Source organism: Butyrivibrio sp. AE2015, from assembly GCF_000420825.1.
Lineage (GTDB): Bacteria > Bacillota > Clostridia > Lachnospirales > Lachnospiraceae > Butyrivibrio.
Genome location: NZ_ATVR01000006.1, coordinates 1 through 57,671 on the forward strand (window position 1 = coordinate 1; position 57,671 = coordinate 57,671).

Genomic DNA, 57,671 nt, shown 5'->3' on the forward strand with positions numbered 1-57,671 from the left:
GATATATACAGCTTCGCTGAGATAAGGAATGCTTATGATATCAAGGCTGACATCATGTTTGCCTATCAGGGAGAGTACGAGCATGGAGCGATGATTGGCGGAGAACCTGCCAAACTTGAAATGCTGGGACTTTCAAGGGCAAGGGCTGGTATAGGCATAGATGTAAGCCTTGATGGATCGAAGGTTGTTTACGAGCTTGAGTACGATCCGGCTCTTTTCTCTAAGTTTACAATAGAGGGCCTTGTTCACATGATGGATAATATCACCCATGAGTTCATGAATAAAGAACGTCTGGGCGATGTATGCCTTACCGCCAAGGCTGATGAAGAGAAGATAAAAAATCTTCATGATAGCGATTTTACTGTAAAGGAAAGACCTGCTTATCGGCTTCTTCAGGATGCCGCACATAAGAATCCTGACAGGAAGGCTCTTGTTGCCAAAGACAGGACGCTTTCCTACAAAGAACTAAATGAGGAAGCAAATGCTCTTGGATTTATATTAAGGAGCAAGGGCGCGAAAGCCGAGAGCATTGTTGCTGTAATGCCTGACAGGGACAGCTATGCCTACGTCATGAGGCAGGGCGTACTTAAAAGCGGCGGAGCATTTCTTCCGATAGATCCTGAGTATCCTGAGGATAGAATACGCTTTATTCTCGAAGATTCAGGGGCAAAACTTTTAGTGACAAAGAGAGAAATCCTGGAAAAACGCAAAGAGATGTTTGATGTCCTGGCTGAAAGCGGAGTCGAACTTATCTGCGTTGAAGATGCAGTAAAAGAGGGCGAAAAAGAAGACCTTAACGAAACTGTTCCTTATGAGGCACTTGCCTATGTCATTTATACCTCCGGTTCAACAGGAAAACCAAAAGGGGTTATGCTCACCAATAAAAACCTCGTGAATTTCGTTGATGATAATGAGAAAAACCACGAGATTTTGGGCTATACAAGGCGAGGACACGTAAGCCTTGCAATAGCAGCACTTACTTTTGACTTCTCTATAATGGAGGAGTTTGTTCCACTTGCCAATGGCATGACGGTGGTACTTGCAACTCATGAAGATATAATGAATCCTGTTCTGCTTGGAAAGCTTATGACCGATAACCATGTTGATGTTATGAGCTGCACACCGAGCTATCTGATGAATATGCTGGACATGGGTGAGTTTACGGATGCCTTTACAGATGCGGTAAAAGGTCTAAAGAGTGTGGATATGGGAGCTGAGGCCTTTCCACCTGCTCTTTTTGGCAAGCTGAAAGATATAAATCCTGATATATGCATAATGAATGGATATGGGCCTACTGAGGCAACCATAAGTTGCACCATGCAGGTTGTTGAGGATACAGAGAACATTACAATTGGAATACCTAATGTAAATGTTCACGTTGCCACCATCGACAGGGAGGGGCGACTTCAGGGACTTGGCGCCCTGGGTGAAATGGTGATAATTGGCGATGGTGTAGGACGAGGATACATCGGAAGGGATGATCTTACCCAAAAGTGTTTTATTAGGTTATTTGATATGCCTGCATATCGAAGCGGCGATCTTGTGCGAATCAAGGAAAATGGTGACATCGAGTATCATGGACGAATTGACAACCAGGTCAAGCTAAGAGGGCTTAGGGTTGAACTTGGCGAGATAGAGAGCGTAATAGGTACATATCCCGGTATCAGATCTGCTATCGTTATTGTTTTAAAGAAAGAGACTGAGTATCTGGCTGCATATTTCACTGCTGACAATGAAATTGACATTGATGCTCTCAAGGCACATCTTTCATCTCAGCTTACTGCTTATATGGTTCCACAGGCTTTTGTACAGCTGGAGGAGATGCCTCTTACTGCAAATGGCAAGATTGATAAGAAAGCTCTGCCTGATCCTGGAAAGGAAGAGGAAAAGGTTGTGCTTCCTGAGACTGAGTGCCAGAAGGCTATTCTAGAGATTATAAAGAAGATAATAGGTGAAGTTCCTATTGGAATCACTACAGATCTTTTTGCTGCAGGTCTTTCATCTCTTGGATGTATAAGACTATGCACAATGCTGGCAGGGGAGTTTGGCAAGAATGTTACCATCGCCGAACTGTTTGAAACCAAAACAGTAATTGACATAGAAAAGCTTCTGGAGACCAAGGAAGAGGGTGAAGAGTTTGAACTCAGAAAAGAGTATCCTCTTTCTATGACTCAGATGGGAATATTTGTTGAGAGCATCCATTACAAAGATTCTACTATCTATAATATACCGATCCTTTATGAGCTTTCTCCGGAAATAGATATGAACAGGCTCCGTCTGGCGATAGAAAAGACATTGAAAGCTCACCCATATCTGTCTATGACTCTTAAGGTGAATGAAGAAGGAGAAGTTTTTGCTGTAAGAAGTGATGAAATAAAGGTGGAAATTTCTGAGGGTACTGTTTTGCCTTCTGATGAGGAGCTGGTCAGACCATTTGATCTGACTTTGGGAGAGCCTCTTTGCAGAATCGGGTTGTTTGCTTCCAATGAGGGTAAATACCTTTTCATTGATACCCATCACATCATAAGTGACGGTGAATCTTTAAGTATTTTTATGGAAGACATCAACAGGGCATATTTGGGCGAAAATGTGGAAGCAGAGCAGTTTACAGGATTTGAGGCAGCTGTTGTTGAGAAGACGAGAAGAAATTCTGACAAATTTGAAAAAGCAAAAGAGTGGCATGATAGAATTTTTGGCAACTGCAAAAAAGTTACTCTTCCTCCAACAGAAAAGGCAACAGCAACTGATGATGGGGACTTAGTTTTGGCAGGAAGGATTTCGGCAAATGATATCAGAGCGTTCTGTGAGAAGAATCGTTTTGGTCTAAATGCGTTCTTTACCATGGCTATGGGACTTTCGCTGAAAGTATGTACTGGTTCTGAGAATGCAGTATTTGCCTCAATTTATAATGGCCGAAATGACAGCAGGCTAAACCGTAGTATAGGAATGTTTGTAAAGACCATTCCGGTATCAATAAGTCCTTCACCTCAGATGGATGTATCTCATGCAGTAGGTGAATGCCAGAGTATGCTGTTAAATGCCATGTCCTGTGATATATTCAGTTTTGCTGAGGTATGCAGCACCTATGGACTTAGTTCTGATGTGCTTTTCGCATATCAGGGAGACCAGACAGATGATGCTGTCCTTATTGGAGGAAAAGAGGCCAAAGAGAAGGAACTCGGACTAGGAGCTTTCCAAGCAAAATCGCCATTTGGACTTGATATATATCTTAAGGATGATAAGGTGGTCTATGAATTTGAGTATGATACAGAGATGTATGGCAAGACCACGATGGAGCGCTTTTATAAGCTGATGGAAGAGGTAATCCAAGGACTATTAACCTGCAGAACAGTTGAAGATGTGCTTTCTCTTAGCGAGGTAAAAGAATTCCGGGCAGAACAAGAATTAGTTGAGAAAAAAGATATTCCGGATACCGTTACAGATTCTCAGGGGCCAAAAGAAGCTGCAGTAGCATTTGAAGGATCGAAGCAACTGGAGGCGCTGACAGAACAGATTCTGGAGATATTCAGAAAGACATTGAAAAAAGATGATTTCCATTTGGATGATAATTTCTTTGAATATGGTGGAACGTCTCTTTTGGCGGCCAAGGTAATGATGGCCATAATGGTCAAAGATTATCCTGTAGTTTATCAGGATATATTTAATAAACCAACACCAAGACAGCTTTCTGAGCATCTTTTCTCAAAGATTAAGGATCAGTGGAATGAAGAAACTGTTCAAAATCAAACAGATCAGACGAATGAGGAAAGTGTAACGGTGAATGAGTATGCAAAAGCCCTTTCCCACAACATACCGCAGTATTTGGATAATATAAAAACCGAGGGACTTGGGACAGTTCTTTTGACTGGTGCTACGGGCTTTTTGGGAATTCATGTGCTAAGAAAGCTCATTGATTCCGGAACTATGAAAGTCTACTGTCTGCTTCGTGGTGGTAAAATTGGAGCAATGAGACGACTTAGAGAAAGTTTCTTCTACTACTTCGATGACCTGGATGAGGATTACTTTGGAAACAGGATAGTTGCAATTGAAGGAGATATCACGGATGCACAGAGCATCCAGAAACTTGAAGAATACGACATTAATACACTTATAAACTGTGCCGCTTCAGTCAAACACTTTGCAGATTTGGAGTTTCTTAAGAATGTCAATGTATACGGAGTAGCTAACCTTGTTGATTTGTGCCTTAAAAAGGATATTCGTCTGGTGCATATATCTACGGTTTCAGTATGTGGCGAAAGGAATGTCGGTTCTAATGGAGAGACGACGCTTAGAGAGGATGCCCTTGATATCGGACAGCAGGTAGAATCAAATGGCTACGTATATTCGAAGTATCTGGCTGAAAAGCTCATTCTTGATGCTATAGAGGAGAAGGGACTTAATGCTAAGATAATCCGAATGGGTAATCTCATGAGCAGATATGAAGATGGTGAGTTCCAGATCAACTTTAACACTAATAATTTTATGAATACATTAAAGTCTTACGTGGTTCTTGGGTGCTTCCCTGTGCAGGACATGGACGAAGAGGATGAATTCTCACCTATTGATGAAGTGGCCAGAGCTACAGTACTGCTGGCAGGAACTAATAGTGAGTTTACTGTTTTTCATGCCTATAACTCCCATACTATAGAAATGGGGGACCTGGTACAGGCGCTTAATGACAATGACCTGAAAGTGGATGTGGTAGACGAAAAAGAGTTTAATGAAAGGCTGAATAGAGCTCTTATGGATGAGCGTATCAACCGTTTTGTTTCACCGCTTGTAAACTATAAAACCGATAATGATGAGAATATTATCGAAAATGATGTAGATAATAAGTTTACGGTGAAGGCACTTTACAGACTGGGATTTCATTGGCATATTACCGATAATGAATATATCGAAAATGCAATTGCAATGCTAAAAACATTAGGCTTTTTTGACATCTGAAAGGAGAATAGTGACAGAGATAACGTTTTTTGCAACTTAGACATCTCTTATTGTAACTGATGATGGAGATTACAATATGATGGATAAAGTACTAGCTGCGTGCGGAAATGATTGTGCATCCTGTCCCAGATATATAGCGCATCCTTATGAAAAAACAGAGGAAGAGCTTCATCATACAGCAGAGTTATGGCTTAAGATAGGATACCGTGACCATGTTGTTACTAATGAAGAGATATCATGCACAGGATGCAAACCTGAGAATTGGTGCAGGTATCATGTAGTAAAATGCTGTGAAGAAAGAGGCATAAAAACCTGTGCAGATTGCTATGAATATCCCTGTGCCAATATGAAGGAATGCTTTGAAGTTACAAAGTCCTTTGAACCTATGTGCAAAAAGGTCTGCACTGATGAAGAATATATGCAGCTAAAGAGAGCCTTTTTTGAAAAAGAACAGAATCTGAAATTGACTAAAAAGTGTTGAAATTGTAACATGTTGCTGATATACTGAATCTGTTGTAAAAAATATTAAGGAAAGCGAGGTATTCGTGATGAGTGTAAAGAGAATAGAGATTGTAACAGAATATAGTATGAAGACCTCGGTTTGTGATAGATAAATAATTGATCCTTTGGCCGTGGCTTATTAGTCACGGCTTCTTTTTTTCTAAATGCCATTGTCATGGCGATGATCTCAACCTTAGTCTCCATACTGATCACAAAGAAAAAAATATGGAGAAAAAAATGAATAATACAGAAAACAATTTATGTAAAGGCAGAGTTTCTGCGATATACAAGAACAGTTATGTAATAAGGTTTGAAGGAAAAGATATTTCTGCCAGACTAAAAGGAACATTTCAAGAGAAGGCACCTGAGTTTTTCCCTGTTGTGGGTGATTACGTCTCTTTTGTAAATAATCCAATTGGAGATTCTTTGATCGCATCGGTTGATGATAGAACAAGCTTTTTGCAGAGGCCCGATCAGGCTAAAACAGGAGTCATGCAGTATATGGTGGCAAACGTGGATTACACGTTGATAGTCACCTCTCTAAATGAGGACTACAGTTACAACAGAATCGCCAGATATGTGAGCGTTGTTCTCCAGGGAAACTCTATTCCAGTGGTGGTTTTGACAAAATCAGATCTGTGCAGCAACTACGGCAGATATGTTCGTGAAGTGGAGAGCATCTCTGATAAAGTCAGAGTTCATGCTATTTCGGCTTTGTATGGAATAGGCGTTGATGAATTATATGAATACATGAGGCCGGGCGTGACATTGTGTCTTATGGGATCCTCCGGAGCAGGAAAGTCAACGCTTTTAAATGCCTTCGCCGGTGAAGAAATAATGAAAACCTCGGAAGTGCGAGAATCAGACTCCACAGGAAGACATACCACAACATACAGGCAGCTGATTGAGCTTGAAAACGGCGTATCAATAATAGATACACCGGGCATGAGAGAGCTTGGAATGGCTAACACAGAGCTTGGAATAGACAATACATTTTCAGATATCCTTGCCCTAGAGCAATGCTGCAAGTTCAGTGATTGCAAGCATGATACCGAACCGGGATGCGCTGTGAAGGCAGCAATAGAAAGCGGCGAGCTTTCAGCAGAGCGATACATCCTCTATAAGTCATTGAGCGCGGAAAATACCAATAATTACGCTAAGAAAAAAGAAATCTCAAAGTGGGCTAAGGCTGCTAAAAAGCTGAAAAGAGATAATTATAGATTTTAAAATAAGAATTAGCCATTTTGCATTTCACCGTTCAAAAATTGCAAGTCACCGCCAATTTGCTTTTTTCTTGCCTCAAATAAGTTAATATCTGTTTCAGATACAGGAAAACAGGTAACAAGAAAGAGGTCAGATATGAAAAAAGCAATTGAAGTTAGTAATTTGGTCAAACAATACGGCGATGTGGCAGCAGTAAACAACATCTCTTTTGAAGTTGAGCAGGGCTCTCTTTTTGCATTCCTTGGAGAAAACGGAGCCGGCAAGTCCACAACCATAAATATGTTAAGTACGATCCTTCCTAAGACCTCAGGCCAGGCCAGGTTAATGGGGTATGAACTTGGAAAAGAAGATGATGCCATCAGAAAGTCTATTGGGATAGTTTTTCAGAATTCAGTACTGGATGGTAACCTGACAGTTAAGCAGAATCTCCTTACAAGAGGCGCATATTACGGGTATGGAAAAAAAGAGATAATGGAGAGGCTTTCGCTCTTTTGGGACGAATTTAATCTGGAAGAAATCTGGAATAAGCGTTACGAGAATCTTTCCGGCGGACAGAGAAGGCGAATAGATATAGCAAGGGCTCTGATCCACAAGCCAGACGTTCTTTTTCTGGATGAGCCCACCACGGGACTTGACCCCATGTCCCGCAGGATGGTGTGGGACTACATCAATCACTTAAGGAAAAACGAGAACCTGACTATATTCCTGACAACGCATTACATGGAAGAAACCGCAGAAGCTGACAACGTGGTGATCATGGACAAGGGAAACATAATTGCTGAAGGCTCGCCTGCTGAATTAAAGAGCAGGTATACCGGTAAAAAACTTATCTGGTATACAGCACAGAACGAGGAAAACACAAAGATAATAGAAACTTCCAGTGCTCCAAGCTTTAGCTATGAGGCTGATCACTACAATATTCTGATGGATGAAGGAATCATGGAATTTATCTGGAAAAACAAAGATTCTGTCAGGGATTTTGAAGTAATCAAAGGAACAATGGACGACGTTTTTTTAACACTTACAGGAAAGGAAATGGTGGAGTGCAATGGCTAAAATAAGAGGTCTTTTAGGTCTTACAAAAAGAAACATACTGGTATATATGAATAATAAGGGATCAATTTTTTTCTCAATGCTTACACCGCTTATCATTCTTATTCTTTATCTATTGTTTTTAAAGAGCACCTTTTTGTCATCGCTTGAGCACGCTGCAACGGGCCTTGAGAAGCTGATATTAGCAAAGGACATGGACCAGTTTGTAAATGGTATATTACTTACAGGTATCATCAGCACTGCACTGATCACCATTCCCTACAATGCCCTTGAAACCATAGTCAGGGACAGGGAAGACAGAGTGTATTTTGATATGATATCAACCCCTGTAAAAAGAGCTGAGATCATTCTTTCATATTTCCTGGCAGCGGTAGTTTCAGCCTTTTTTCAGACCTTAGTGGTTCTGTTTTGCGGAATTGGAGTGCTTCTTTTGAACGGAACCATGTATTTTGAAATTTCAGATATTATAGGTCTTGTTGGAGTGATTTTCCTGGGCACTCTTTCATCTACAGCAATCTTTACTCTTATAATGATGTTTTTTAAGAAAATGGGCACCTGCAGTGCATTTATGGGAATCATTTCTGCAGTGTCAGGTTTTATAGTTGGCGCGTACCTTCCGCTATCTGAATTCAGTAAGACAATACAGAATGTATGTAACCTCATCCCGGCCACAGGAATCACCGTACTTATCAGAAATTTCCTGACCGGTGGAGTTTTAAATCATATGGATGAGAGCATAGGCGGAGTAGACGGCGGCGCATTTCTTTATGCCATGAGAGAGTATTTTTCTTTTAACACACAGGTTGGTTCTTCAACTTGGTCATTGAATCAGACCTGCATATATATAATAATAGTTACAGTGGCATTTATTGCAGCTACAAGGATCATCTATCCAAGAGTGTATAATAAAAGGTAAAGGGGAAAAGCCTTGAAGGTAACGTTTAATAAGATTCCGCAGGGTGAAAGTGAATACGCAGTTGTAAATGCATATGGGCGCACAACTGCCATAGACACTGCAATTGGGCTACTTGAAAATGGGGAGCAGATTATCATGGGCTATAAGGACGACGAGAGCATTCCATGCCCGATTTCCAAAATTTATTACATAGAGACAGTAGATGATAAGTGCTTTGCATATACTAAAGATAATTGCTTTGAGTTACGAAGCCGTCTCTACGAGATAGAAAAATCACTGGATTTTCGGTTCTTCAGATGCTCTAAGTCCATGCTTTGTAACATCAGAAAAATCAGAAGTGTGAAGGCAGAGACAAATGCCAGGATGCGAGCAGTTCTTTTAAATGGAGAGGCTATTCTTATTACCAGAAGCTACGTAAAAGAGATGAAGAAGAGGTTGGGATTATGAAAAAACTAAAGATAGTAATGGAACAAACAATGCTGGTCAGCTTCCTGGTATTGTGCGCTGTCAGCCTTATCGGATTATTGGTAATGAGGAAAAATGAGTGGTCTTTTGACTGGTATACTCCGGGATCAATCCTTGTTGCCAGCTTTTTATGCAGTCTGGTAACAGTGTTGCTTCTTTATAATGATAAATACGATAAAAAGTTGTCTGCACTAATGCATAACCTGGTGACGCTTCTGCATTTTTTTCTGATGTATATTATAATTATTGCATTCGGACATCTTTGTAATTGGTATACAACCATGCATGGCTTTGCGCTTATCTCTGTGATCTTCGTGGTTGTCTATGCTGCAGCATGGGTAGGAACAGGCATAATGTTCAGGCATGATGAGAAGCTTATCTCAGATGCCCTTGAAAGTGTGAGGGATAAGGAATAATGATTTTATTAGTTAACGCTTGTATAAAAAAGAATTCAAGAACCAAAAGAATTGCTGACAAGCTTATAGAAAAGCTTAGTAAAAAAACATCTGAAGAAATATTAGAAGTAAAGCTTGAAACTATTTCTTTTCCTAAAACAGATGAGAAATTCCTTGCATATAGAGACGATTGTATTGCAAGGGGTGACTTCTCAGATGTTTATTTCAACCTTGCAAAGACCTTTGCAAAGGCAGATACAATTGTAATTGCAGCGCCGTACTATGACTTATCATTCCCAGCTTCACTTAAGCAGTATGTAGAGCACATCAATGTTTTAGGCATAACCTTTGAATATACAGATGAAGGCTATCCGAAATCTCTTTGTAATGCCCATAAGCTTTATTATGTTACTACAGCTGGTGGTTGCTTCGTTCCGGAAGAGTTTGGATACGGATACATCAAGACGCTTGCCCAAAACTTCTATGGTATTCAGGACTGTGAAAAGATTCAGGCTGTTGGACTTGATGTGGTTGGCGCAGATGTCGAGAGTATTGTCAACGAGTGTATTTATAATATATAGCTTGCGTTTTTTAATGGCCCCTAGGGACAGGGTCAATGTCATATTTAGATAAGAAAATGCAGTAAATGCGAAATAGGCACGCTACGTTCTTCAGATTAGTTTTACGTGTTCTACTACTAATAAAGAGCAGCATCTCACGTAGACAGATGGAAATACAAAAATGAAATAGGAAGGAGTATTCAACATGGCGAAAGTTCTTTTACTTAATGGCAGTCCAAAGGCAAATGGCTGCACAGCTACTGCTCTTAACGAGATGATCTCGATATTCAATGAGGAAGGAATAGAGACGGAGATCATCCACGTGGGCAATAAAGATATCCGTGGCTGCGTTTCCTGCGGGTATTGCGAGAAAAATGGAAAGTGTGTTGTTAACGATCTTGTAAATGAAGTTTCAGGGAAGTTCGAAGAGGCAGATGGATTGGTTGTTGGAAGCCCTGTTTACTACGGCTCCCCAAATGGTACGATTCTGTCTTTTATGGACAGACTTTTTTACAGTACTTCTTTTTCCAAGCAGATGAAGGTCGGTGCGGCTGTCGTAAGCTGCAGAAGAGGCGGCAATACTGCAAGTTTTGATGTTCTGAACAAATACTTTACTATAAGCGGAATGCCGGTGGCTTCAAGCACATACTGGAATCAGGTTCATGGATTTGATGCCGAAGATGTCAAGAAAGATCTCGAGGGACTTCAGACAATGAGAAATCTTGCAAGGAATATGTCTTTCATGATAAAGGCTTTTTCCGATGCAAAAGAAAAATATGGCCTTCCGGCAGTGGAAAGAGATGCATTCACAAGTTTTCCTGATGGAAAATGACCCTAGAACCCCGTCCCCAAGGGCCACTGATATAGATGGTGGAGAGAATGGATAATCGCATTGAATGGACAAAAAAACATGATGAAGTGGTTCGGGCAGTTGAAAATCTAGGCTTCCGAGCGAATTAGGGGATCAGATTTCGAGACAGCTTGGAAGCCCTAAAGCAATGGAGCGGATGCTTGCATATCTTTACAACGTGAAGCCACAAAGCGCAGAGCTTATTGTTGATGAAATGCTGGCTATTTGCAGTGATGTAGACAGATGGAAAGATAAAAAGGCAGCTGAAGAAGCTAATGCCAGATACAATGAAATTCTAAACTATGGATTTGGAGGAGACGAGGAATGAACTCGATTTTGATAAAGGATACAACGAGAGAAGAAAGAGAACGTATTGTTGCGGAATCAATCGGGAATATCAACGGAAGCTGCGATGGTTGCAGTTCAGGGCTGATTGAAATGTACCAGCCCTATATTGATGGAATTAAAGAAATTCGTGAAATCAATATGGAATTCAGGGCAAATTATGAATCCGGAGTTGAGGGACCACAAAAAGCTGATTGCGGTTATAAGATGTAAGGCAGGATGATAGAGCTGGATAAAAAATCAGATATTTTTTGCCACAAATTTTTTTCGTTCGTATAAATAATCAGAAATCAAAAATAACTGATGCATTTGAGGTGGCGAAGGCTTCACCAAAGAATAGCTAAAAGTTATGAGCGGAATTATAAAAGTTACAGCAAAGATGCTTACAGTTCATCAATGCCAGGGACTTTTAACCAACGATTTCTTATGAGGGATAGAGCAGTTTACGTAGCATAAGCTTTACGAAAGACGAGCTCACAAGATAGAGATATTCCAGTAATGATGGCTTTTGCTTCATCTAAACCTAGGAGAATCTCATAAAAATCAAAATAAGGGTGTCACAGTAGATGATGGAAGATTTCACCAGATACTGTGGCACCCTTATTTTAGCGGTGCGAAAACCGTAAGTAGGTAATGGTCCTAGGGGACGGGGTTAGTGGTTCATTATAGGAAATAATTTGGCCAGTTCTCAAATCAAAGATTTTTGCTTTCAGAGTGGAATTGTATGCTTTTCTTATGGCAAAACGCAATACAGGGCTTTTTTATTTGACTGGAGAAAGATAAAATGGTATTAAAAAAGTGAATTTTACAATCATCTACGTAATCATTGGAGAAGAATAGGTCATGAGTGAGGAAAAGAAAAAAGAAATTGTGAGGATAACTAAGTTTGTTTTCTTTTCAATTTCTGCAGGAATAATTGAAATTGTGAGTTTTTCACTGCTTACAGAGCTGTCGACGCTTCCATATTGGCCATGTTATCTGACAGCACTGGTTTTATCAGTTCTTTGGAACTTTACGCTGAATCGGAAATTTACCTTTCAAAGTGCCAGCAATGTCCCAATAGCGATGTTAAAAGTGGCACTATACTATGCATTTTTTACTCCTATAACTACGATAGGTGGAAATTATCTGGTAGAATACCTGCATTGGAATGATTATCTTGTTACAGGACTTAATATGATTCTTAATCTGAGCACTGAATATATCTATGATAGATTTGTCGTATTCAAAGACAGTATTGACACCGGATCATCAAGAGCTGCATGAACGCATTCTTTAACTAAAAGCTTTTAGTAGCCTTATGACTTTCGACGCAGTAGATCAAAAACGGTCTGCTGCTTTTGTTGTCCATTTTCATAAATGATGCCAATAAATGATCTTTCGGGCTCCCTTTTTTGTACATTGGCAACCTTGATGTAAAAATTTTTCACTCAGCTTGCCATTTATGGTCGATTATATTTCAGTTTTTATTGTCGATGACAAATCGTATTTTTTGAGGGAATAATGGATTTTTTTAATACAGATTTTTTAAATAATAATTTTATTAAGCTTGAGCTTGAAAAGTTTACAGAGGCTGATGCCGTTAAAAAATGGGTGCCTGCCTACCATTTCTTCATTTGTGACGCACACGATAATCGAATGGGTAAATGTTGTTTGAGAATTGGCGACAATGAGAACTCTTATTTCGGTGGTCATATTGGTTATGAAATAGATGAACCATACAGGGGGCATCATTACGCAGCCCAAGCTTGTGAGTTATTATTCTCATTGGCTAAAAAGCATGAAATTGCGTAATTGATTTCCAAAAGCTGTCCTGGTGAAAGACAACTTTTGATACGAAACCATGCTATATTAAATTAAATCGTAACTTGCGGAATAGTGTACTGATTATTGTTGGGAGCTAAGGGAGGATATGTATGAACGCTAGAGAATACCTTGATATTTTACACGTTGCGGAGAGATTAAAAGATACACCTCGTCATTGTACGACTACGAAGCGCAGAACAGAGAGCGTTGCTGAGCATAGTTGGCGTATATCGTTGATGGCATTTCTCTTAAGGCATGAGTTTCCGGAGCTGGATATAGATAAAGTTGTAGACATGTGCCTTATCCATGATCTTGGGGAATGCTTTACCGGAGACATTCCAACATTTATTAAAACAGATGATGACAGAGCGGTAGAGGATTCACTTCTCGACAAATGGGTGCAATCACTACCAAAGGAATTATCCAGAGATATCGCCGAGTTATACAAGGAGATGGATGCTCAGGAGACTAAGGAAGCAAAACTGTATAAGTCTCTGGATAAGCTAGAAGCTCTTATCCAACATAATGAATCTCCGCTTGATACCTGGTCTGAAAATGAGTATGAGCTTAATAAAACATATGCATTTGATACTGTTGCATTCTCGGATTGGCTAACTGAACTGAGAAAAGAGATATTGGATGATACCTTGAAAAAGATAGAAACAGAGAATCAGTAACTTGCGGAATATATCAGCGGAGTGATCAATGTTCGTTACTATGATCGTAGCCATAGAAAGATATATAGGAATATTGCAGGAGAATATTATTGACTATAGAAGGCGCTGCATTTAAATGGAGCGAATTAGTTCAACTCAAGAATAAGCGAGGAGGATTATGAGTAATCCGTGGGAAGAAATCAGTTTGAATGATTATGAGAATCATATGAGCCTTGATTCTGTTAAACAACTCCAGATTATGAATTCAATAATGAAGGAGCAGTTTGAGGCTTATCCGGTTTCAACGGCTATGGTTCTTGGAGTCGCCGGTGGTAATGGCTTGGAACATGTAAGCCGGGATAAGTACCGGACTGTTTATGCAGTGGATATAAATGAAGATTATCTTCGAATAGTTTCGGAACGATATGCATATCTGTCTGGTGTACTGAAATGCTTGAAGATAGATCTGATCTGCGATGCGAATCAGCTTCCCGGGGCGCAGTTGCTGATAGCAAACATTCTTATAGAGTATATTGGTTATGATGTATTTCAGAGAGTGGTTTGCAAAGCAAATCCAGAATATGTTTCTTGCTTGATTCAGATCAATGTGGATGATAAGCAGTGGGTATCAGATTCTCCGTATTTGCATGCGTTTGACGGGCTGGATGAGGTACATCATCAGATGGATGAGAAATCTCTTTTAACAAAAATGCAGGAGATAGGATATAAGGACATACTCCAATCAAGGATTCCGCTTCCTAATGGAAAGGCTTTTATCAGAATGGATTTTCAAAATGGGAAATTGGGATAGAACGATAAACCGGAGTATTATGTGCTTGTAGACAATATGCTTCTACTGCGAGGTGTTTCAGTTGTCTGACTTTCGAAATTAATTTTCCGCTAGTTATTAGAATCAGTGTAGAAGAGACCATTTCTCGTGTGAGGAGTGGTCCTTCTTATTATTATGGTATAGTAAGATTATCTTCTAGTTATATTCTGTTCCGCCTATATTGCAGAAGATAACTTTACATGATAATATATCTATAACACGACGTTAAATTCTAGTTTTATGTCATGCAGATAGCTATTAATAAAAACATGCTGTATTGGCTTAATTTACGCATTGGAGAACAATATGGGTAAAGACTCCGCATACTACAAACAATTAACAAGGACAAAATCAGAATACATCAAAGAAATCAAAAATTTGTTACCGGTTCATACACATTCGTTCATTGATAACTGTGTTTTGAGCTATCAGATTGGCACAGCTCTTGGGTATGCCAGAGATCTTATTGATTTTTACGAATATCTCCATGTATGCAATCCAATAATTGCAAAAATTAAACTGAATGCAATTCCTCATGAAATAATTGAAAAATTAAACAGCCGCGATATTGATGCTTACCAGACGCACCTGATCACTGCAAGACAATTGAATGAGCGCTCAACAGCGAGAAAAATGGCTGCTATTCGAAATTATTTTGCCTATGAAACAAGACAGGGATTTCTTGATGAAGATATTACTTTGAAAGCTGCCAAAAATAAGAGAATAACAAAGAAAACAATTACCAGGCTCGATCAACATGACGTAAAATCCCTAATGAATGCTGTAGAAAATTCCCAGGTGGCTACCGAACATGCCAAAATCTACGCTGAAGCCACCGCTAAACGCGATCTGGCTATTATTACGCTTCTTTTGCATACAGGAATGCGTGTGTCAGAATGCGCCGGACTTGATATTGACGACGTGGACTTTAAAGATAACACTTTGAAGATTGTGAGAAAAGGCGGAAATGAATCAAAACTCATGATCAATGAGCCTATTCGCAATACTTTGCGTGATTACATAATAAATGAGCGCCCCACTCTCGTTGAAACTGACAGTGAAAGCGCTCTTTTTATCTCGCTAAAGCATAACCGTATGTCTGTCCGCAGCATACAAAGGATGGTCGAAAAGTACGGAAAGAGTTCAGGTCTTAACACTACTCTCTCTCCTCACAAGCTCCGCAGAACCTTTGGTACCGCTCTTTATAACAAAACAGGTGATATTTATATTGTTGCAGATGTTCTCGGTCATTCAGACATCAACACTACCGCCGCCCATTACGCTGCTATCGATGAAGAACATAAAAGACAGGCTGCTGATGTAGATTTATATGGAGAGAATTCTTAAGCCGCATCTTTTGCCTCGTATTCTTCTATCAGGCTGTCATAGGCTCCAATCGCCTTGTCAAAACGATCCATTACATCCTCTGCCTTGTACAATCCATTTGAATCGGCGTTTAATCCCTTAAGCTTCAGATTGTAGATTCCAGGGGGATTCTCGTCATTTAAAAGAGACATCTCCTGAAGCTGCCCGGTTTTTTGATAAACTATATCAAGGCTTATAAATTCCTGACCAGCCTTGTCTTTCCACTTACTGACTACAAGTTTCCCTCCAATTGGTGTCTTTTCCAGTGTTTCTGGAAGGTTGTAGTCCTGGATTTCAAGAGCTGAGAGCACGCTTGCCAGGTTTGAGTCATGTCCGCACAGAAATGTGAACTGCCTGCCCTCTGTAGTCAGCTCTTTTTCAATTTCTTCAAGAAGTGGATGAGCCACATTAACTGAAACAGATGGAGCTGAAAAGAGAACATCACCGTAAACATCCTTAACCTCAGAGATTGCCTCCCATTCTGCTTCGGTAATATTATGACCAAAGGCTGCCTTAACAGGATCTGACTCTTCAAAGTACTGAAGCACAAGCGCATCAGATATCTGACATGCAGTCTTGAGTGAACCTTTCACCGAAGGCTCTTTTCCCTCTTCAAAAGAGAACTCTGAGTCTCCCACGTCAAACCCTGTAAAAATGCCATTCTTGTAATCATCTGATTTCTGGACATCAATCACTTCTGAAATCAGATCATAGTTATCACCAAGATTAGCTATAGCTGTGCCATAGATCTTATTTATCTCTTCCTCGATATCCGCAGAGTAGTCGTCAGACATATAGGTGAACACCGGATTAAATACAGGGTCCATGGTGTCATATTCTGCATTGTACTCAACCTCTGCATTAGCAACAGGAAGAAGTCCCGCGGAAAAGAACTGTGCTGTAGCTATAGTTCTTTGCTTTGAATTGGCGTATATGCGAACTGCCCCGTCTTTTGGATGATAGTTTAATTCAAAGAGGCCTTCAGACTCGAGCCATTTTCTAAAATACTGTCCCATCTCAGTCTCAAGGATTCCTCCCCTTACAGAGAGCTGACTGGCTGGGGCCGACCACTCAAACCACTTGTTTGGAGTTATTGTATCCAGGGCAGACCCTTCTCCGGAGAGCGGCGCACGAATATTGTGTCTGCTAAGAACCACCACTTGTTCTAGAGCATAGCCATCCCTTGAAAGAGTTGTTAATACATTCTCCGCTGTTTCTTCACTGCCGCTGTTTCCACATCCGCTTATACCTGCGCATGATAAAACAAACGCAGGCACCAAGATTATCGAAAGCATTCCGATTCTTCTTTTTTTATTCATAAACATCCTTCTTTTTAACCAATCGCACAAATACTTCTTTAATTTTACCTTATTACGTCATGCAATAATCTTAAATAAGTATAAAAACTCAAGTTCAGAAATTTGTTTGCATAAAAAAGCAGCAGACCATTCTTTCTGATCTACTGCTTCGTGTGCATATTACGATATTAGTTTGGAAAGTTTTAATCCAATAGAACGTACTACCTAAATTGGCTCTTTTCTGCCACTATTCTTATTCTTGTAATTTAGGCAGTGTATTTTGAAGGCATAACTCTGCCTCTATTTTACTTTTTATAAATATAGGCAGTGATTTTAAGCCCTATTCTTCTGCCTCTCTAAAGCTTTTTTACAATATAGGCAGAAAAAATACTATAAAATAAACTGCCTATATTCCCTATACCTTTGATATAGGCAGAATACCAATCCAAAAATAAACTGCCCCATTCACAAATTCCTTGATATAGGCAGAACTACACCCATTCCATTTATGAAAATTCATCAGATATATTTCTGAGTAAATCTAACAACTTCATCTCTGCAGCCGTCAACTGCCTTGCTCTTGAAATACAGGGTATCACTCTCAACCTGGATTCCCTTATCCGTCAACTCATTTTTAATGAGATCAAGAGCATGCTTTGAGAGCCATGATGTTGAAAATACAACTGCTTTTCCAACCTTTTCGCTTGAAAGAGTTTTTAAAAACTGCTTGAGATTATCATCAATACCGTAAGCATAAAGTGCTCCACCTATGAAAAGAACATCTGCTTTTTCTGAGAGTCCTGCTCCTTCAGCATCTACTGAAACGGCATCTACTCCCGCTGCTTCTGCAATATACTCTGCTACTTTCTGTGTTTTTCCTGATCTGGAATAATATCTAACTGCTACGCTCATGACTACCTCCTATTCACAATTCAATTGTATACAACTTATAATACACCATAGCTCCAATAATTTCAAGTTTTGATTCTCCTATTCTACTGGAAAGGCGAAATATGCATCTGGATAGGGCTCATCCGCTAAAGTAAAGTGCCACCACTCTTTTTCGTAGGGAGTAAAGCCTGCATATGTCATAACATCCTTTGACCCACAGGGACGGGGTTAGAGGGCCATTAAAAAAAGGATTCCTGCATAAGCAAATCTCTTTGCAGGAATCCTCTTTCTTTTTTATCTCAACGCCTCTTGAATATCATAAAATGCAGGCTTCGGTTTGTAATCACTATAGAAGATACGTGTATTAGTGGTATCTCCTTCTCGATAATGGTCAATAAGGCCAAATAACGTAACACTTGTAATCTTTGCAGGCCCGTTATTATCACTATCAAGTGACTTTAAGAGCTTGAAAACATCTCCATATCTTTTACCCTGTTTATCAAATTGCTCAGGGGTTTCTTCATCAACTCCAATGGACAATTCAGTTACGTGAATTTCCAGATCAAGCTCAGCAAATTTGCGAATTGCAGTCTCGATCATATGATCTGAAGGATAATCAAGTCCCCAATAGCCCTGCATTCCTATTCCATCAATAAGTCCTTTTTCCTTTAATGATGCACACAGATCATATATAGCCTTAGTCTTGACCGGCTGATAAGTGTTGTAATCATTATAAAAAAGCTTAACATCGCTATCCGCATACTTCCTTGCATATGTAAATGCGGCCTCTACATAATCAGGACCAATAGTCTCATACCATGGATTTGGATCCGCCCCGCACTTAGTCCTGCACATAAAAAAGCTCTCAGGGTCATAACTGTCAGGTTCCACAGCCTCGTTCACCACATCCCAGCAATAGATGACGCCTGGATAGTTTTCCTGAACATGTGTCATAAGCTGCTTAATATAGCTCTCCATACGCGCCAGCATTGTTTCCTTGTCCACGTACTCTCCATCATCCTTATACCCCTCTCTAAAGAACCAATTAGGAGCCTGGGTGTGCCAAACCAGGGTATGTCCTCGCATTTTCATTCCATTTTCCTTACACCACTCAAGTGTAGGATCAATTGAGCCAAAGAAAAGAGCAGGGCTTTCATCACCTTTTTCAAGGTTTTCAATTGATCCCCTCTGATCAAGAATGTAACCACTCTTCATCAAATTTGTCATAGTGCAGCTATTAAAATGTTTCTTTGATAATTCCATGTACTCCGGAAGATTTAGTGTCTGATTTTCCAATGTACTTCCGTTTATTCCAACTCCCAACATAAAATTGTCAGCACATAGATCTTTGAGCGGTACATCTTCTGCTTTATTCTGTGCCCCTGCGCAGCCTATTAATAGCGCCGCAGTTAACGCAATTGCCAGTATTGATCTCTTTTTCATAATGGTATTCTGTCGTCTCCTTAAGTAGTATTAGTAAAGCTATTCTAAAAGTATAGACTACAAAAGGTTCCTCAACTAACCATTCCTTGTGAACTGTCTATAGCATATTGCTATATCTCAGTTCTTATTTCTGTCTGGAACTTATGCAAACAGCAGCCCAAATATTGGTGATAATATGATCATAATTATCGAAAATGCAAAAGAATTAACTGACATAAGAGTTGCTCTTTGTTCTGATGGTATCATGCTGTTCAGAAAAACATCGGTCCTGACCTGAAGGAAATTATCTGAAAACGCACCGATAAAGCCTCCCAATATCATCAGGTAATAGTTCCCCGTAAACACTGATGCAAAAGACAATGATACTCCTACCGCGCACAAAACGCCGATTCTGCGGTAGTTCTTTTCATTAAAATACTCCGTTGCCTTGGCTCCTGCAGCTGCGCCTATTCCCATAGCAAAAAGAGCTGGTCCGAGCCACAGTTTGTTGAGTCCAACAGCCGGAAGCTTAGCCTGCAAAAAGAACAATACAAGTACATCAACCGCACCAACCAAGCCATTAAACAGAATAATAAGTCTGGCCTTTCTGCTCTCCTTTATAAAAGACGTGCTGCTCTCGATTGTTTCTTTGAATCGCTCTGAAACAGAAGTAACATCGTGAAGTTTAGTGTGCACTTCTGTAAGTGTAAAGGCAATCATCATGGTAATAGCCCCGATCACTGCATCAACAGCATTAGCTTTCCTGTATCCAAGCACCAGCGCCACTCCCGCCAGCAATGTTCCTAGTGAGCTGAATATCTGATAGATCATAAGGTCATTTGAAGCAAACCTGTCATATTCTTTTTCAAGCTCTGCCTCTTTGAGCGTATCATAGGCAAGTGCTTCTCTCGTTCCTGATGCCAGGTTATAGCTAAGAGCACTTGCCGAAATAGCTATAGCAACTGTAAAGAAATTATGGGAAATGATCATCAATAGAGATGATATTATCACCATAACTCTGCTGGCAATCATCGTCTTGCGGCGCCCAAACACATCTGCGATAACTCCTGATGGGATCTCAAAAGTCATGCTCGTAATATGAAATATACTCTCTAATAGTCCAATCTCTACTGTACTAAAGCCCCTTGCCGCCAATAGAGCCACCCACGCTGCTCCTCCTATAGCAAATCCTGAAACAGCGTCTATACTAAGTATCTTTTTAATCTGATTTCTAGCAATTTTCTTTTCCATAATAAAAAAATCTCCTTAATCTTTAGTGTTTTTAAAGAATAAGGAGATAATGTCTCTTTAATATAACTTCAACGATAAAATCGCAGCTGTTTACCTAAAAAAGAGCGCACTATCCCCGTAAACAGCTAAAACATCACCTTTCATCATATGAATGTTTATTGTTTTCCAGGTCATTCATGTGCCCTTTCTTCATCGATTCTTATTTTAATTTAACATACTATTGTCCTGTGTTTCAAGGATTAAATTGATTCCTCAATTACAGCTTTCAACGTCTCCGCAGACTTAAGAAGTGCCTCTTTCTCCTGTTCGCTCAGTCTGATAGGCACAGAACCTTCAACACCTCTTCTTCCAACTATGGCAGGCATGCTGAGGGCGACACCATCAATGCCGTTTTCACCATGCTGTATGCTGGAGATAGGAAGTATAGATTTCTCATCTCGGATGATTGCTTCGCAGATACGTCGTACGCTCATGGCGATTCCATAGTATGTTGCACCCTTCTTCTCTATGATCTCATAAGCACTGTTCTTTACGTTCTCTGCAATCTCTTTCATAGACTTTTCATGTTCAAAATGTCCTCTCATCTCGCAGAAGTCATGGATTGGAATTCCAGAAACGTTTGCACTGCTCCATGCTGCAATCTCACTGTCTCCATGCTCACCAATTATAAAAGCATGTACTGAACGGCTGTCTACACTTAGGTGCTCGCCGAGAAGATACTTAAACCTGGCTGTGTCAAGAACAGTTCCTGAGCCAAACACTCTGTTTTCAGGAAAACCACTGAGTTTCGCTGCAGCATAGGTAAGTATATCCACAGGATTAGCCACAATCAGAAGTATTCCCTCTTTATTGTACTTTGCAATCTCAGGAATTATGGATTTGAAGATACCTACGTTCTTTTTCACAAGATCCAGCCTTGTTTCACCGGGTTTTTGTCCCGCTCCTGCTGTAACAACCACAACTGCCGCATCTTCAGCGTCCTTGTAATCGCCGGAATATATCTGCATAGGTTTAGCAAAAGGAAGTCCGTGACTGATATCAAGAGCTTCGCCTTCTGCTTTTTCTTTGTTCACATCAATCAGCACCATTTCGGAAAAAAGCCCGCTCTCCATAAGAGCGAAAGCTGATGCTGAGCCGACAAATCCACAACCTACTACTGCTACTTTTCTTTCATTAAGTGCTGCCATAATGTGCCTCCTTTTTTTCTCTTTATTTCAGTATAAACGTTCTATTTTCAAACTCCTAGAAATTATCTGCTTATTGAGTAATTTACTCAATAACCTCGCCATTTCTTGAAATTGTAATAACCTGCCAGGGAAGGAATTTTCCGCTGTTTCTTATGGCATTCTCAGCAGCTCTCTGAAGTCCCCCGCAACATGGAACTTCCATTCTAACTATAGTCACGCCTGCAATATCGTTATTAGCTATAATCTCAGTCAGTTTCTCGGTGTAATCGCCTTCATCAAGCTTTGGACAGCCGATCATTGTAACCTTGCCCTTCATAAATTCCTCATGCATGTTTGCATAGGCGTATGCTGTGCAGTCCGCAGCTATGAGGAGCTTGGCGCCATTATAAAAATCTGCCTGTGTTGGCAAAAGCTTTATCTGGCAAGGCCACTGCATCAGCCTTGAGGGATGCGAGCTCATTCTTGAAACCATGTCCATTCCAGGATCCTCATCCACCTGAACACTGCTCTTAAACTGCATAAACCTTGAGCCTGGGCATCCATGTCCCTCAGCATGCTGCATTTCATTCATATCTCTTACCAATCCTTTCTTCTCCTGCATTGCCTTTACTGCCGCTTCATCGTAGGCAGGTGCTTCCCTTTCTTCAAAAGAAATTGCTCCCATAGGGCAGCCCGGCAGGCAATCGCCGAATCCATCACAGAAATTCTCTCTTACAAGCTTTGCTTTTCCATCTACAATATCAATAGCGCCTTCATGGCAGGCACTTGCACATATTCCGCAGCCATTACACTTTTCTTCATCAATCTTTATTATCTTTCTGACCATCTTTTAACCTCTCTTCAATCCTTGTTTTGATGGTGTCAGTATAATATACTATTTTTAACAAGTATGTTGTTTAAACCACATTTTGATAAATTTTATTAGAATTATGACTCTTAGCACCTACTACAGGAGCAAAAATGGAAATAAAAGACATAGAGAAAAGCAGGCTTTTCCTTGGAATGACGGCAAAAGAGCTGGAATCATGCCTTACAGCTCTTGACGCCCATGAAAAGACATTTGAAAAAGATGATATTATTCTCCACGCCGGAGAACAGACTTCCATGATTGGCATGGTACTTTCAGGCAGCGTAACCATTGAAAGCAACGATGTTTGGGGCAACTGTACCGTCTTAAGCCATGTTGGGAAAAATCAGTACTTCGCCGAAACCTACGCTCTTCTTGGCGAAGTTCTTCTTGTTGATGTTAGGGCGAACGAAGAATGTACTATTCTCTTTTGCAGTATCAGAAACCTTCTTGATGACAGCAAAAAGAGCTCTCCCTGGAAGGAAAAGCTCCTCAAAAATATACTTATTATTTCATCGCAAAAAAATCTTATTCTCTCCGGCCGTAGTTTCCATACATCTTCCAAAAGCTGCCGTGGGCGCCTTTTATCCTATCTAAATGCCACTGCGCTCCAAACCGGCTCCAGAGAATTTGATATTCCCTTCAACAGGCAACAACTCGCAGACTACCTTAATCTTGAGAGAACCAACATGTCAAAAGAGCTTTCTCATATGAAGGATGAAGGGCTGATCGAATATAGAAAAAGTCATTTCAAGCTACTAGATCACTGACTCCCCTCACTTTCGACGCCAAAAGACGCCTCGGCTTCTTTAATCATCTCGCTCAACTGCACATCGGATATATCAAGGACCCACGCCAGCATTGTGACATTATGAGCATGCTCTTCCACAGTAAATTTGGGACATGTAAGATAACTGTCTATCTCATCATTTAGCCTTTTCATGATATCTGCTTCTGATCTCATAAAAATCTCCTGATATATCCGCTGAAAACATTTACAAACAATCTATATACTAATTATAGTCATTTTTTTAATTAAATAAAATACATTGGTGCCATGAAAACGGTTCGGGCATCCCCATTACTCAACAACTCTTAAGTAACTACTTACGCAGTATAATGTCTGGCCATTGTATTCCACCCTGGACCAGCCATAATCAGTATTTATCCCTGTTCTGGTTGCAGTGTCTCCGGAAGATAGTGTTGCAACTACCGCCGAGTCCTCATCAGTGACACTTGGCTTTGATCTTAGGTTCACCATATCCTTGGCTGTTACTGTTTCATTGCAATCAGCAAATTGAGTCTTGAAGCCGGAAGTAGTAACAGGCTGTTCTGTTTCCTGCTTCGGAGCAGTAAGATCCGTAGTCAAAAAGCTTGATACTGCATAATAAGTGCTTCCTTCAAACACCACTCTGGACCAGCCACTAGAGCTGATCCCCGTTCTTTGGGCTGTCTGACCATTCTGCAATGTTACAACCACCTTACTATCATCGCCCTGACTTGGCTTATCCCTAAGATTCGTGCTGTTTTTTGCAGTAACTGTCTCATCAACAGTGTCAAAACTCATAAGTGCTTCCACATCTGCTGTTGCAGTTGCCCTTTCTGAAGTATCTTTGGCTGTTTCCGTACCGTTATATCCAAAATATGCCACGTCTACATCTACTTTTTTACTTATACCTGCAACGGTTCCCTGATTTGTATACTGCCACATAGCGCACTGTCCATCATATGCAGGCCCATTCGCAATATTCGATGTGTTTTGGTTATACCATGCTATCCAGATTTTGTATGACTTCTCTATCTGCGAAGTATTCCACTGTGCATCTCCGGCCAGTTCGCCCATTGAAGCGTAGAAAATTGGCGTATATCCGGCTTTATAGATCTGATCAAGAAATGCTTCAGCAATACTGCTTCTTTCATCTTTAGTAAGGCTGTACTGTCTGCTGCTTTCCTTATCAAAGCCTTCACAGTTATATCCTACCGGGTAAGTGATCGGATACTGTGCAATATAGTCTTTTACCCAGTTTGCCTCAGCTACTGCCTCATCTGCATTTACTGCTGTGGAAAAGAAATATGCTCCGATCTTTATACCATTTTTTTCTGCTTCCTGCATGTTGAATCTGGCATTAGAATCTGCCTTGATCTCACCTGTAGAGGAATCCCTGTATCCGACTCTTATCATTGCAAAGTCAATACCAGTGGCTGCGACCTGCGCCCAGTCGATGGTACCTTGAAACCTTGATACATCAATGCCATAAGTGACAGACGAATTCTCGCCAACATTGCTGGCACTCACCAGATCAGCTACATCAATATCTTCTCCGTTTTCTGCCCCGGCTCCCATCTGAATATCTGATTTCTCTTCTTCAGACGAAGCTTCAACAGCCGCTTCTTCCGGCTGCTCTTCATTTACTGAGGCTTCAATAGATGCTGCAACCACAGGCTCCTCCTCCGGTATGGGCTCCTCTATTTCTTCCAGCTCCAAAACTGAGGCCTGTTCAGCCGCTTCACTCTCAGCATTTCTTTTTGCAAATAATTTAACCAGGAGAATTGCAGCACAGATACAGATTACTACCGCTGCAATAATGATTTTTACGGTCATTCCATCAGGATTTCTTTTCCTGCGATGGCGGCCATGATCCCCATAATTACTTTTCATACACTTCTTACTCCCAACAACAAGAACTTATCATATACAGAGCCTTCCCCCAAAGACATCGTACACATACCTAATATACACTTTTGCAAAAAAGAGGACAAGAAAAAGAAAATACAGAAAACCTTTTGAATATTGTTACTGCTTACAGTAGAGCAATATTCGTTTTTCTGATATATTATTCTTATGAGACAACTTACAAATAGGAGTATTGTGATGAATGACACCCATGATTTCCTACTGGAAAAAAGACTTCAAAACGAATCACCGGATTTACATAGACGAGTAACTGACAGTGTAGCTATGCTTTATACTATGCTAGAGTCTTTCCTATCCTGGTTTCCGGATTTTACTGATCATTCATTATTGCATAGTTTAGATGTTCTGGATTATTCTAATCAAATTCTGGGTGACCAGGTATGGGCTCTTAACACACTGGAATGCTATGTTCTTGTGATGGCTTGTTATCTTCACGACGTTGGAATGGGAATATCCCGAAAGGATTTTGAGGTTTTTGAAAAAGAATTGGAATCAAAGGGAACTCTTAAAAAAAGCCATTCAGTTAACAAAGCTCAGATCATCAGAGAACAACATAATGAGCTCAGTGGAATGATCATCCAAAAATACTCCAAGCTTTTTGATATTTTTGACAAAGATACTATGTTTGCAATAATTCAGGTTGCAAGAGGGCACCGAAAAACAGATCTTTTTGATGAATTTGAATATCCTAATATGCAGACAGAAAACGGCGTTATCCGCACGCCTTATTTGGCTGCGGTTATACGCCTTGCAGATGAGATTGACGTCGCATCAAATCGAAATCCGGAACTTCTCTTTGACCTTTCCAACCTTACTAACCAGAAAGATATAGATGCTTTTGGCACTCACCAATCCATTCGTTCAGTAGAAGTCCGCTCTGACCATATCGAACTTATTGTATCTCCTACTGAACCTCGTTTTGTCCCATTAATAGAGAATCTGGCAGAAAAAATACGGCAGACACTTACTTATTGCCGTGATGTGGCTCAAAAGCGGTCAGACCTTTGTATCTATCAGGAAGATGTAAGGATTACAACAATGTAAAAAGGTCCCAAAAAGTAGTATTATTAATGTATGTAATATAGTTATCATTTTGACTTGCAAACGATTAAAGGAGCATAGATGAATACCAACGATGCAGTCAATAGCATTACCAAGGGCATAGGACAATTTAACGCTGAAGCAAGTGTCATAGTAGACGACGTTTCTCCTTTATTTGACATATCTGCATATCCTGAGGATCAGCATGAACTCTTAATTGAGTGCAACAGACGAATTGAAGAGGCTAACAGCAAATACCGTATAGCCAGATATAAAGAGGATATGTTTGCCAAGGGATTAAAAGCCGGTATGTACTTCTGTACATTTGATCGCAACGAAAACCTGCTGAGCTTTGAATTCAACGATGAGACCAGGCAAATGTTGGGCTACGATGGAATCGAAGATCTCCCCAATGAGTTTGACAGTTGGGTCAAAACTCTTGTTCCGCAGGAGCGCGATGACATCGTTAAATTATTCTGGGATTCAATCCGCATTCACCGCGATCTCCCTGATATTACTCACGCAACCTATCGCATGCAAAAGAAAGATGGAAGCATCATCTGGGTCACCGGAGCCGGAAGGTTCATAAGACGCCCTGATGATGGCTCTTTGGAAATCTATATGGGATGCTATCGCGATATTACTGCCCACAAGGCACTCAAAGAACATGTAAAAATAATAGAGGCTTTAGGAAGTATCTTCAACTTTTCTTTATATATCGATGTCAGCGATATGAGTTACCGTATGATCAGCACCAATGAATATGTTGAGAAGGTTCCAAAAGATCCGGACGCTTTCAAATTTTTAAAAGCAAATGTAGACTCATCAGTTGCAGAGAGCTTCCACCAAAGTCTGTATGACTGGCTTGATAAGGATAACATCCTTGCCGCTATCAACGAGCATGAATCTACAACAATGGAATTCTACAGCGAAAGTGCTCATCGTTGGTTCAATGGCGTTTTCATGATAGGTGATCGAAATGAGGATGGCAGCATATCGCACATTGTCTATGGCTGCCTCGATACCACAGACGCCAAGCTGCAAAATCTGGAGCAGCAGAAAATAATATCAGAATTCGAGGCAGAGATATACATAGACTCCCTGTCCAAGATTCGAAACAGAAAGTTTTTGGATGATAAACTCATCTTTAAACCCTGTAAAGCTGTTGTCATGGGTGATATCGACCTGTTTAAAAAAGTTAATGACACTGCAGGCCATCAGGGCGGTGATGAAGCAATCGTGAAAGTAGCAAATATTTTGGAACATTCCGTACGAAAAGATGATGTTGTCATCCGCTATGGCGGCGATGAATTTATGATGGTCTTTTTCGACATTACAAAACAGGACCTGGAAAATAAGCTTTCGCACTTAATAGTTGCTTTAAAAGAAGTTACTATTGAAAATAATCCGGACGTCCATATAACTATGAGTTTCGGCGCTGCATTCGGAACAGAACTTGTAAATAACCTGATCAAAACCGCAGATGAAGCTCTTTATGAATCTAAGAAGGTGCGAAATACGTATACCGTGATTGAAATATAAGAAAGCATGAAAAGACACGAGTTCTAGGGAAGCCCCTCCTAGAATCCGTGTCTTCCTTTTATTCAAAATACCAGTTCTTCAAAAACATTCGCAGGCAGTGCCGGTGAAAAATAATATCCCTGTATCATTTCACAGCCGCGGGACTTTAGGAATTCAAGCTGTACTTCCTGCTCAACGCCCTCTGCTACCACCGCAAGGTTAAGGTTTCTTGCAATATCCAGGATAAGCTCTACGAGACGAACATCCTCTTCCCTTACTTGTGACTCAGCGAGTTTATCAACAAAGCTCTTATCAAGCTTAAGTATGTCAACAGGCACTGATGATAGCATATGAAGAGACGAATACCCTGTTCCAAAATCATCCATTTCAATGACGTATCCCATATCTCGCAATTTCTTAACAGTTCCGATAAGCTGGTCTGTATCATCAGTGTAGGCAGATTCTGTAACTTCAAGATGCAGATCTGTTCTATCCAGGCCATTTTGCGCAACAATTCCTTCAAGTGTTTTCACAAGAGAAGGATCAAAAAAGTCAACTCTTGAGATATTAACAGAAATTGGAATTGCAACTCCATGTTTCTTTTTCCACTCACTGATCTGGCGCGCGGTCTCCCGCCATACAAATCTATCTACAAGGCCAATTTGCCCGTGTTTCTCAAAAAGTTCGATAAATTTACCGGGTGGTATCATTCCGATTTCATGGTGTTTCCACCTTACAAGCGCCTCAGCACTCTCAATTACAGGAGGGTCAACCTGCACGTTATACTTTGGCTGGTAGTAAACCATAAATTCATTATGCAAAAGAGCTGATTTCAGGTCGTTAAGAAGACGCTGATCAAGGATTTCTTTATCCCTCATCTCCTCATTAAATACCTTTATCATCTCGTGGTTACCGCCACGGAGGAAGCTACATGCAGACCTTGCTCTGTCAAACATTTCCACAGGCTCAAGTCCAAAGCTATACGGCATAACGCCCATCCTGATGCGGATACTTACATTCTCGGCAAAAATATCAAGTGCATGCTGAAAACGCTTGTAAATAGCATTGTAATCATCTGTGAAAGTCGAAAAGATATTAAATCTGTCTGCACTGGACCTACACGCTATCCCATTGTTTTCACCAATAAAGGCCTTAATCTCATCACCAAGAGCTTTTAAGACTTTGTCCCCAAACTCCCATCCATAGAGAGCATTTACTACATGAAACTGCTCAATATTGACCACAATTGCATTATATTCTTTTTCAGGATCATCATTATGCATCCTGTTCGCATATTCCAAAAAGTAGTTTCTGGTATACAGCTTTGTAAGCGGATCAAGCTCTGTAGCAGATATAAGTCTCTGACTATCAATTGCCTTTTTATCTGAACGCAGCTTTGTCATCATGAGAAAGATCATGGCTGCACAGATAACAGTTGTTATGATTGCAAAAGAAATTGCGTTATCCTCAAGATAATCCATGAAAGTAACCTTGTGAACATTTCCGGTATACTTGGAAAGGATTGCCTCCATATCGCGCGAATCCATGTTATTTATGATCTTATTCATGATCGAATACATTATCTGATCTTCTTTTTCCAGTGCGAAAGCAAAATCCATGTCGTGACCGGTGGCTAAAAGATCCAGCTTATAGCGCCTTCTTAGCCTGTCATTCTGCGTTATTCTATAGCTGTTCACCATGGCGCAATCCGCTTCTCCAATTGAAACCGCTTTGTAGCAGGCATCAAGATTATCCTTATGCTCTATTTCCCAGTTCGGGTAGTAGTCCTGAACAAAATTGTCAAAGTTAACATTACCGGAAAGAACAGCTGCTTTAATTCCCTCTCCGCCAAGTATATCCTTAGAATTTTCCGGATTAACTAAAGCAAATACTTCTGTATGCATGAGGTTTTCCGAACTAAGATAACCCCTGCGCTCCATTTCATATGGGCTTAAGTTGATAGGAAATACGACATCTATTTCTCCGGCATCCATTGCATTTAACGCGTTATCAGTTGTATCGAAAGGCACTGCTTCAAATTCAATTTCAGCATTGCTCATCATACCGCTTGCTTCAGACAAAAAGTCCCCAAGGGCTCCTGTCAGTTTTCCTGCGCTTTCATCGCAAAACGGCATATACTTATTTCTATAACCAACGCGGATTTTCCCATGGTCCTTTAGCCACTTTAATTCCTTGTCCGTCAGGTAAGTGTTTGTATTTACAGACCATATATATTTTTGGAGAAGCCTTTGACTATAATATGGATCTTCATTTTGAATACTCAATAATGCATGATTAAGCTCATCTAACAGATCAGGCCTATCTTTGCTAACTGCAAAATAAAATTCCGAGTTGCCAACAGGACATACAGGAACGATATTAGGCCTGTTTCCATAGGATTCAACAGTAACATAGGCATCGATCTGGCCTTTATCAAGCATCTCAAACCATTCATCAACATTTTTGTCTGAGGCAGTCATAAGTTCAATATCTATGCCATTTTTTCGCGCCCATTCAATGGTAAGCTTTTCCATTATGCTATTTTCTTCTGTGGCAACAACTTTTCCGGAAAAAGAACTAAGATCATCCAATGTTATTTCTGTATTACCGGCTCTTACAAAAAAATAGTAAGACTCCGATCCCATAGGCACACTAGGATAAAGAACTGTCTCCTCTCTCTCTTTCATATAGGAAACATCGCTCAATATGTCAATTTCACCATTTTCAAGCATCCGATATAACTCAGGCCATGGAGCCTCCACATATTCATATGTCCATCCGGTATAAGCCACAAGCTTTTGGTGATAATCATAGGCATATCCCATGCGCTTCCCAAACTCATCCTCATAGCAATATGATGAATCATACCAGCCAATGCGAACCACCTTGTTTTCCTGCATATTGGCAAAAGACGGAATTTCAACCACAAGAGCAGCACAAATAAGCATGCATGCAACCATAATAATTGCAAACACTCTTGATGCAACTATGCAGATCACCTTAGACTGTGATCTGTTTTGACATAAAAAGTCATTCTCCCGCATACTAAAATGATAACACTATGTTATAAATTTACGATAAAAACATTATTATATATAGATAAAAAGTCCCCTGACTCTAATTGAATTTTTAGAGCCAGGGGGCAGTGTTCCTCTGTTTTATTAGATTAACTGACCTATTTCAATAAGCTGCTTTAAGTACAACAGACCGATAAATCCATTTTTATCAACGTATTTTGAAAAATCTGTTCCCTTTGGTATGATCAGCCTTGTAAGTTTTCCCTTATACATAAAGTATATTTCCAGGTCAGCATCTACTCCGTTTATTGTCTTTAAAAGACTCGGCGTAAGATAATCAAGTTTTCCAAGATTTATACCAATTCTTCCTGTATCAGTGACAAATACCTTGTCTGTGATCTGATTACCCTGTCCATCAACGATTGAATCACTTATGTATCTGCCGATCTTTATTTCTCCATTCAGATTGTCCTTTTGTAATAAAGAAATGGCGCCAGGAGTAGCATTCCCTGATGTGCTGTCTGTATTGATCTTCTTTAACGTATCAGCATTTATCTTGTCTAAAAGTTCCAGAGCATCATCCAGGTCTTCTTTTACTTCCTTCTCGGTTTCAACATAGTCCCTTACAGTAGTTCCATCGTCTTCAATAGGCTCATCAATCTCATCCCAGAAATCATCGTCATCATCATATTCATCATCTTCAAACCAGTCATAATCTTCTTCATCATCAATTTCGTCATTACCGCCAATATAGTTCCAGCGGGCATAAAGCTTATAAATGTTTGAGAAATCTGAATCTGCTGTAACTAATGTTCCTCCGTCGGGAGCAGTATACCATCCTGCAAATTCATAGTCTTCCATGGTTGGTGCAATAAGTTTTCCTGCCTTAAACTGCTCAACTGTAAGAGTATTTCTGACAATTTCATAATCATCTCCCATGTAGAGATTAATTGTATGGAACTGCCACTTTGAATCATTTGGAATATTGTTGTCCTGGGTCATTGATAGCTGCACTTCAGCAAAAGCATTTATCAGCTGCTTGGATGCAAAGCTCATGACTGAAGACGCATTGAATCCCGGAAGTGCATTTATTGCCCTTACAATATTTGAAGCAGAATTCATTGTTGATGCAAGTCCATTTACGATTGTAATATACATTGATGTCGGCGAAGTAACATCAGTAATAGCTGCAATCGTATTCTGCCCCTCAGGAGCTATAGATGTAGATAATATTCCGGCAAGGATAGGATATTTACTGCTTGAGGTTGCATCTCCTATTGCTCCCCATAAAGCTTCATTGAGGTACTTTTCGAATGTTTCACCTTTAAGAAGTGCCTGGTATTTAGCTCTCTTTTCAGTCTGAACAGAACCCTCATCACCTCTTGCAAATGCCTGCTGGGCATCAATAGCAATATTCATTCCGGTTGATGTTGGATCTTTTTCATCAATAGGTTTTGATAGCGCATTTACAAGTGCATTGGATAAAAGAGTAACTACTTCCTTTTGAATTGGTGAACTCTTGTAATTACTTTCCTTCCATCCATCAACATTAAGATAATTGTTAATGGCTGTAACCATCTTATTAACACCACCGGAAAGGGCAGTAAGATTTACCTTAAGAGTACCTTTCTCTTCCATAGTGCTGTCTTTTATAGAAACATCATACTTTATAATGCTGTCCTCACTGCCGTCACTTGTTCGAATAGCAGTAATCGACACATTTCCGAGATAAGGTATATTAAAATCAGTCGCAAACTTATCATTCTTTCTGGCCAATTCAGTAGTCTGATTAAGTGCATAGTCTCCCAATGAGTCCTCGGAGTACTTTATCATATTCTTAAGGTACGCCTCAGTTCCTCCCGGAGTCTCTGTTATAGAGTAAGCTATCTCTCTTGCGAAATAATCAATAAACGATCCTATGCTTTCCTGCCTGATTCCAGACTTATCATAGCTGTAATCCTGCATACTTCCCTGATAATCGTTGTCAAAGCTTTTTTCCGTCCCGCCGGTAGACACCTTCCAGCTTGAAGTGTCTACATCTTCGAAATCCTTATCTATAAATGAAGTGTCAATAGAAAAGCTATAAACCGCATCTTTTCCACTACCTGTAATATCAATGTTTATCTGTCTCCAGGCAACCGGGTAAGCACACAGAGCTGCTGTCTGAATGTCATAGAGAACATTTCCATTTGCAGATACGAACTTAGCAATATCATTCGCATGCGAGTGTCCTGTAAGGACTGCAGACATACCGGCATCAGCCAGGGCAGTTGAAACCTGCTCATGATTACCTATGATATACTCAGACATATACGCTGCAGTAACCTTAGTATCTACAGCACAGTGCGGCATTATTGAATGATGGCACATTCCCAGGACGAGATTTCCTTTCTCTTTGGCTGCCTGAGTCTGCTCAACAACCCATTTCAAAAGGCCATCAGAAATATATCCCGCAGTCTTCTGCGCATTTGCATATCTTGAATTAACAAGATCTTCATAGCTGTAGATGCCTGTATCCATAACGACAAGCGTAACTCCGTCAGCTATTTCTGTAGCATAGGAAAGTCCGCCATGATTTTGTGCAATAGAAGGATCGTCACCCTGAGGATTATATACAGTTCTTGTTCCACCCTCACAGTGGTCATTTTCTCCGTATCCAAGTCCTGCAAATACCGTTTTAAAGTCTTCCGGTCCAATTCGCTGAGCCTTGGCAATCTCCTCGGGTGTCAAATCAGCAGCATAAGAATTATTGATGTCATGGTTTCCGTTAACAACATAGATGCCAACATCCTCCATGCCCTCTTTATTTTTCAGAGCATTCAGTTTATCTGCAAGAGCCTGAGCTCCCGAGTATTCACCATTACTTGTAAGATCGCCGCATATCAAAAGGCAATCAGGATCAAATTCAGTAACCTGATCCAGTGAAACATTGATGATACTGTCTATTTCTTCAAGCATTCTCATCTCGGTCACGGCTGTTGTATCCATATTCTGGATTCCGTGTCCTTGCTTTTGATCATTAGAAACATAATGAGTATCAGACAGGATTGCAATCGATATATGCTGTGTTGCCGGCTGACCATCATCCAGGTCCTTGGAAGAACCTGCTTCTACAAACTGCTGCGGCTGAGCAGTCTCGCCACCACTAGAATCTGACGTAGCTGCTTCAGTCGTTGTAGTTTCTGGTGTCCCTGCTTCAGTGGTAGTATCAGGAGTAGCAGCCGTTCCTAGCGCCATCACCCTTGGGGCCGCACTTCTGAGCATCATAGTAGCTACAGGTGCATCGCCTTCACCTGCTTCATCGGTAGCTACATTCTCTATGCCAGGCTGGACTTCACTTACATCCAGCTCAACTGTATCTTTTTCCACTACTTCCTGAACGTCTGTATTTTCTTCGCTCTTTACTTGTTCAGGCGCAGTTTCGCCCGTTTTTTCATCTTTTATTTCTTCAGGCTCGTTTTCTTCTGTTTCTTCGTCCTTTTTTTCTTCGGATGTTGCTACATCTGAACCCTCATCCTTTATCTCTTCTGATTTCTTCTCATCCGTCTCATCTTTTTTTTCTTCAACTGACTCATCGTCTGAACCCGCCTCTTTAGTTTCAGACAGAACATCATTTTGCTCAGCCGGGATGATATTTTCTATATTACTTACATTTTCATCCTTCTCATCAGCAGAATCATCCTGCTTTTCTTCGCCATCAGATGGGGCGTTATCCTCATCTGCATCAGCTAATTTTTCTTCATTATTATCCTCATCTACATCATTGGCATAACCAACGACAGACGCCCCTAAAAACATTCCCCAGGACACCGCCATCGCCATAGTCATTTTTACAGCTGTTTTTTTCTTCATAAGAAATCCCTTTCATATATAATCAATACATATACCCATCAATGGTATTATCGACTTATAGAAAGGGATTTTTTACGTCTACTTAATTAAATTTTTCTTAAACTACAATCTGTTTGAAATTTTATTGCATTAGTATTTCATTATTTTTTCCCAATCATCAGCGTCAATTTCTTCAAGAATAATATCCAAAAGCTTTGCACTTGAATACGCTGCAAACGGCCTGATATCTCCTTCAGTAGCAGCTTTATTTCCATCAGCAAAATCCTGGACTGTTTTTATCACCATCCATTTCGTGTTCATAAGATCAGCAGCAGCTGCCAATGCATAAGCTTCCATATCAAGTGCCACCGCATCATCCTGCAGCTGGGCAATCCGTTCCATTACACTGGGATCATCAACAACAACTACTCCGCTGGCCATGGAATGGAATGATATATTGACGTCCTTCGGTGCCTTTGGATATCCATCACAGATTTTTTTTACTATTTCTTTATTATCTGCAATCTACTGGCATCGCCAATATTCAGATTCCTCATCTGCTCCGGGGTACACCCTGTCACCAAAAGCATCACAACACAGAAAAAAACACTTACTCCTTTTCTAATTATTTTCTTCATAATACGCATCCTTTACTTTTTAACGTATCCGATAGCTGTCTTATAATTATACGCTATATTGTATGTTCGTGCGCTTTTTTTAGTGATGTTTAATACTTCTTTCATACTTTGTTAAAACTGTCAACCATTTCCTGAAGCTCAACATATCTGTCCATTTTGCGTTCTATTTCAGCATCAACTTCCTCTTTTTCCTTGGTAAGAGCAACCAGTTTAGGATAGTCTGTTGCTGCTTCTACTATCTTTGCTTCCAGGTCAGCACTCTTTTCCTCGAGCTTTTCAATTTCTGATTCGATATTATCGTACTCTTTCTGCTCGTTATAAGAAAGCTTGGTCTTTTCGCGTGGCGCACGATACTGGGCTTTTGATGATTTTGGCTCGACCTGAGAAACATGACGCTCCTCTCCAGAAACTTCTGTCTGTTTCTTGTGTAACAGATAATCTGAATATCCACCCTCACTCTGGTAGAGGCTTCCATCTGCCTCAAATGCAAAAATCCTTGTGACAACACGATCCAAAAAGTATCTGTCATGGCTGACAGTAATGATTATCCCTGCAAATCCGTCAAGATAATCTTCAAGTATTCTAAGAGTCTGTATATCAAGGTCATTAGTTGGCTCATCCAAAATAATCACGTTCGGCTGCTCCATCAGTACTCTTAATAGATATAGTCTTCTCTTTTCACCGCCTGAAAGCTTAGAAATTGGAGCATATTGCATATCCGGGCTGAAAAGAAATCTCTCGCACATAACAGATGCAGAAACCAGGCCCTCTGCTGTTCTGATAAATTCTGCAGTATCTTTTATGTAATCAATTACTCTTTTATCCTCGTCCAAAGCTTCATTTTCCTGGCCAAAATACCCAATCTTTATGGTCTGACCAATCTCTACTGTGCCACTGTCAGGCGCCACAGTTCCAACAATAGTCTTTAAAAGAGTTGATTTTCCGCATCCATTTGGTCCTATGATCCCGATTCTGTCGAGCTTATTGAAGGTATAGGAAAAATCCCTGAAAAGAGTTTTTCCTTCATAGGACTTTGAAATATTGTCAATTATTATTGTCTTATTTCCCATTCTGCTTGGAAGTGAGCTAAGTTCAACCTGTCTCTCCTCCTCAGGGCGCTGTCTATCACGAAGTTCCTCAAAACGCTGGATATGAGCCTTCTGCTTGGTAGATCGTGCTCTTGCACCTCTTAACATCCACGCAAGATCTTTACGATACAAAGCCTGTGCTTTACGCTCAGCAGCCTGCTCATAATCAAGTCTCTGCTGCTTAAGCTCCAAAAAGCCTGAATAATTGGCCTCATACCTATAGGCACTTCCTTTATCTATCTCAAGAATCTGATTTGTAACTTCATCAAGGAAATATCTGTCATGGGTGATCATAAGGAGTGCACCTCTAAAATGCTGAAGATATTCTTCAAGCCACTCTATCATATCTGAATCAAGATGGTTTGTAGGCTCATCAAGTATCAAAAGATCTGATGGCGTCATGATAGCAGCTACCAGCGCAGCTCTTTTTTTCTGTCCGCCCGATAATATAGAAGGATTACACTCCGGATCATTTATTCCAAACTTGGCAAGATAAGCTTTTATCTCACCCATTTTGTCCCAATGATCGCCACCGTCATAAATCGTATCAGTTATATTTTCCAAGAGGGTCTTGTTCATATCAAATACAGGATTTTGCGGAAGATATGAAATTCTAAGACCGTTGTTTACTACAACCTGTCCGCTATCCGGTTCTACTTTGCCTGCAACGATTGCCAGGAGCGTTGACTTACCTGTTCCGTTTGTTCCTACCACACCAATCTTATCAGTGTCATTTATTCCGACAGAAATCCCGCTAAGAACCGGTTTTGACATGTATGTTTTAGATATGTTTTCAACATTTAAAATGTTCATAAAAAAGCCTCTGTTTCTTTTAATAATTCTAAAGGATACACCTCATATTACTGAATCTCAAAACTAAAGTCCATAAAAAATAAAACCTTGACTCTAAAAAAAAAAAAGGCGTATAATCTGCAATTAGCGTTATAAAAGGAGGAAAATAAACAATGGATACGATTCAGATACTTAGAGATCTTGTGATCATAATAGTAAGTGCAAAGTTCTTTGGACTTATTGCAAGAAAGCTTCACGCACCGCAGGTTGCCGGTGAGATCATCGCAGGTCTCCTTATAGGACCTACACTTTTTAACCTTGTGGAAGCCGGGGACTTCCTGTCAGGAATGGCTGAAATTGGTGTAATACTGCTTATGTTCAGCGCAGGTCTTGAAACAGACATAGACAAGCTCAAAAAATCAGGTGTAAAGGCAACAATCCTTGCTTGCACCGGTGTTGGTGTTCCACTTGCCCTTGGTACTGTTTTATACATGGCATTCTACGGATTTGCCGCTCCCGGATCTACTGAGTTTACAAAAGCTCTTTTCATAGGAACTATCCTTACAGCTACTTCCGTTAGTATAACAGTCCAGGTGTTAAAAGAGCTTGGAAAGATCTCCACTGACGTGGGAACAACAATCATGAGTGCAGCAATCATCGATGATGTAATTGGAATCGTCGTTCTTACAGCTGTTCTTGGCCTTAAAGATCCTAATGCAAACCTCGCTGCTGTATGTATCAAGACAGTAGCTTTCTTTGCTCTTTCTGTAGTGATTGGAATTGTGATCTTCAAGATCATGAAGAAAATGGAGCAGAGATGGCCTCATAACAGAAGAATCCCGATCCTTGGCCTTGCTCTTGCCTTTGCAATGGCCTATGTAGCTGATAAGTACTTTGGAGTAGCAGATATCACAGGTGCTTACGTTGCCGGTATCATATTGAGCTCTTTGGAAACATCAGATTACATCGACAGAAAGATGGATATCAACTCCTACATGATCTTTGGACCTGTATTCTTCGCAAGTGTAGGTCTTCAGACCAACTTAAGAACTGTAGACATGACAATTCTTGCATTCTCACTTGCTTTCGTTATTGTTGGACTTCTTGGTAAAGTTGTAGGTTGTGGAATTGTCGCTAAATGCCTCAAATATAACACTTCAGATGCATTGAAGATCGGTGTTGGCATGATGACAAGAGGTGAAGTTGCCCTTATCGTAGCACAGCGTGGTCTTAAAGCTGAGATTGTTGATAGCAGATACTTCACAGCAGTAATCCTGCTCATTATATTGAGTTCAATCCTTACACCTATCATCATGAAGGCAATCTATGCTTCAGATGAACGTGCTGCTGCGCAGGGCAAATAAGATTTAGATTTTTAATTTTTTTATCATATTTATTTCACAATTTTCCATTGAAAGGGAAAACCTAATGATGTAATATACATTCTTGTGCAATTTTTTACAAAAGGAAAAAAGGAATTACTTAAATGGAAAATCAATTATACTCTTACGAAGAAGTTTGTAGTCTTATTCAGGATAAAGGTATGATAATGACTATGATGCGCGATGAGGATCTTAATAAGCTCTGCCAGTTTGGAAACCGCGGATCAATCCTGAATGTTAATACTCTTTTATTCAACCGTTACCAGATACACGCTAACGAAAAAGACTATAACTCAATCAAGAGAATGGCTGAATCAGAAGGTCTTGCCATTGTTATAAGAGAAACAGAAAAGGATGAAGTAGAGGATGTAATAACCGGCTATGAGGAAATTGAGAGCAAGGCTATCCTCTTTATCAAAAACGGAAACCGAGTTTTACAGTTAAATGACACAGATAAATCTCTGGCTCACGAAATAGTATTCTTCACAAATGAAAATCTCGATCTTATACTTGAATGCCTTTGTGAGAATGACAGCTATAAACCTAAGCCAAAGGTTGCTGCACCTGTAGTTAAGGTCGTAAAGCCGGTTGAACCTGAGCTTACTGATGATGAGATAAAAGACATTTTTGCCGAGGGTTGTGAAGTTACACATAACACTTATGGTCATGGAATGGTAAAATCTGTATTAAACGGAAAGATCACTGTAGAATTTGATGATTCAGTAGAGAAGATCCTTTCTGCTAAGATCTGTATAAAGAACAAGCTTCTTTCAGTAGTTTGATCTGATAAATATTTAAGCCTGTGGTGGTCTCCCACTACAGGCTTTTTGATTGTATTTCATCGTGTCATTTTATGCAGAATTCCACTCTGTTTCCACGCTCTTTTGTATCATCCCATATATATTTCTCGCCTAGTACTACGCTCCTTAGAATTGAAATTGAGATAGAATCACCATCAATAAAAATATTCATCTCTTCTCCCGAATAATCAGCAACAAATTCTACCTCATCTTTTTCCTGTGAATACTCGATAGATAAATGTACATCCGGCTTTTCCATTGCGCATACTATGCTCTGATGAACAGCCTCTTCATATGCACGGTGTATCTTCTTGGTAAGTGCAACAGATATCTGGTTTTTCTGTGCATAATCTTCAATCAGTCTATGAGTTCCAAGATAATCATAATCTCTTCTGTTTATTCCTATTTCCAGCACTTTCAGGCGCCTTACAAAGCGGCGGGTCTTTTCCTTTTTTGGATTATCAAATACCTCTTCCGGCGTTCCTTCCTCATAAATCTCGCCCTCATCCATATAGAAAACCCTGTTACTGATGGACTTGGCAAAAGACATTTCGTGAGTGACGATCATCATGGTTTTTCCGCTTTCAGCCAGCTCTTTTATTACTGACTTAACCTCGCCAACCATAGTGGGATCAAGGGCACTTGTAGGTTCATCCAGCAATATTATATCCGGGTTCATTGCAAGTGTCCTTGCTATGGCAACTCTCTGCTTTTGACCACCGGATAATTCGTCAGGCCACGACAATGCCTTATCTGACAGGCCTACTTCACGAAGACGATCCATGGCATTATCGTAGGCTTCCTGCGCAGGTTTCCCCAAAAGGTCCATGGTAGGCGCCATAACATTTTCAACTACAGTCATGTGGCCAAAAAGGTTAAATGACTGAAACACCATTCCCATCTTTTTATGTACTTCTTCAATCTTGCAGCCTGGACCTGTGATCTCCGTTTCATCAAGCCACACTTTTCCGGAAGTTGGCTTCTCAAGCAGATTTATGCATCGTATAAGTGTACTCTTGCCTGTTCCCGAAGGTCCTATAACAGCTATGACGTCTCCATCATTTATTGTGGCATTGACATTCTTAAGGGGAACCACGTTTGGGTATTCTTTTCTAAGATTCTCAATTCTTATCATTTAGTTTTACCCCCTTCAAATAGCCTGACTGTCCCTTCTTCTTGAAATCAATATTTATTTCCATCTTATCTATCACAGCTCCGAGTAAGGCCTCAAGTCCGAAATATATGATCGCGATAGCTATCAATGGGAAAAATGCATCGTAGGTTCGGCTCCTTATGATATCTCCTATCTTTGTCAGATCTTGAACCGCTATGTATCCTACTATTGCAGTAGCTTTAATAAGCCCTACTATTTCGCCTTTGTATGCGCCAATAACGTGGGGAAGGGCCTGAGGTAAAATGATCTTGAAAAAGATCTTATGATCTGAATACCCCAGAGAATACGCTGCCTCATATTGTCCATTATCAACTGCACCAACACCTATCCTTAAAAGCCCTATTACAGCAGCAGCGAAAGTAAGCGTAAAGCCAATGACTGAAACAATAATTCCATTAATATGCAGACCAGCAAAAATAATGTAGTACAGTATCATCAAAAGAACTACAACCGGCATTCCCTGGATCAATCTCATAGCTCCATTTGTGATGCTATTCGCGACCTTGTTCCCTTTTCTGCAGAGGAGATAAACGAAAAAGCCACTTACTGTTCCTAAAATAACCGATGAAACCGTGATTATAATAGTTGTAATTACACCCCTCACAAAAAGAGTCCATCTGTTTTCTCGTATAAATGTCTTTTCAAAGCTTGTCACAACTCTGTTAAAAAAGGCTCCTATTGAAGAGTCACTTACTCCACTTCTCACGACAATTCCTGCTTTTTCAGTATAAAGATCCTGCGAAAAAGGCAGTGCCTGAGCACGTTCCGGAGTTACATTAAGGTTTGCCATTATGCAGTCCACATCACCGGATGCTGCCGCGTTTATTATGGCACCATAGTCATAGACTTTAAATTCCAGGTCTGCATCAAGATATTGCGCAAATCTCTCGGCCAGCTCTATGTCATATCCGCACAGTTCATCGCCCTGATAGAATGAATAAGGAGTTGCTATTCCTGAAGTGCCTACTATCAGCTTCATTTTGGGATTTTTTATCTCAGGGAAATCAGGAATTTCAAAGTCATTTTTGATAACCCATCGGTCGTACATATCATCAAGAGTTCCATCCGCACGAATCACGTCAATAAATGTATCAATCTTTTCTTTTAGCCCGTCGATTTCTGTGGCAGGCGATAAACCTACAGCAATATGGACCTCTTCATCCATTGTCTCATCAAGAAGCTTTACTCCTTCGACCCCTGTAGCAAGAGCGATTTGTAGCTGCCTATAGTCATAAACAAAGGCATCTATCTTTCCCTGCGCAAGCGCCGGTAAAGCTTCATTTAATTCGATATATACCAGCTCTGCATTCGGAAACTCCTTCTCAACAAGCAGCATTGATGAAGATCCTACGCCAACTCCTATTTTTACCCCCGGGCTCTTGAGCTGATCCTTCGATGTGATAAGTCCGGTATCATATGCATAAACAGCATGCACAGGCATTAGCACTAATATAAACATCAACAATATATAACCAAGGATTTTTCTCAAAATGATCCTCCTGTCGACCATAAAGTGGTCTGTACTACGTTTGTTTATGTACTGTTTTATGTATATTTATTTACATTTTACTACCCCTGTTTTGCTTAGTCTCTATGAATAACTACTATTTAATAATAACTTTATACATATGAATAACCTGTTGATTTTATCACTATGCTGTGGTAACGTATTAAAAACAGTAAAAAAAAGGAGAGCGTATGGAAACACAGATAGTTATTGGTATTGTGATTGTTTTGTATCTTGCCATGATGATCCTGATAGGTGTTGTCTTTTCTAAGGGAAATGATGACGCCGGAGATTTTTATCTTGGCGGTAGAAAATTGGGCCCTTTAGTTGCGGCCATGAGCGCAGAAGCCTCTGACATGAGCAGTTGGCTGCTTCTTGGTATACCGGGCCTTGCATACCTTTCAGGTATGGCAGACGCAACATGGACCATTATTGGTCTCGCTATAGGAACTTATCTCAATTGGCTTTTTGTAGCAGCCAAACTCAGAAAAACCACCGAAAAACTTGGTGCTATAACTATTCCCGAGTACTTTTCTGCAAGATTCAAGGATAAAAATAAGACTATAACGCTTATATCAGCCATCATAATCGTTATCTTCTTTATCCCCTATGTAGCTTCCGGATTTGCTGCCTGCGGCAAGCTTTTTAATACTCTATTTGGTATTGATTACGCCTTCGCCATGATTGTCAGCGCTATTATCATAGCTCTTTACTGCTCACTCGGTGGATTCAAAGCCGTATGCATGACGGACCTTGTTCAGAGCATAGCTATGACACTGTCCCTTATCATAGTCATTTTCTTTGGAATAAATCAGGCGGGTGGCCTTGGAGCTGTCATTGATAATGCTAAATCTCTTCCGGGATATTTTAGTATTTCTAATGTCTATGACCCTGTCACCAAGACAGCAACACCTTACAGCGCCCTTACAGCCTGCTCAATGCTTGCCTGGGGACTTGGATATTTCGGAATGCCACATATCCTTGTTAGATTCATGGCGATAGAGGATGAGAAAAAAATATCACTTTCAAGAAGAGTTGCTAGTGTGTGGGTAGTAATAGCTATGTTTATCGCCCTTGCCATCGGCGTTATAGGTCTTGCAATGAGCGCAAACGGCAAAATACCTGTACTTGAAGGAAGTGGAAATGCTGAAAGAGTAATAATCCACATCACTAATCTGATGAGCACCTTTGGCATATTCCCTGCAATAATTGGAGGTATTATCCTTTCTGGTATCCTCGCAGCGACCATGTCTACTGCTGATTCTCAGCTTCTTGCTTCAGCATCAGCAATTTCTTCAGACCTTATTCAGGCAGTTGGTAAAAAGAAACTTGACGATGAGATGCAGGTTAAAGTAGCTAAAATAACCGTTGTATTAATATCTATTATCGCGATCATAATAGCAAGAGATCCGGATTCTTCTGTATTTCAGATTGTTTCATTTGCCTGGGCCGGCTTTGGAGCAGCTTTTGGTCCTGTGGTTCTTCTTTCACTATTTTGGAAACGTTCAACCCTTCAGGGCGCCCTTTCAGGAATGGTTGCAGGTGGTGCATTTGTTTTCATCTGGAAATTCGGCATTGCCAAGCTTGGAGGCGGATTTGCGATTTATGAACTTCTTCCTGCTTTCCTTATTGCTCTTGTTGTCAATGTTATAGTAAGTCTTTGCACTAAGGCTCCTGATATTGATATTTGATTTTTTCGAACATAAGAAACGTACGCTACATGCGCACCTATTCAAAAAGACCACTTCCATAGCGAAGTGGTCTTTTTATATGTGTTATATAACTTATATGCTATTTACTGATTGTCGTACTGGCTCACATAATCAGGTCTGTTTTCCATGAGAAGTGCCCCAAGCGCATATAGAACAACTCCGGTTCCGCCAGACATTGCAAGCACGGCCCAGATAATTCTTACAAGTGTTTTATCAAGTCCAAAGTACTCTGCGATGCCTCCGCAAACACCAAATAATTTTCTATCATTACATCTGTATAATTTCTTTTCCATAGCAAAGCCTCCTTCATAATATGTACTGCTTGTTTTTTATAAAATCAGTATATCGCAGTCATATTATGATTTATATGTCTTCTTAAGAGACTTATTTATATTTATCCCGCTATTTTAGAAAGATATATTTCAGATAGCTGCAAAGCCCTTTTCAAGGTCAGCAATGATGTCATCTATGTGCTCAGTTCCAATCGAAAGTCTGATAGTGCTCTGGCTTATTCCCTGATCCTTAAGCTCTTCATCTGACAGCTGAGAGTGTGTAGTGGTTGCAGGATGAATAACAAGGCTCTTTACATCCGCTACATTTGCAAGAAGTGAGAAAATCTCAAGATTGTCGATGAACTTCCATGCTGCTTCTTTTCCACCTTTTATCTCAAATGTGAAGATTGAAGCTCCTCCATTAGGGAAGTACTTCTCATAAAGTGCATGATCAGGATGATCTGCAAGTGATGGATGGTTAACCTTCTCTACCTTTGGATGATTTTTAAGGAATTCAACTACCTTCTTTGTATTCTCAGCGTGTCTGTCAAGACGAAGAGACAGTGTCTCAACACCCTGAAGAAGTAAGAATGCGTTAAATGGAGATATTGTAGCTCCTGTATCTCTAAGAAGTATTGCTCTGATAAAGGTAACAAATGCAGCCGGTCCTACAGCGTCATAGAAAGATACACCATGGTAACTTGGGTTAGGATCTGCAATATTAGGATATTTGCCGCTAGCCTTCCAGTTAAATTTGCCGGATTCTACAATAATTCCGCCAAGAGTTGTTCCATGTCCGCCGATAAACTTTGTAGCTGAATGTACAACAATGTCTGCGCCATGTTCAATTGGTCTGATAAGATATGGTGTTCCGAAAGTATTGTCGATAACAAGTGGAAGACCATGTTTATGTGCTATTTCCGCAATTGCATCAATGTCCGGAATATCACTGTTAGGATTGCCAAGAGTCTCCAGATATATTGCTCTTGTATTATCCTGAATTGCACCCTCAACTTCGCTTAAGTTATGAGCATCAACGAATGTTGTTGTCACTCCGTACTGCGGAAGTGTATGGGCAAGAAGGTTGTAGCTTCCGCCATAGATTGTCTTTTGTGCAACAATGTGTCCACCGTTAGCAGCAAGAGCCTGAATTGTATATGTTATAGCTGCAGCGCCTGATGCTACTGCCAGTGCAGCGCTTCCACCTTCAAGTGCTGCAATTCTCTTTTCCAAAACATCCTGAGTGGAATTTGTAAGTCTTCCATAAATATTTCCTGCATCAGCAAGTCCAAATCTGTCTGCCGCGTGCTGGCTGTTTCTGAACACATAGGATGTGGTCTGATAAATAGGAACGGCTCTCGCGTCTGTAGCCGGATCCGGCTGTTCCTGTCCAACGTGTAACTGTAATGTTTCAAATCTGTAATCACTCATGTTTTTAACTCCTCCGTTCCTTGTAATTACAGAAATCATACTCCCAAACCCTGGCTTTGACTAATACATTAAGCTTATTGGACGCGATAACCGGAAGCTATACCGCTTTAAAGCGCTACAACTTTATAGCCCTGTTGTAAATTTTATAATAATTTAATTTATACATCAGAAAATCTAAATGATTGTGTAGTAGTATAAATAAGAATAGTTGTAAGAGGTTTCAGCACTAACGGGGAGGTGCTTATATGGCGATGGAAAAATCAGAGCTTAATGTAAAAGGAAAATGTAAAACAATAGACACAGTTAGCTTTAATGGCAAATATATTGACATAAATATAATTAAAAGACGCATCATATCAGCTATTGCTATTATTGGTGGTCTGGCATTTGCCGGTGTCGTTATATTTCTGTGAGTTTTATTTCCCTAAAACAAAGTTAAGGCTGAGCGATAGCTCAGCCTTTTTCTTTGAAAACATCCGTTATTGAAACATCTTTAAAATCCGCACAGGGAGTGCATATTGTGACTTGATAACCCGAAATTTCTTTTCTGATAAGATGAAGTTCTTTCGAATAATGCAGGTCATTTTCTGATTTTATATCCAGCTCTATGTTCAAAGGCTCCATTGAAAGCCCTTTTCCATAGTACTTCATAATACTTTCTTTGGCAGTCCAAAGACCTGTATAGAGCATATCAAGATCACCGCCAAGGTGCTCTGCCTGTGAAATCTCACTTTCTGAAAAAACTCTTTTGATAAGCCCCGGTTGAAAATGACTCTTTTCCTGAATATCTATCCCTACCTCTTTGTCAGAAACAGCGATTATAGCCATTTCTCCTGAATGAGAAAGGTTAAAAAACACATCGTCTCGCCCCTTTATATAAGGCTTTCCGGCACCTTTTTCAACAATTTCATAGGAATAGATCCCTAGATTTTCCAAAGCTCTTTTTAGAAGTATTCCTGCAGCCAGCGATAAAAGCTTATTCTTTTGAGGTTTAAAAGCATCTATCTTCTTCTTTCTCTCAGGTGGCATCTGGTCATACCAGTACTCATAAGAACCACTGTCTATAATGCAATTTATATCTGCTGCATAAATCCTGTTCAAGTCTTACCTTTCTCCCTTATTGCTCCACTTTCATAGGCTTTTAGCAGATCCTTTAAGTCTGCAATCTGGTTTATAAGACTCTTTCCTACGTCAGTGTCTCTGACCAGGATTCGCTTCTTGGTCTTTTCCGTGATCTGTATCTCAGGCGTGTTCTCCTGTCCCTTTACGAAAGCTTTATGTTTGGCAAGCGCCAGATGATGAGAGTTAAAGATCAGTGTATACCCGGCAATTCCTGTCTGTTCATGATAGGCTTTTGAGATTCCGCCATCTATTATATACAGCTTTCCTCCAGCCTTAACAGGACTCTCGCCCTTTTTTGTCTTGACCGGAACATGGCCATTTATAATATGCGCCCATTCAGGGTCAAGTTTAAATTCTCTTAGTATTTTATCAGCATATTCCTCTTTTGCCGAGAAGGTATAATAAGGATTGTGCTTTTCAGCACATAATTCCTTCTCATTTCTCAAAAACAGACGTTCAAATGTTGATATTTTATCCTTTCCGAACAGAGGGGAATTGGGCCCGCACCACAAATACCACATAAGATCAACTGCATCCTGCTTTTTCTCGATATCATCCCTTGGATCGAGGAAATACGCATCATGAATCTTTACATTCAGGTAATCCATGAGCTCTTTTCCGCAAAAACTTCCATCTGTGGTCTTCATACAGGTAAAATTGCCCTTATCATCCATAGGGATACATCCATGGAAAAGCAGATTATTATTGATCGACCTGTACATAGCCCCATGAGAATACAGGAATTTGACATGCTTTGTAAGAAGCTGAGAATGGATAAAACTAAGGCGAAGAGTTCTTACAAGCTCTTCCTCACCTTCTGATAACGCATATGGATCCTTTGGGTCTATTGTAGGGAAATTCGTGTCATTTAGCTTATATTTTTTATTTCCTATCTTAACAGTACCGGTACTATAATCTATCTTGTCCAAAAGAAGTCTCTTTTCAAGGCCATATTCCGGATGCTTTTTAATAAGTTGTCCCTCAAGTTTTAACTGGATTATACTTATGGCCTTGTACATCTTTGCCGCAAGTGTCGGATTTACCGAATCATACTTGCTCTCATCGAGAATATGCATTTTAAAGCAGCTACAAGGATCATTTCTGTAAATTTCTGCCGCAAACATTGAAAGAGGCCTCAAATTGATCCCATAGCCATCTTCCAGTGCATCAAAAGAATTGTAGCTTATCCCGATCCTGAGGACATTAGCTATGCACGCAGTATTGCCACAAGCTGCTCCCATCCAGTCAATGTCGTGGTTCCCCCACTGAATATCCACATCATGGAAATTCATGATTTCCTCCATTACCAGGTCTGGTCTTGCGCCTCTGTCAAAAATATCTCCTATTATATGAAGTGAATCTATAGTCAGATTCTGTATAAGTTCGCATAGAGAAATAATGAACTCATCTGCAAAATCTATCTCTATTATTCCGCTTATTATCTCGTTATAATATAGCTTTTTGTTGGAATCGTTCATATCAAGATGCAACAGTTCATCTATGGCATACGCATAATCTGAAGGCATCTTTTTTCTTACTTTGGACCTTGTATATTTTGAACTTACAACGCGGCAGATTGAAATAAGTCTGTTGATAGTTATTTTCTGGTGCTCATGTAACTCTTTTGTACTGATTGATTCGTCTCTTCTTATCTTACTTATTACTTCTCGCGGATAGTATATGAGGTTTGCCAGCTCAAGCTGCTCTGCCTCAGACATCATGTTTCCAAAAGTTTCTTCGATCTTGGCCCTGATAATACCAGATGAACTCCTTAATAAGTGTGAAAAAGCCTCATATTCCCCATGAATATCTGAAAAGAAATATTCAGTTCCCTTAGGTAAAGCACAAATAGCCCGCAGATTAATTATCTCTGCGGCCGCTTTCCTTGAACTTGGAAATTCCTTACTCAAAAGTCTTAAATACTCAATATCTCTCATACTCTCTCCTAAAATCCCCTTATTACATAGAAAAGCCGCATATTTCTATGCGGCTTAAATAAATATCTTTATTCGATTGTTAAAATATCAACAAATCCTGTTACTTCAAAGATTTCTTTTATTTCTTCATTGGCGTTCTTCACGATCATCTCTCCCTGCTTATTCATTACTTTCTGAGCAGATAAGAGAACTCTCAGCCCCGCAGATGATATATACTCAAGATTTGCCAGATCAAAGTCAAGCTTTGTAATGCCGTTAAGAGCGGTCTTAAGTTCATCATCGAGCTGTGGCGCTGTAGTAGTATCCAATCTTCCATCCAGAGCAACAGTAAGTTGTGATCCATTAGCTATTTTGTTAATTGTCATATTAGGCTCCTCTCATAAACATCATTTATTTGTTAAGGGCACAAACAACAGTCATATCTACCCTGTCCCCTTTAACTCCTACAATAACATCCTTCGCAACGCTGGCAACAATGGACTTTTCAAGTTCATCCCATGCCTCTTTTGCGCTTTCACTGGTTTCAATACTGTCGGAAAGAGCATTTCTATACTCATACAACGACCATGATATTCCAGAATCTGCTAATCCTTCTGTGCTTCCGTACATACCCATTGTACCATAGGATATGTACCCGCCGCCATACTCCTGCTGTAATTTCATAACATTATTATAACCAAGAATACCATTTTCAATGACATCTCTGACTTTGTCCATGAATCCCTTTACAGAGACATTTCCCTCAGAAGACATATCCAAAAGCGTGCTCTTTTTATCGGAATCCATAAGTGTTTTGGCCGTAAGCTTCAAGCAGGCCTCATTCTTATATTTCTCAAACCATACAACTGCACTGTATTCTCCGGTCATCTCTTTGAGCATTCCGATTGTTTCTTCAAATACAAGCTTAAGATGCATTGCATCTTTATTACTAAGTTCAAGTACATCTATTGCCTTATCAGCCCTACCGTTGGCATTTGACCCCTGAATGTAGTCACTATCAACAATAATTGGATCTGTGACTATCTGTGGAACACTGGAACCTACTGTGCTTAACGCTTCTGAGAAGTCCTTTATGACCCACATCTTGATCTTGTCTTTATCGATAGAAACAATAATATCATCTGCAAGATTCGCAACAAGAGACCTTTCCAGATCGTCCCATGCTTCCTGTGAATACTTATCCTCACGTCTCTTTTTCAGAATCTCGTTTCTGTAATCTTTTAATGTCCATGTCCTTTCTGCAGGAGCTTCAAACAAAAATGCCTTCACCAGCTGGCCAAAAAATCCTGTCTGTGCACTGTTTTCACCTGATGTAGCCACTGAAATAAGTTCTTTTTGCTTGTTTGAATCTATATTGTTATCTGCTGAAAGATAGATGTTCGTGAGCTTTGAACCCCCCTCAAACCACATCTCTACTGTGGTCTCGTCCATGATAGACTTCGCAAGCCTTAATACTTCCTCCGTAAGAAGCCTAAGTCTCAAAGCATTTTTTCCTTCAAGCTTAACATCAAAGATATAATCATCCAAAAGCTGATAGGCTCTATCAATATCTTTGTCTATGTTACTGATCCTAACGTGCTCTGATTGCATATTCTAGTCCCCCTTCAGCAAATAGTCTGTTTACAACTATTATATACAAAAAAACATAAAAATAATATGCAAAAAAAAGAAAATTACGCTAAAATATCCTGTAGTTTCCCTAAAGCTTCCCTGTGCCTCAATTTTGTTATACCGTAAGAAAGGTTCATTTTTTGGGAAACTTCCTGCAAAGTAAGCCCTTTATAGTACCTAAGTACGATAATGTCTCTCTGCTCTTCAGTCAGCTTTAAAAGGGCAGTTGCCAGCTCGCTTAAAGATTCCTGTGTAAGTACCTCTTCCTCGATACTGCTTTTTGTGTCTGACAGATCCTCCGGAATTTCAGAATGAATATGATTAGTTCTGTAAAAGTCAATCACCGTATTGCTGGTAATAGAATAAATCCAAGTAGAGATTCTCGCCTTGGATTCATCAAAAGTATCAAGTTTGTCATAAACTTTTACGAATACATCCGCGCATAAGTCCTCAGCGTCTTCCGGTGAATTAACGTGATTCCTTATATACGCAAATACTTTATCCTTGTAGTCTGTGTAAATCTGTTCCTTCGAAGGAATGCCCCCCATGTTGCCGTTTCTCCTTTATTTATGTCTCATTATTCTTTAGGTTTTTTACTGATGTATGGATCCCCAGCAGCTGCTACGAATTCAAGATCATCATCAGATAATGTCTGTTTGTTCAATGAATATTTTTCTTCAACCCCGCGAATCACTTTTTCAAGATCAGGATTAGATGCAAACTTCTGATAATCGAAAAGTCGTGATAATTTATTTTCCATGGTATTACCTCCATTTCGGAATCATATTTGGTTTCACTTATATATACGAACCAAAATGAATTCCGGCAATTTTATTTTTGAGCATAATCTTCAGGATACGGCTCGATTCCAAGTACATACCGGACCTGTTTTTCCAATTGCTCATCAGACATTCCTGCAGAAAATGCATCAATATCTTCCAAAAGACCGATATCTGCATATTTCTTTTCATCCGTGCTGCTCAGCACCAGGAAAATCTCCCCATTATCTTCAAAGTCGGCACTGTCGACTCTGTAATAATTATCCTTGTATTGATAGATCTTTCTTTGATGGAACTTCTCCATATTTTTTTCATTAATATCTAATGGAACAGCTCCATATTTCTCAAAAACAGACTCTAAATAATTAAGTTTTACTTCGATCTCGTCTTTTGTATACATAGGCATCCAGCTCCTAGGAGTTCTCTTCAAGTTTACGAACACGCTCTGCTTCGTCCAAAACTTTCTCAACCCACATGTCATCCGGTTCCAATACCCTGAAAACTCTAAATCCGTAAATCTTAGAATTTTCCATGATCACATCTTCATCATCAATATGAAGTGATATCCTGTAATGATTGGGCATTTTCTGAGGTAAAAGCGTTGTTCTGTTGCCCTGGACCTCAGCCTTATGCCTGTACCCATTCACTATCTGCGAAAATCTGATATTGTAATACCTGAAAAGCGTTCTGATATACACTTCTGACCTAAATGATGAAGTATAAACCCACACCTCAAATCCTCTGTTCTGGAGCTCATGGATAAGTCTGACTGTACCTTTTCTAAGCCTCTCAGGGAACATTTTGTTTAATGGGAATCGAAGTTCCGGTTCTACCTCATAATTGTCTGGTGAAACAAATAATACATCATCCAAATCAAACGAGATTTTCATCTGCTATCCTCAATTTTAACACTAATATACGAACTATCGCAAATCTATAATTGCTGCCTTTCTACAAGTTCAGCAAAATATCCCTTTTTTGCCACCAGCTCATCATATGTACCATCTTCAACTATCTTCCCTCCATCCAGAACAACTATCCTGTCACAGTTTTTTATAGTTGAAAGCCTGTGTGCAACAACAATCCTGGTACACTTTAAGTTATATAGCGCATCAGAGACTTTTTTCTGGGTGATATTATCCAAAGCGCTTGTAGCCTCATCAAGCAAAAGAACTTTTGGCTTTGGTGCAATAGCCCTGGCTATCATAATGCGCTGCTTCTGACCTCCGGAAATCCCACCCTGTCCTTCTGATATGATCGTGCTCATTCCCATCGGCATCTTTTTAATATCATCTGCTATTCCTGCAATCTCAGCAGCTTCCCATGCTTCATCCAATGACAGCGTCGGCGCAGAGATAACAATATTTGAATAAATATCTCCCTCAAAAAGAGAGCCTGTCTGGGTAACACTGCCTATTTTTCTCCTAAGAGCACCAAGATCAAGCCTTCCCAAATCTCTTCCGTCATAATAGATCGCACCTTTATCCGGCTTCTCAAATCCCAACAGCAGTCTTATGATCGTACTCTTTCCGCAACCTGTTTTACCGACGATAGCAACATATTCTCCGGGTTTTATCTTTAGATTAAGACCATTTAATACATATGGAGTACTTTCGCTATACCTGAAAGATACATTGCTGAGTTCTACTGCACCCATAAGCCTGTCGACAGCAAGCTTATCCTCAGAACTTTCAGTCTCTGCACTTAATATGGGTTCCGCAAGGCTCAAAACAGGACTTATCTGCGCTGTAGAAACCGCAACTGACTCAAATCCGTTAAATACACCCTGAAAATAACCAAAGGCAACACCAAATGCAATATAATCGCCGGGTGAAACCCCGCCATTAACAGCAGTATAATACAAAACAATAGTTCCAATAATAGTAATTGCTTTATTGATAGTCCCACTAAAAATTATTGCAGGCGGCGGGCTATAGCTTAATTTTGCACTCTCATTAAAATTGTTTGCCCACTTTGCAAAAGCTCTTTTCTCTGCTCCTGCAAGCTTTATCTTCTGAATTCCATTGATGAGCGCATAACTAAGACCATCCTCATCAGCATCATACTCCATGATCTTCTTGTTTATTCCCGTTCTCACCAGTATTGTCGCAATAGAAACGATCAAGCTGATAAATAGTATAGCTATGGACGGAATCACCAGACACTTTGCAAAATTTCCAATCTGAAGCAGGTACAGAAGCGACACAACAACAGTTACAGGCAGGGTGAAAAAGTTTTCAACAAGAAGACTACATATAGTTCCTACCGCATCTATTCTCGATGCCAGCTCACCGGAAGTATAATCTTTAAAAAATCTTGCCGGCAGGTTCAAAACCCTGCTCATTACCGCTGACTCGACGCTGACAGAGTTTTTTATCTCAATTCGCTCCTGCACAAGCTCTGAGGAAGCCTCAAAGAGCTGTTCTGCAATAACTACCATAAAAAAGTAAACAGCTGTACCAATGAGCATGTTCATATTGCGGTTTTTCATAACGTATCCGGTTATAAAACCGGTGAGCTGCGTGGTCATAAGAGATCCAATTGTAAACAAAAGCGTAAGTGCTGCAAAAGAAATTAGATCTCCCATATCCATGCAGTCTTTCATGTAAACCAAAAGATCTTTCACAGTGAGTTTTTTTCTTGGAAGAGGTCTGTAAAAGCAATAAGCTTCCTCCATAAAAGCCGCATAATTTGAGGCATTAACCGTCACTTTTTTCTTCAGGTCATAGTCATAGTACCTGTATCCGCCTCCTCTTTTAGGCAAAAGAGCTACCGGCTTATCCTGATTTCCAAGATATGCCAGCATAGGTCCATAAGCATCCTTATACCACTTGCCCTCGAGAGTTATCCTTCTGTACATTATTCCATAGGCTTTTACAGCATCCTTAAGGTCTGAAGTCACCTCTTTTGGCTTAAATCCAAAATACTCTATGATCTCCTCTACAGCTTTTTGGGCAATATGACGCCTGTCCATCATAAGCGACTCGTACTTACCGCTTATGGAAGACATCATGTTGTAGATGGAGTCTTCAAAAATATCCTGATCACTTTTTATTCTTTGCCTTATCTGTTCGTCAAACCAGCCCACGTTCGCCCCTCATCATTCATTGACAACAAGCTCGGTATAATAACCGTTCTTTGCCATCAGTTCATCGTGTTTTCCACGTTCTACCACTTCTCCATCCTTAAGAACAAGGATTTCGTCACAATCACGTATTGTTGATAACCTGTGTGCTATTACAATACATGTAATTCCCCTGTCTTTAACCGCCTTGATCAGCTCAAATTCTGTCTTTGCATCAAGCGCACTGGTCGCCTCATCCAAAATGATTATTGAAGGATCCTGTGCAAGAACTCTTGCTATCTCAAGTCTCTGCCTCTGGCCGCCCGAGAAATTGCTGCCATTTTCATCCAAAAGACTCTTATACGCGCCTACTCTGTCCATGATGTCATCATGGATCTGGGCATCTCTTGCCGCCAGGATCATCTCAAAATCTTCAATGGATTCATCCCACATCTTTATATTATCTTCAATAGTTCCTGCAAAAAGAACTATGTCCTGATCCACAACAGCCACCGATCCTGCAAATTCATTGTGGTTGATCTCAGACATTTTTTTACCATCAAATGTGATCTCTCCGCTCCAAGGCTTGTAAAGCCCGGAAATAAGCTTTGATAGAGTGCTCTTTCCGCATCCCGAACCACCAACTATGGCAATCTTGCTGCCCTGTTTCAAGCTAAAGGAAATACCCTTTATCACAGGATCTGACATTCTCGAATAGCCAAATACAAGGTCCTTTACTTCAACATTTCCAGAGAGCTTGGAATATGTTTCCGGTTCATCGTCCTCTTTAAAAGTCGCTTCCACCGGATAATTCATAACATCTTCAACTCTCTCCATCTGAGAGCGCATCTCCTGTATCGTCTGACCTGCTCCTATAAGCTGCATTGCAGGTGATGTGAAGGACTGCAGATACATCTGAAAACTCGTAACCATGCCAAGGGTGAATTTTCCTCGCATTACAAGTCCAACACCAATAAAAAGAACTAAACTGTTAGCTACAATATTCAAAACCTCAGGTATTCTTCCGATCCAGACATTTATATGCGAAAACTCTATATTTTCCTCATTAACCTTTGCGTGCATTCCTGCCCATTTCTCATAAAATCCATCCTCTGCGCCACTGGATTTTATTGTCTCTATCATTGATATTCCTGAAAGAGTAGTCGCCGCAAGCTTTCCTGCATCTCTCATGTTAAGCCTTGTTATGTTGACTCTTTTCTTGGAGATCAATCTGCCCAGAAACGCATTGATGCAAAGCGTTATTATTCCTATAAGCGTCAAGGCCGGACTGTACCTTAGCATTACAATAAGATAAAAGATCATCATTCCAATGTTGATAACTATAGGAGTTAAGGTTGAAACAACTGTATTTGCTATAGAAGCATTTGTTCTTTTTCTCTGGAGAATATCTCCTGAGAGTCTGTTGTTAAAGAAATCTATTGGTAGATGCAATACTTTCCACATATATGTGCTATTGCCAATGATAGACATTTTTCCATTTATTTTTAGCGAATACAGATCTGTAATGGCATTTACTACTATCTCCAAAAAACAAACAACAGAAAACAGGATGATAAATGGGGTAAGCAGCTCAATATTTTCTCCTGTAAGGAGTCTATCCATGAAAAATCTCTGGAATCCGGGACTGATGATATTAAATGCATATGCAATAACAGTAGACAGCACAACAAAAGCAACTGCCAGCCCCGCCCCATGTAATCTCTTCGTGGCAAATTCAACAGTGCTTTTTCTCTTTCCGCTCTTTTCAAAATTATTTCCCGGCTTTATAAAAAGACATATTCCAGTAAAAGCCTCATCAAATTCACTCATAGGAACCACAATGGTCCCTCTTGCGGGGTCATTTAAATAAGCTTTTCCATTCTTAAAACCATTTAAAACAACAAAATGATTAAAATTCCAATGTATTATGCAAGGAAATTCACCATCTTCAACCAGATCGTCCGGCTCATACTTATAGCCGTTGGCTTCAAAGCCATACGCCCTGGCAGCTTTAAGGATATTTTTGGCGTTAGAACCATCTCTTGAAACACCGCAGTCTACCCTCACACGCTCAAGTGGAATCCACTTGTCGTAATAGGCCATTATCATATCAAGGCATGCCGCGCCGCATTCAAGTGCCTCCATCTGCATAACGATCGGAACTTTTGCCTTGCCTTTTGTTATAGGCTTTTTTATAGTTGATCTATTCATTACACCCCTCATCCCCGCATTAATTAAATAGTAAGCTGATCAACTGAGTCTCTTTGTAAGAAGCTTTAACATCATATGTACCATCAGGAATATCCACATTTCCAATTGCAATGATATTTCCATAGTCATCATGCTTAATGTAGCCTATTGGCACCAAAAAATCCCCGATTTCAAGATCCATATCTGTGGTCAGGTTGCGTGCAGCAGCGCTGTCCTCGAAAGTTGCGGTAACAGCACCTTCATATACCTCTGCCTTTCCATAAACATAGCTCTGTATAGAAGAAAAATAGCTCCACCCTATAAGACCGAACAAAATTATCATTATCGCCAATAGGACGATCCATCCCTCTGCTCTTGCCACGTGAATATAGGTAGTCAAATCATCCGGTGATGAGATTCTTTCTATACTTTTCTTTCTAAAAATGTCCTCTTTCATAGTTTCCCTCACATAAGAATACCCGTTATAGCCTCTTACAAATATTTTATCATAAAAAAATAGACTTTTGAGCAATCAAAAGTCTTTAAAGGGAGGAAGGGCTGCTTATTATTATAAGCAACCCTTCTGTTGTGTTATGAAAAGTATATATGTGGGGTTCAAGAGTGTTGTCTCTCTTGATGTTTATTATGTTATACTCCAAACCTTAAACGAAACTAAAAATAATGTGTCTAAAAAGTGAATATCAAAGATATTTCTCGTAATAGCCATCCTTCTTTATATATCCCATTTTTAAAAGATATGCCTTATGGTTTTCGTCAGATCCTCTGTAGATCAGAGATTTTATCCCTTCTCCGGGAAGTTTATCCAAGAGATATTTACCAATAGAAAAATCCCTGTATTCAGGTATTGAATAGTCCAAGTCTATATCAACTACGCCATCTTTTTCTTTTCCAAAGAATAAAGATACCGGTTTTCCGTTGTGACAAACCACATAACCCAGATCAGACTCCGAAAAATCCAATAAAGTCTCAGGAAAACAATCCATTATGTCAGCTGAATAGAATCTTAACAGATATCTGACGAGAGCATCCTTGGTGTTTACTCTCACTATACTGTAATCCACTTTTGTATTACTCATTTTTACAAGATAGTAAATATTTATCAAAACAAGGCATACATTCATGATGGCTGTGGGATATGAATGGATTATGAAAGCATAAGCTGTAAAGATAACGCTTCCAATCGTATTTACTATCCTTAGTTTAACAACAGATGCCATCAGAAAAGAAACCAGTACCAA

General features: G+C 40.0%; 51 protein-coding genes and 2 pseudogenes (1 of these 53 running past the window's edge). 23 read left to right on the forward strand and 30 right to left on the reverse strand.

All coding sequences use genetic code 11. The features are described 5' to 3' along the window. From G585_RS0104545 to G585_RS17125, 16 genes are all read left to right on the forward strand, one after another. On the forward strand, positions 1-4,947 hold a 4,947-nt coding region (locus G585_RS0104545), incomplete at its 5' end, for a non-ribosomal peptide synthetase (protein WP_026663777.1). A gap of 76 nt (positions 4,948-5,023) precedes the next feature. Further along, positions 5,024-5,428: a DUF3795 domain-containing protein gene (locus G585_RS0104550; RefSeq protein WP_022773293.1), complete on the forward strand. Its 405-nt coding sequence runs from the start codon at positions 5,024-5,026 to the stop codon at positions 5,426-5,428. Between the two features lie 257 nt (positions 5,429-5,685). Beyond that, positions 5,686-6,675, forward strand: a complete 990-nt coding sequence (gene rsgA, locus G585_RS0104555; RefSeq protein WP_022773294.1) for a ribosome small subunit-dependent GTPase A — start codon at positions 5,686-5,688, stop codon at positions 6,673-6,675. A gap of 132 nt (positions 6,676-6,807) precedes the next feature. Continuing rightward, positions 6,808-7,728 (forward strand): ABC transporter ATP-binding protein, encoded by a 921-nt coding sequence (locus G585_RS0104560; protein ID WP_022773295.1) that lies wholly within the window; start codon positions 6,808-6,810, stop codon positions 7,726-7,728. Next, positions 7,721-8,641: an ABC transporter permease gene (locus G585_RS0104565; RefSeq protein WP_022773297.1), complete on the forward strand. Its 921-nt coding sequence runs from the start codon at positions 7,721-7,723 to the stop codon at positions 8,639-8,641. Before G585_RS0104560 ends, G585_RS0104565 begins: the two co-directional genes overlap by 8 nt. Before the next feature lie 12 nt (positions 8,642-8,653). After that, positions 8,654-9,088, forward strand: coding sequence for a LytTR family DNA-binding domain-containing protein (locus G585_RS0104570; RefSeq protein WP_022773298.1), 435 nt, complete (start codon positions 8,654-8,656; stop codon positions 9,086-9,088). Continuing rightward, positions 9,085-9,522, forward strand: coding sequence for a DUF3021 family protein (locus G585_RS17110; protein ID WP_022773299.1), 438 nt, complete (start codon positions 9,085-9,087; stop codon positions 9,520-9,522). The genes G585_RS0104570 and G585_RS17110 overlap by 4 nt, the downstream gene beginning before the upstream one ends. Next, on the forward strand, positions 9,522-10,082 hold the full coding sequence (locus tag G585_RS0104580; RefSeq protein ID WP_022773301.1) for an NAD(P)H-dependent oxidoreductase: 561 nt from the start codon (positions 9,522-9,524) through the stop codon (positions 10,080-10,082). Before G585_RS17110 ends, G585_RS0104580 begins: the two co-directional genes overlap by 1 nt. A gap of 184 nt (positions 10,083-10,266) precedes the next feature. Continuing rightward, entirely contained in the window at positions 10,267-10,893 is a 627-nt protein-coding gene (locus G585_RS0104585) for a flavodoxin family protein (RefSeq protein ID WP_022773302.1), read from the forward strand. Between the two features lie 166 nt (positions 10,894-11,059). After that, positions 11,060-11,239: a hypothetical protein gene (locus tag G585_RS19855; RefSeq protein WP_242829985.1), complete on the forward strand. Its 180-nt coding sequence runs from the start codon at positions 11,060-11,062 to the stop codon at positions 11,237-11,239. Then, positions 11,236-11,469 carry a hypothetical protein gene (locus G585_RS0104595; RefSeq protein ID WP_022773303.1) on the forward strand — a complete coding sequence of 78 codons (234 nt, stop codon included), beginning with the start codon at positions 11,236-11,238 and terminating at the stop codon, positions 11,467-11,469. Before G585_RS19855 ends, G585_RS0104595 begins: the two co-directional genes overlap by 4 nt. 630 nt (positions 11,470-12,099) lie before the next feature. Beyond that, entirely contained in the window at positions 12,100-12,522 is a 423-nt protein-coding gene (locus tag G585_RS0104600; protein ID WP_022773304.1) for a GtrA family protein, read from the forward strand. A 237-nt stretch (positions 12,523-12,759) separates the two neighbouring features. Beyond that, positions 12,760-13,050: a GNAT family N-acetyltransferase gene (locus G585_RS17120; protein ID WP_022773306.1), complete on the forward strand. Its 291-nt coding sequence runs from the start codon at positions 12,760-12,762 to the stop codon at positions 13,048-13,050. Between the two features lie 122 nt (positions 13,051-13,172). After that, positions 13,173-13,739 carry an HD domain-containing protein gene (locus tag G585_RS0104610; RefSeq protein WP_022773307.1) on the forward strand — a complete coding sequence of 189 codons (567 nt, stop codon included), beginning with the start codon at positions 13,173-13,175 and terminating at the stop codon, positions 13,737-13,739. 157 nt (positions 13,740-13,896) lie between these two features. Continuing rightward, entirely contained in the window at positions 13,897-14,529 is a 633-nt protein-coding gene (locus G585_RS0104615; protein WP_022773308.1) for a class I SAM-dependent methyltransferase, read from the forward strand. Positions 14,530-14,853: 324 nt separating this feature from the next. Continuing rightward, positions 14,854-15,894 (forward strand): tyrosine-type recombinase/integrase, encoded by a 1,041-nt coding sequence (locus tag G585_RS17125; RefSeq protein ID WP_022773310.1) that lies wholly within the window; start codon positions 14,854-14,856, stop codon positions 15,892-15,894. On the opposite strand, the gene G585_RS17130 is transcribed toward G585_RS17125, so the two are convergent. The 7 genes and pseudogenes from G585_RS17130 to G585_RS0104650 all read right to left on the reverse strand — a co-directional run bounded on the left by G585_RS17130 (position 15,891) and on the right by G585_RS0104650 (position 22,787). Beyond that, positions 15,891-17,231 carry a histidine-type phosphatase gene (locus G585_RS17130; RefSeq protein ID WP_022773311.1) on the reverse strand — a complete coding sequence of 447 codons (1,341 nt, stop codon included), beginning with the start codon at positions 17,229-17,231 and terminating at the stop codon, positions 15,891-15,893. The genes G585_RS17125 and G585_RS17130 overlap by 4 nt on opposite strands. 498 nt (positions 17,232-17,729) lie before the next feature. Then, positions 17,730-18,122: a flavodoxin family protein gene (locus tag G585_RS17135; RefSeq protein ID WP_022773312.1), complete on the reverse strand. Its 393-nt coding sequence runs from the start codon at positions 18,120-18,122 to the stop codon at positions 17,730-17,732. A 78-nt stretch (positions 18,123-18,200) separates the two neighbouring features. Further along, a pseudogene (locus tag G585_RS20105) lies at positions 18,201-18,305 on the reverse strand (M15 family metallopeptidase); the annotation flags it as partial. 90 nt (positions 18,306-18,395) lie between these two features. After that, a complete protein-coding gene (locus tag G585_RS17140; RefSeq protein WP_022773314.1) occupies positions 18,396-19,544 on the reverse strand; it encodes an endo-1,4-beta-xylanase in 1,149 nt (382 codons plus the stop codon). Between the two features lie 141 nt (positions 19,545-19,685). Beyond that, the gene (locus tag G585_RS0104640; RefSeq protein WP_022773315.1) at positions 19,686-20,774 is read right to left on the reverse strand and encodes an MFS transporter; all 1,089 of its coding nucleotides are present in this window, start codon (positions 20,772-20,774) and stop codon (positions 19,686-19,688) included. Between the two features lie 239 nt (positions 20,775-21,013). After that, on the reverse strand, positions 21,014-21,961 hold the full coding sequence (locus G585_RS0104645) for an L-lactate dehydrogenase (protein ID WP_022773316.1): 948 nt from the start codon (positions 21,959-21,961) through the stop codon (positions 21,014-21,016). An 82-nt stretch (positions 21,962-22,043) separates the two neighbouring features. Beyond that, positions 22,044-22,787: an ATP-binding protein gene (locus G585_RS0104650; protein ID WP_022773318.1), complete on the reverse strand. Its 744-nt coding sequence runs from the start codon at positions 22,785-22,787 to the stop codon at positions 22,044-22,046. A 134-nt stretch (positions 22,788-22,921) separates the two neighbouring features. On the opposite strand from G585_RS0104650, the gene G585_RS0104655 reads away from it, so the two are divergent. Beyond that, entirely contained in the window at positions 22,922-23,578 is a 657-nt protein-coding gene (locus G585_RS0104655) for a Crp/Fnr family transcriptional regulator (protein WP_022773319.1), read from the forward strand. Here the strand turns inward: G585_RS0104655 and G585_RS0104660 are convergent. Continuing rightward, the gene (locus G585_RS0104660) at positions 23,572-23,772 is read right to left on the reverse strand and encodes a hypothetical protein (RefSeq protein WP_022773320.1); all 201 of its coding nucleotides are present in this window, start codon (positions 23,770-23,772) and stop codon (positions 23,572-23,574) included. The two genes, G585_RS0104655 and G585_RS0104660, sit on opposite strands and share 7 nt — an antisense overlap. Positions 23,773-23,889: 117 nt before the next feature. Then, positions 23,890-25,467 carry a GH25 family lysozyme gene (locus G585_RS0104665; RefSeq protein ID WP_022773322.1) on the reverse strand — a complete coding sequence of 526 codons (1,578 nt, stop codon included), beginning with the start codon at positions 25,465-25,467 and terminating at the stop codon, positions 23,890-23,892. Positions 25,468-25,680: 213 nt separating this feature from the next. Between G585_RS0104665 and G585_RS0104670 the strand changes: the two genes are divergently transcribed. Further along, the gene (locus G585_RS0104670) at positions 25,681-26,547 is read left to right on the forward strand and encodes an HD domain-containing protein (protein WP_022773323.1); all 867 of its coding nucleotides are present in this window, start codon (positions 25,681-25,683) and stop codon (positions 26,545-26,547) included. Positions 26,548-26,625: 78 nt separating this feature from the next. After that, complete coding sequence (locus tag G585_RS18755) at positions 26,626-28,086, forward strand: sensor domain-containing diguanylate cyclase (protein WP_022773324.1); 1,461 nt, start codon at positions 26,626-26,628, stop codon at positions 28,084-28,086. A gap of 62 nt (positions 28,087-28,148) precedes the next feature. Here G585_RS18755 and G585_RS0104680 read toward each other — a convergent pair whose 3' ends face one another. From G585_RS0104680 to G585_RS0104700, 5 genes are all read right to left on the reverse strand, one after another. Further along, a complete protein-coding gene (locus G585_RS0104680) occupies positions 28,149-31,109 on the reverse strand; it encodes an EAL domain-containing protein (protein ID WP_081644757.1) in 2,961 nt (986 codons plus the stop codon). 117 nt (positions 31,110-31,226) lie between these two features. Next, complete coding sequence (locus G585_RS0104685) at positions 31,227-34,934, reverse strand: metallophosphoesterase (RefSeq protein ID WP_022773327.1); 3,708 nt, start codon at positions 34,932-34,934, stop codon at positions 31,227-31,229. Between the two features lie 129 nt (positions 34,935-35,063). Further along, positions 35,064-35,354 carry a phosphorylase family protein gene (locus G585_RS0104690; protein WP_022773329.1) on the reverse strand — a complete coding sequence of 97 codons (291 nt, stop codon included), beginning with the start codon at positions 35,352-35,354 and terminating at the stop codon, positions 35,064-35,066. A gap of 62 nt (positions 35,355-35,416) precedes the next feature. Continuing rightward, entirely contained in the window at positions 35,417-35,551 is a 135-nt protein-coding gene (locus tag G585_RS19980; RefSeq protein ID WP_022773330.1) for a hypothetical protein, read from the reverse strand. A 101-nt stretch (positions 35,552-35,652) separates the two neighbouring features. After that, entirely contained in the window at positions 35,653-37,452 is a 1,800-nt protein-coding gene (locus G585_RS0104700) for an ABC-F family ATP-binding cassette domain-containing protein (protein ID WP_022773332.1), read from the reverse strand. 152 nt (positions 37,453-37,604) lie between these two features. On the opposite strand from G585_RS0104700, the gene G585_RS0104705 reads away from it, so the two are divergent. Both G585_RS0104705 and G585_RS0104710 read left to right on the forward strand, forming a co-directional pair. Then, positions 37,605-38,795, forward strand: coding sequence for a cation:proton antiporter (locus tag G585_RS0104705; RefSeq protein WP_022773333.1), 1,191 nt, complete (start codon positions 37,605-37,607; stop codon positions 38,793-38,795). A gap of 122 nt (positions 38,796-38,917) precedes the next feature. Beyond that, positions 38,918-39,595, forward strand: coding sequence for a hypothetical protein (locus G585_RS0104710; protein ID WP_022773335.1), 678 nt, complete (start codon positions 38,918-38,920; stop codon positions 39,593-39,595). Between the two features lie 436 nt (positions 39,596-40,031). On the opposite strand, the pseudogene G585_RS0104715 reads toward G585_RS0104710, so the two are convergent. Then, positions 40,032-40,748: pseudogene (locus G585_RS0104715) on the reverse strand (amino acid ABC transporter ATP-binding protein); the annotation flags it as partial. Then, on the reverse strand, positions 40,735-42,276 hold the full coding sequence (locus tag G585_RS0104720; protein WP_022773338.1) for an ABC transporter substrate-binding protein/permease: 1,542 nt from the start codon (positions 42,274-42,276) through the stop codon (positions 40,735-40,737). The pseudogene G585_RS0104715 and the gene G585_RS0104720, both read right to left, overlap by 14 nt. A 209-nt stretch (positions 42,277-42,485) precedes the next feature. Here G585_RS0104720 and G585_RS0104725 point away from each other — a divergent pair, with 209 nt between their 5' ends. After that, the gene (locus tag G585_RS0104725) at positions 42,486-43,985 is read left to right on the forward strand and encodes a sodium/proline symporter (RefSeq protein WP_022773339.1); all 1,500 of its coding nucleotides are present in this window, start codon (positions 42,486-42,488) and stop codon (positions 43,983-43,985) included. Positions 43,986-44,089: 104 nt separating this feature from the next. Here the strand turns inward: G585_RS0104725 and G585_RS0104730 are convergent, their stop codons facing one another. Further along, complete coding sequence (locus tag G585_RS0104730) at positions 44,090-44,299, reverse strand: PspC domain-containing protein (protein WP_022773341.1); 210 nt, start codon at positions 44,297-44,299, stop codon at positions 44,090-44,092. A gap of 129 nt (positions 44,300-44,428) precedes the next feature. Further along, positions 44,429-45,709: an O-acetylhomoserine aminocarboxypropyltransferase/cysteine synthase family protein gene (locus G585_RS0104735; protein ID WP_022773342.1), complete on the reverse strand. Its 1,281-nt coding sequence runs from the start codon at positions 45,707-45,709 to the stop codon at positions 44,429-44,431. Positions 45,710-45,954: 245 nt separating this feature from the next. On the opposite strand from G585_RS0104735, the gene G585_RS19470 reads away from it, so the two are divergent. After that, positions 45,955-46,122, forward strand: a complete 168-nt coding sequence (locus tag G585_RS19470; RefSeq protein WP_022773343.1) for a hypothetical protein — start codon at positions 45,955-45,957, stop codon at positions 46,120-46,122. A gap of 40 nt (positions 46,123-46,162) precedes the next feature. Here the strand turns inward: G585_RS19470 and G585_RS0104745 are convergent, their stop codons facing one another. The 12 genes from G585_RS0104745 to G585_RS0104800 all read right to left on the reverse strand — a co-directional run. Then, a complete protein-coding gene (locus G585_RS0104745) occupies positions 46,163-46,810 on the reverse strand; it encodes a 4'-phosphopantetheinyl transferase family protein (RefSeq protein WP_022773345.1) in 648 nt (215 codons plus the stop codon). Continuing rightward, on the reverse strand, positions 46,807-48,768 hold the full coding sequence (locus G585_RS0104750) for a fructose-bisphosphatase class III (RefSeq protein WP_022773346.1): 1,962 nt from the start codon (positions 48,766-48,768) through the stop codon (positions 46,807-46,809). Before G585_RS0104750 ends, G585_RS0104745 begins: the two co-directional genes overlap by 4 nt. Positions 48,769-48,836: 68 nt before the next feature. Beyond that, entirely contained in the window at positions 48,837-49,133 is a 297-nt protein-coding gene (locus tag G585_RS0104755; RefSeq protein ID WP_022773347.1) for an STAS domain-containing protein, read from the reverse strand. A 25-nt stretch (positions 49,134-49,158) separates the two neighbouring features. Further along, positions 49,159-50,358, reverse strand: a complete 1,200-nt coding sequence (locus G585_RS0104760) for a hypothetical protein (protein WP_022773349.1) — start codon at positions 50,356-50,358, stop codon at positions 49,159-49,161. A gap of 83 nt (positions 50,359-50,441) precedes the next feature. Next, positions 50,442-50,927: an RNA polymerase sigma factor gene (locus G585_RS0104765; RefSeq protein WP_022773350.1), complete on the reverse strand. Its 486-nt coding sequence runs from the start codon at positions 50,925-50,927 to the stop codon at positions 50,442-50,444. Between the two features lie 29 nt (positions 50,928-50,956). Beyond that, positions 50,957-51,139, reverse strand: coding sequence for a hypothetical protein (locus tag G585_RS0104770; protein WP_022773352.1), 183 nt, complete (start codon positions 51,137-51,139; stop codon positions 50,957-50,959). Between the two features lie 71 nt (positions 51,140-51,210). Continuing rightward, the gene (locus G585_RS0104775) at positions 51,211-51,558 is read right to left on the reverse strand and encodes a hypothetical protein (protein ID WP_022773353.1); all 348 of its coding nucleotides are present in this window, start codon (positions 51,556-51,558) and stop codon (positions 51,211-51,213) included. Between the two features lie 13 nt (positions 51,559-51,571). Further along, positions 51,572-52,048: a hypothetical protein gene (locus G585_RS0104780; RefSeq protein ID WP_022773355.1), complete on the reverse strand. Its 477-nt coding sequence runs from the start codon at positions 52,046-52,048 to the stop codon at positions 51,572-51,574. 44 nt (positions 52,049-52,092) lie between these two features. Further along, positions 52,093-54,246 (reverse strand): ATP-binding cassette domain-containing protein, encoded by a 2,154-nt coding sequence (locus G585_RS0104785; protein WP_022773356.1) that lies wholly within the window; start codon positions 54,244-54,246, stop codon positions 52,093-52,095. Between the two features lie 12 nt (positions 54,247-54,258). Continuing rightward, complete coding sequence (locus G585_RS0104790; protein ID WP_242829986.1) at positions 54,259-56,433, reverse strand: NHLP family bacteriocin export ABC transporter peptidase/permease/ATPase subunit; 2,175 nt, start codon at positions 56,431-56,433, stop codon at positions 54,259-54,261. Positions 56,434-56,452: 19 nt separating this feature from the next. Further along, a complete protein-coding gene (locus G585_RS0104795; protein WP_022773359.1) occupies positions 56,453-56,869 on the reverse strand; it encodes a hypothetical protein in 417 nt (138 codons plus the stop codon). 244 nt (positions 56,870-57,113) lie between these two features. After that, positions 57,114-57,671 carry the 3' portion of a YgjV family protein gene (locus G585_RS0104800; RefSeq protein WP_022773360.1) on the reverse strand. 48 nt of this gene lie beyond the right edge of the window, so 558 of the gene's 606 nt are visible here — the last part of the coding sequence; its start codon lies off the right edge, out of view — the gene reads right to left on this strand; its stop codon occupies positions 57,114-57,116.

Excerpts from the sequence above, each read along its gene's own strand:
- G585_RS0104550 (WP_022773293.1), top strand. The coding sequence starts at position 5,024 with ATGATGGATAAAGTACTAGCTGCGTGCGGAAATGATTGTGCATCCTGT.
- rsgA (WP_022773294.1), top strand. The coding sequence starts at position 5,686 with ATGAATAATACAGAAAACAATTTATGTAAAGGCAGAGTTTCTGCGATA.
- G585_RS0104560 (WP_022773295.1), top strand. The coding sequence starts at position 6,808 with ATGAAAAAAGCAATTGAAGTTAGTAATTTGGTCAAACAATACGGCGAT.
- G585_RS0104565 (WP_022773297.1), top strand. The coding sequence starts at position 7,721 with ATGGCTAAAATAAGAGGTCTTTTAGGTCTTACAAAAAGAAACATACTG.
- G585_RS17110 (WP_022773299.1), top strand. The coding sequence starts at position 9,085 with ATGAAAAAACTAAAGATAGTAATGGAACAAACAATGCTGGTCAGCTTC.
- G585_RS0104580 (WP_022773301.1), top strand. The coding sequence starts at position 9,522 with ATGATTTTATTAGTTAACGCTTGTATAAAAAAGAATTCAAGAACCAAA.
- G585_RS0104585 (WP_022773302.1), top strand. The coding sequence starts at position 10,267 with ATGGCGAAAGTTCTTTTACTTAATGGCAGTCCAAAGGCAAATGGCTGC.
- G585_RS19855 (WP_242829985.1), top strand. The coding sequence starts at position 11,060 with ATGGAGCGGATGCTTGCATATCTTTACAACGTGAAGCCACAAAGCGCA.
- G585_RS0104595 (WP_022773303.1), top strand. The coding sequence starts at position 11,236 with ATGAACTCGATTTTGATAAAGGATACAACGAGAGAAGAAAGAGAACGT.
- G585_RS0104600 (WP_022773304.1), top strand. The coding sequence starts at position 12,100 with ATGAGTGAGGAAAAGAAAAAAGAAATTGTGAGGATAACTAAGTTTGTT.
- G585_RS17120 (WP_022773306.1), top strand. The coding sequence starts at position 12,760 with ATGGATTTTTTTAATACAGATTTTTTAAATAATAATTTTATTAAGCTT.
- G585_RS0104610 (WP_022773307.1), top strand. The coding sequence starts at position 13,173 with ATGAACGCTAGAGAATACCTTGATATTTTACACGTTGCGGAGAGATTA.
- G585_RS0104615 (WP_022773308.1), top strand. The coding sequence starts at position 13,897 with ATGAGTAATCCGTGGGAAGAAATCAGTTTGAATGATTATGAGAATCAT.
- G585_RS17125 (WP_022773310.1), top strand. The coding sequence starts at position 14,854 with ATGGGTAAAGACTCCGCATACTACAAACAATTAACAAGGACAAAATCA.
- G585_RS17130 (WP_022773311.1), bottom strand. The coding sequence starts at position 17,231 with ATGAATAAAAAAAGAAGAATCGGAATGCTTTCGATAATCTTGGTGCCT.
- G585_RS17135 (WP_022773312.1), bottom strand. The coding sequence starts at position 18,122 with ATGAGCGTAGCAGTTAGATATTATTCCAGATCAGGAAAAACACAGAAA.
- G585_RS17140 (WP_022773314.1), bottom strand. The coding sequence starts at position 19,544 with ATGAAAAAGAGATCAATACTGGCAATTGCGTTAACTGCGGCGCTATTA.
- G585_RS0104640 (WP_022773315.1), bottom strand. The coding sequence starts at position 20,774 with ATGGAAAAGAAAATTGCTAGAAATCAGATTAAAAAGATACTTAGTATA.
- G585_RS0104645 (WP_022773316.1), bottom strand. The coding sequence starts at position 21,961 with ATGGCAGCACTTAATGAAAGAAAAGTAGCAGTAGTAGGTTGTGGATTT.
- G585_RS0104650 (WP_022773318.1), bottom strand. The coding sequence starts at position 22,787 with ATGGTCAGAAAGATAATAAAGATTGATGAAGAAAAGTGTAATGGCTGC.
- G585_RS0104655 (WP_022773319.1), top strand. The coding sequence starts at position 22,922 with ATGGAAATAAAAGACATAGAGAAAAGCAGGCTTTTCCTTGGAATGACG.
- G585_RS0104660 (WP_022773320.1), bottom strand. The coding sequence starts at position 23,772 with ATGAGATCAGAAGCAGATATCATGAAAAGGCTAAATGATGAGATAGAC.
- G585_RS0104665 (WP_022773322.1), bottom strand. The coding sequence starts at position 25,467 with ATGAAAAGTAATTATGGGGATCATGGCCGCCATCGCAGGAAAAGAAAT.
- G585_RS0104670 (WP_022773323.1), top strand. The coding sequence starts at position 25,681 with ATGAATGACACCCATGATTTCCTACTGGAAAAAAGACTTCAAAACGAA.
- G585_RS18755 (WP_022773324.1), top strand. The coding sequence starts at position 26,626 with ATGAATACCAACGATGCAGTCAATAGCATTACCAAGGGCATAGGACAA.
- G585_RS0104680 (WP_081644757.1), bottom strand. The coding sequence starts at position 31,109 with ATGCGGGAGAATGACTTTTTATGTCAAAACAGATCACAGTCTAAGGTG.
- G585_RS0104685 (WP_022773327.1), bottom strand. The coding sequence starts at position 34,934 with ATGAAGAAAAAAACAGCTGTAAAAATGACTATGGCGATGGCGGTGTCC.
- G585_RS0104690 (WP_022773329.1), bottom strand. The coding sequence starts at position 35,354 with ATGGCCAGCGGAGTAGTTGTTGTTGATGATCCCAGTGTAATGGAACGG.
- G585_RS19980 (WP_022773330.1), bottom strand. The coding sequence starts at position 35,551 with ATGAAGAAAATAATTAGAAAAGGAGTAAGTGTTTTTTTCTGTGTTGTG.
- G585_RS0104700 (WP_022773332.1), bottom strand. The coding sequence starts at position 37,452 with ATGAACATTTTAAATGTTGAAAACATATCTAAAACATACATGTCAAAA.
- G585_RS0104705 (WP_022773333.1), top strand. The coding sequence starts at position 37,605 with ATGGATACGATTCAGATACTTAGAGATCTTGTGATCATAATAGTAAGT.
- G585_RS0104710 (WP_022773335.1), top strand. The coding sequence starts at position 38,918 with ATGGAAAATCAATTATACTCTTACGAAGAAGTTTGTAGTCTTATTCAG.
- G585_RS0104725 (WP_022773339.1), top strand. The coding sequence starts at position 42,486 with ATGGAAACACAGATAGTTATTGGTATTGTGATTGTTTTGTATCTTGCC.
- G585_RS0104730 (WP_022773341.1), bottom strand. The coding sequence starts at position 44,299 with ATGGAAAAGAAATTATACAGATGTAATGATAGAAAATTATTTGGTGTT.
- G585_RS0104735 (WP_022773342.1), bottom strand. The coding sequence starts at position 45,709 with ATGAGTGATTACAGATTTGAAACATTACAGTTACACGTTGGACAGGAA.
- G585_RS19470 (WP_022773343.1), top strand. The coding sequence starts at position 45,955 with ATGGCGATGGAAAAATCAGAGCTTAATGTAAAAGGAAAATGTAAAACA.
- G585_RS0104750 (WP_022773346.1), bottom strand. The coding sequence starts at position 48,768 with ATGAGAGATATTGAGTATTTAAGACTTTTGAGTAAGGAATTTCCAAGT.
- G585_RS0104755 (WP_022773347.1), bottom strand. The coding sequence starts at position 49,133 with ATGACAATTAACAAAATAGCTAATGGATCACAACTTACTGTTGCTCTG.
- G585_RS0104760 (WP_022773349.1), bottom strand. The coding sequence starts at position 50,358 with ATGCAATCAGAGCACGTTAGGATCAGTAACATAGACAAAGATATTGAT.
- G585_RS0104765 (WP_022773350.1), bottom strand. The coding sequence starts at position 50,927 with ATGGGGGGCATTCCTTCGAAGGAACAGATTTACACAGACTACAAGGAT.
- G585_RS0104770 (WP_022773352.1), bottom strand. The coding sequence starts at position 51,139 with ATGGAAAATAAATTATCACGACTTTTCGATTATCAGAAGTTTGCATCT.
- G585_RS0104775 (WP_022773353.1), bottom strand. The coding sequence starts at position 51,558 with ATGTATACAAAAGACGAGATCGAAGTAAAACTTAATTATTTAGAGTCT.
- G585_RS0104780 (WP_022773355.1), bottom strand. The coding sequence starts at position 52,048 with ATGAAAATCTCGTTTGATTTGGATGATGTATTATTTGTTTCACCAGAC.
- G585_RS0104790 (WP_242829986.1), bottom strand. The coding sequence starts at position 56,433 with ATGAATAGATCAACTATAAAAAAGCCTATAACAAAAGGCAAGGCAAAA.
- G585_RS0104795 (WP_022773359.1), bottom strand. The coding sequence starts at position 56,869 with ATGAAAGAGGACATTTTTAGAAAGAAAAGTATAGAAAGAATCTCATCA.